This is a genomic window from Saccharothrix isguenensis (genome assembly GCF_052936305.1).
On sequence record NZ_CP193626.1, the window covers coordinates 115,344 to 172,237 of the forward strand.

General features: G+C 71.6%; 55 protein-coding genes and 1 tRNA gene (1 of these 56 only partly in view). 29 read left to right on the forward strand and 27 right to left on the reverse strand.

The window, feature by feature from the left end:
- The 4 genes in view from ACRAKI_RS00560 to ACRAKI_RS00575 are tightly spaced (at most 11 nt apart) and all read left to right on the forward strand, a layout consistent with a single transcriptional unit that may run on beyond the window.
- On the forward strand, window positions 1-593 hold the 3' portion of the coding sequence (locus ACRAKI_RS00560) for a cytochrome ubiquinol oxidase subunit I (protein ID WP_447005085.1). It extends 895 nt beyond the left edge of the window; only the last 593 of its 1,488 coding nucleotides appear in the window; its start codon lies beyond the left edge, outside the window; its stop codon occupies window positions 591-593.
- Window positions 594-604: 11 nt separating this feature from the next.
- Entirely contained in the window at window positions 605-1,606 is a 1,002-nt protein-coding gene (cydB, locus tag ACRAKI_RS00565; RefSeq protein WP_447005086.1) for a cytochrome d ubiquinol oxidase subunit II, read from the forward strand.
- Window positions 1,603-4,692: a thiol reductant ABC exporter subunit CydD gene (gene cydD, locus ACRAKI_RS00570; RefSeq protein ID WP_447005087.1), complete on the forward strand. Its 3,090-nt coding sequence runs from the start codon at window positions 1,603-1,605 to the stop codon at window positions 4,690-4,692. Before cydB ends, cydD begins: the two co-directional genes overlap by 4 nt.
- A complete protein-coding gene (locus ACRAKI_RS00575; RefSeq protein ID WP_447005088.1) occupies window positions 4,689-5,810 on the forward strand; it encodes a GAF domain-containing sensor histidine kinase in 1,122 nt (373 codons plus the stop codon). The genes cydD and ACRAKI_RS00575 overlap by 4 nt, the downstream gene beginning before the upstream one ends.
- Window positions 5,811-5,852: 42 nt before the next feature.
- Here the strand turns inward: ACRAKI_RS00575 and ACRAKI_RS00580 are convergent, their stop codons facing one another.
- The gene (locus tag ACRAKI_RS00580; RefSeq protein ID WP_447005089.1) at window positions 5,853-6,482 is read right to left on the reverse strand and encodes a response regulator; all 630 of its coding nucleotides are present in this window, start codon (window positions 6,480-6,482) and stop codon (window positions 5,853-5,855) included.
- A 60-nt stretch (window positions 6,483-6,542) separates the two neighbouring features.
- Here ACRAKI_RS00580 and ACRAKI_RS00585 point away from each other — a divergent pair, with 60 nt between their 5' ends.
- Window positions 6,543-7,025, forward strand: coding sequence for a GNAT family N-acetyltransferase (locus ACRAKI_RS00585; protein WP_447005090.1), 483 nt, complete (start codon window positions 6,543-6,545; stop codon window positions 7,023-7,025).
- 49 nt (window positions 7,026-7,074) lie between these two features.
- Here ACRAKI_RS00585 and ACRAKI_RS00590 read toward each other — a convergent pair whose 3' ends face one another.
- Entirely contained in the window at window positions 7,075-7,686 is a 612-nt protein-coding gene (locus ACRAKI_RS00590) for a macro domain-containing protein (RefSeq protein WP_447008615.1), read from the reverse strand.
- Between the two features lie 102 nt (window positions 7,687-7,788).
- On the opposite strand from ACRAKI_RS00590, the gene pheA reads away from it, so the two are divergent.
- The gene (gene pheA / locus ACRAKI_RS00595) at window positions 7,789-8,682 is read left to right on the forward strand and encodes a prephenate dehydratase (RefSeq protein WP_447005091.1); all 894 of its coding nucleotides are present in this window, start codon (window positions 7,789-7,791) and stop codon (window positions 8,680-8,682) included.
- Window positions 8,679-9,293, forward strand: a complete 615-nt coding sequence (locus tag ACRAKI_RS00600; RefSeq protein ID WP_447005092.1) for a histidine phosphatase family protein — start codon at window positions 8,679-8,681, stop codon at window positions 9,291-9,293. Before pheA ends, ACRAKI_RS00600 begins: the two co-directional genes overlap by 4 nt.
- On the opposite strand, the gene ACRAKI_RS00605 is transcribed toward ACRAKI_RS00600, so the two are convergent.
- From ACRAKI_RS00605 to ACRAKI_RS00615, 3 genes are read right to left on the reverse strand one after another with little or no spacing between them, the layout of a single operon-like run.
- A complete protein-coding gene (locus ACRAKI_RS00605) occupies window positions 9,290-9,427 on the reverse strand; it encodes a hypothetical protein (RefSeq protein WP_447005093.1) in 138 nt (45 codons plus the stop codon). The genes ACRAKI_RS00600 and ACRAKI_RS00605 overlap by 4 nt on opposite strands.
- Complete coding sequence (locus ACRAKI_RS00610) at window positions 9,418-9,768, reverse strand: metallopeptidase family protein (protein ID WP_447005094.1); 351 nt, start codon at window positions 9,766-9,768, stop codon at window positions 9,418-9,420. The genes ACRAKI_RS00605 and ACRAKI_RS00610 overlap by 10 nt, the downstream gene beginning before the upstream one ends.
- 4 nt (window positions 9,769-9,772) lie before the next feature.
- Window positions 9,773-10,846, reverse strand: a complete 1,074-nt coding sequence (locus ACRAKI_RS00615) for a septum formation family protein (protein WP_447005095.1) — start codon at window positions 10,844-10,846, stop codon at window positions 9,773-9,775.
- Window positions 10,847-10,966: 120 nt separating this feature from the next.
- On the opposite strand from ACRAKI_RS00615, the gene ACRAKI_RS00620 reads away from it, so the two are divergent.
- From ACRAKI_RS00620 to ACRAKI_RS00640, 5 genes are all read left to right on the forward strand, one after another.
- The gene (locus tag ACRAKI_RS00620; protein WP_447005096.1) at window positions 10,967-11,638 is read left to right on the forward strand and encodes a hypothetical protein; all 672 of its coding nucleotides are present in this window, start codon (window positions 10,967-10,969) and stop codon (window positions 11,636-11,638) included.
- Entirely contained in the window at window positions 11,639-12,802 is a 1,164-nt protein-coding gene (locus ACRAKI_RS00625) for a glutathionylspermidine synthase family protein (RefSeq protein WP_447005097.1), read from the forward strand.
- A 91-nt stretch (window positions 12,803-12,893) separates the two neighbouring features.
- Complete coding sequence (locus tag ACRAKI_RS00630) at window positions 12,894-13,346, forward strand: DUF350 domain-containing protein (RefSeq protein ID WP_447005098.1); 453 nt, start codon at window positions 12,894-12,896, stop codon at window positions 13,344-13,346.
- 149 nt (window positions 13,347-13,495) lie between these two features.
- Window positions 13,496-16,162, forward strand: coding sequence for an HAD family hydrolase (locus ACRAKI_RS00635; protein ID WP_447005099.1), 2,667 nt, complete (start codon window positions 13,496-13,498; stop codon window positions 16,160-16,162).
- Window positions 16,159-17,241 carry a class I SAM-dependent methyltransferase gene (locus ACRAKI_RS00640; protein WP_447005100.1) on the forward strand — a complete coding sequence of 361 codons (1,083 nt, stop codon included), beginning with the start codon at window positions 16,159-16,161 and terminating at the stop codon, window positions 17,239-17,241. The genes ACRAKI_RS00635 and ACRAKI_RS00640 overlap by 4 nt, the downstream gene beginning before the upstream one ends.
- A 99-nt stretch (window positions 17,242-17,340) precedes the next feature.
- Here the strand turns inward: ACRAKI_RS00640 and ACRAKI_RS00645 are convergent, their stop codons facing one another.
- Complete coding sequence (locus ACRAKI_RS00645; protein ID WP_447005101.1) at window positions 17,341-18,876, reverse strand: DUF2142 domain-containing protein; 1,536 nt, start codon at window positions 18,874-18,876, stop codon at window positions 17,341-17,343.
- A 139-nt stretch (window positions 18,877-19,015) separates the two neighbouring features.
- Between ACRAKI_RS00645 and ACRAKI_RS00650 the strand changes: the two genes are divergently transcribed.
- The gene (locus tag ACRAKI_RS00650) at window positions 19,016-19,612 is read left to right on the forward strand and encodes a methyltransferase domain-containing protein (protein WP_447005102.1); all 597 of its coding nucleotides are present in this window, start codon (window positions 19,016-19,018) and stop codon (window positions 19,610-19,612) included.
- 119 nt (window positions 19,613-19,731) lie between these two features.
- On the opposite strand, the gene ACRAKI_RS00655 is transcribed toward ACRAKI_RS00650, so the two are convergent.
- Entirely contained in the window at window positions 19,732-20,997 is a 1,266-nt protein-coding gene (locus ACRAKI_RS00655; protein WP_447005103.1) for a lipopolysaccharide biosynthesis protein, read from the reverse strand.
- Window positions 20,998-21,090: 93 nt separating this feature from the next.
- Window positions 21,091-22,242, reverse strand: coding sequence for a glycosyltransferase family 4 protein (locus ACRAKI_RS00660; RefSeq protein WP_447005104.1), 1,152 nt, complete (start codon window positions 22,240-22,242; stop codon window positions 21,091-21,093).
- 375 nt (window positions 22,243-22,617) lie between these two features.
- Between ACRAKI_RS00660 and serS the strand changes: the two genes are divergently transcribed.
- Window positions 22,618-23,868: a serine--tRNA ligase gene (gene serS, locus ACRAKI_RS00665; protein WP_447005105.1), complete on the forward strand. Its 1,251-nt coding sequence runs from the start codon at window positions 22,618-22,620 to the stop codon at window positions 23,866-23,868.
- A gap of 28 nt (window positions 23,869-23,896) precedes the next feature.
- Here the strand turns inward: serS and lhgO are convergent, their stop codons facing one another.
- The 5 genes from lhgO to ACRAKI_RS00690 all read right to left on the reverse strand — a co-directional run bounded on the left by lhgO (window position 23,897) and on the right by ACRAKI_RS00690 (window position 29,249).
- On the reverse strand, window positions 23,897-25,084 hold the full coding sequence (gene lhgO, locus ACRAKI_RS00670; protein WP_447005106.1) for an L-2-hydroxyglutarate oxidase: 1,188 nt from the start codon (window positions 25,082-25,084) through the stop codon (window positions 23,897-23,899).
- 36 nt (window positions 25,085-25,120) lie between these two features.
- The gene (locus ACRAKI_RS00675) at window positions 25,121-26,038 is read right to left on the reverse strand and encodes an NAD-dependent epimerase/dehydratase family protein (protein ID WP_447005107.1); all 918 of its coding nucleotides are present in this window, start codon (window positions 26,036-26,038) and stop codon (window positions 25,121-25,123) included.
- Entirely contained in the window at window positions 26,022-27,056 is a 1,035-nt protein-coding gene (gene gmd, locus ACRAKI_RS00680) for a GDP-mannose 4,6-dehydratase (protein ID WP_447005108.1), read from the reverse strand. Before gmd ends, ACRAKI_RS00675 begins: the two co-directional genes overlap by 17 nt.
- A gap of 132 nt (window positions 27,057-27,188) precedes the next feature.
- On the reverse strand, window positions 27,189-28,286 hold the full coding sequence (locus tag ACRAKI_RS00685) for a glycosyltransferase family 4 protein (RefSeq protein WP_447005109.1): 1,098 nt from the start codon (window positions 28,284-28,286) through the stop codon (window positions 27,189-27,191).
- A gap of 60 nt (window positions 28,287-28,346) precedes the next feature.
- Window positions 28,347-29,249: an LLM class flavin-dependent oxidoreductase gene (locus ACRAKI_RS00690; RefSeq protein ID WP_447005110.1), complete on the reverse strand. Its 903-nt coding sequence runs from the start codon at window positions 29,247-29,249 to the stop codon at window positions 28,347-28,349.
- A 34-nt stretch (window positions 29,250-29,283) separates the two neighbouring features.
- On the opposite strand from ACRAKI_RS00690, the gene ACRAKI_RS00695 reads away from it, so the two are divergent.
- Window positions 29,284-30,108, forward strand: a complete 825-nt coding sequence (locus ACRAKI_RS00695; RefSeq protein WP_447005111.1) for an HAD family hydrolase — start codon at window positions 29,284-29,286, stop codon at window positions 30,106-30,108.
- 42 nt (window positions 30,109-30,150) lie between these two features.
- Entirely contained in the window at window positions 30,151-31,092 is a 942-nt protein-coding gene (locus ACRAKI_RS00700; protein WP_447005112.1) for an NAD-dependent epimerase/dehydratase family protein, read from the forward strand.
- A gap of 243 nt (window positions 31,093-31,335) precedes the next feature.
- On the opposite strand, the gene ACRAKI_RS00705 is transcribed toward ACRAKI_RS00700, so the two are convergent.
- From ACRAKI_RS00705 to ACRAKI_RS00720, 4 genes are read right to left on the reverse strand one after another with little or no spacing between them, the layout of a single operon-like run.
- The gene (locus tag ACRAKI_RS00705) at window positions 31,336-31,809 is read right to left on the reverse strand and encodes a DUF2304 family protein (RefSeq protein WP_447005113.1); all 474 of its coding nucleotides are present in this window, start codon (window positions 31,807-31,809) and stop codon (window positions 31,336-31,338) included.
- 1 nt (window position 31,810) lies between these two features.
- On the reverse strand, window positions 31,811-32,500 hold the full coding sequence (locus ACRAKI_RS00710) for a glycosyltransferase family 2 protein (protein WP_184926894.1): 690 nt from the start codon (window positions 32,498-32,500) through the stop codon (window positions 31,811-31,813).
- A gap of 54 nt (window positions 32,501-32,554) precedes the next feature.
- On the reverse strand, window positions 32,555-33,691 hold the full coding sequence (locus ACRAKI_RS00715; protein WP_447005114.1) for a glycosyltransferase family 4 protein: 1,137 nt from the start codon (window positions 33,689-33,691) through the stop codon (window positions 32,555-32,557).
- Between the two features lie 10 nt (window positions 33,692-33,701).
- Window positions 33,702-34,946, reverse strand: coding sequence for a hypothetical protein (locus ACRAKI_RS00720; protein WP_447005115.1), 1,245 nt, complete (start codon window positions 34,944-34,946; stop codon window positions 33,702-33,704).
- A 79-nt stretch (window positions 34,947-35,025) separates the two neighbouring features.
- Between ACRAKI_RS00720 and ACRAKI_RS00725 the strand changes: the two genes are divergently transcribed.
- The 6 genes from ACRAKI_RS00725 (at window position 35,026) to ACRAKI_RS00750 (ending at window position 43,353) form a co-directional block, all read left to right on the forward strand.
- A complete protein-coding gene (locus tag ACRAKI_RS00725; protein WP_447005116.1) occupies window positions 35,026-35,796 on the forward strand; it encodes a glycosyltransferase family 2 protein in 771 nt (256 codons plus the stop codon).
- Window positions 35,797-35,896: 100 nt separating this feature from the next.
- A complete protein-coding gene (locus ACRAKI_RS00730) occupies window positions 35,897-37,852 on the forward strand; it encodes a DUF6541 family protein (RefSeq protein WP_447005117.1) in 1,956 nt (651 codons plus the stop codon).
- Window positions 37,853-37,933: 81 nt separating this feature from the next.
- Entirely contained in the window at window positions 37,934-39,121 is a 1,188-nt protein-coding gene (gene glf / locus ACRAKI_RS00735) for a UDP-galactopyranose mutase (protein ID WP_447005118.1), read from the forward strand.
- Between the two features lie 6 nt (window positions 39,122-39,127).
- Window positions 39,128-40,999 (forward strand): glycosyltransferase, encoded by a 1,872-nt coding sequence (locus ACRAKI_RS00740; RefSeq protein ID WP_447005119.1) that lies wholly within the window; start codon window positions 39,128-39,130, stop codon window positions 40,997-40,999.
- A 59-nt stretch (window positions 41,000-41,058) separates the two neighbouring features.
- Window positions 41,059-42,927, forward strand: a complete 1,869-nt coding sequence (locus ACRAKI_RS00745) for a glycosyltransferase (protein WP_447005120.1) — start codon at window positions 41,059-41,061, stop codon at window positions 42,925-42,927.
- Window positions 42,928-43,053: 126 nt separating this feature from the next.
- Entirely contained in the window at window positions 43,054-43,353 is a 300-nt protein-coding gene (locus ACRAKI_RS00750) for a hypothetical protein (RefSeq protein WP_447005121.1), read from the forward strand.
- A 7-nt stretch (window positions 43,354-43,360) separates the two neighbouring features.
- Here the strand turns inward: ACRAKI_RS00750 and ACRAKI_RS00755 are convergent, their stop codons facing one another.
- From ACRAKI_RS00755 to ACRAKI_RS00775, 5 genes are all read right to left on the reverse strand, one after another.
- Window positions 43,361-43,573 carry a hypothetical protein gene (locus ACRAKI_RS00755; RefSeq protein WP_447005122.1) on the reverse strand — a complete coding sequence of 71 codons (213 nt, stop codon included), beginning with the start codon at window positions 43,571-43,573 and terminating at the stop codon, window positions 43,361-43,363.
- 104 nt (window positions 43,574-43,677) lie between these two features.
- Window positions 43,678-44,574, reverse strand: a complete 897-nt coding sequence (gene glfT1, locus ACRAKI_RS00760) for a galactofuranosyltransferase GlfT1 (protein WP_447005123.1) — start codon at window positions 44,572-44,574, stop codon at window positions 43,678-43,680.
- 9 nt (window positions 44,575-44,583) lie between these two features.
- Window positions 44,584-45,399: a galactan export ABC transporter ATP-binding subunit Wzt/RfbE gene (wzt, locus tag ACRAKI_RS00765; RefSeq protein ID WP_447005124.1), complete on the reverse strand. Its 816-nt coding sequence runs from the start codon at window positions 45,397-45,399 to the stop codon at window positions 44,584-44,586.
- Between the two features lie 15 nt (window positions 45,400-45,414).
- The gene (gene wzm / locus ACRAKI_RS00770) at window positions 45,415-46,344 is read right to left on the reverse strand and encodes a galactan export ABC transporter permease subunit Wzm/RfbD (protein ID WP_447005125.1); all 930 of its coding nucleotides are present in this window, start codon (window positions 46,342-46,344) and stop codon (window positions 45,415-45,417) included.
- A 199-nt stretch (window positions 46,345-46,543) separates the two neighbouring features.
- Window positions 46,544-47,095 carry a bacterial proteasome activator family protein gene (locus ACRAKI_RS00775; RefSeq protein WP_447005126.1) on the reverse strand — a complete coding sequence of 184 codons (552 nt, stop codon included), beginning with the start codon at window positions 47,093-47,095 and terminating at the stop codon, window positions 46,544-46,546.
- Between the two features lie 113 nt (window positions 47,096-47,208).
- Here ACRAKI_RS00775 and ACRAKI_RS00780 point away from each other — a divergent pair, with 113 nt between their 5' ends.
- Window positions 47,209-48,408 (forward strand): cysteine desulfurase-like protein, encoded by a 1,200-nt coding sequence (locus tag ACRAKI_RS00780; RefSeq protein WP_447005127.1) that lies wholly within the window; start codon window positions 47,209-47,211, stop codon window positions 48,406-48,408.
- Between the two features lie 29 nt (window positions 48,409-48,437).
- Window positions 48,438-49,079 carry a class I SAM-dependent methyltransferase gene (locus tag ACRAKI_RS00785; protein ID WP_447005128.1) on the forward strand — a complete coding sequence of 214 codons (642 nt, stop codon included), beginning with the start codon at window positions 48,438-48,440 and terminating at the stop codon, window positions 49,077-49,079.
- Window positions 49,080-49,093: 14 nt separating this feature from the next.
- Here the strand turns inward: ACRAKI_RS00785 and ACRAKI_RS00790 are convergent, their stop codons facing one another.
- Window positions 49,094-50,065 carry an NAD(P)H-quinone oxidoreductase gene (locus tag ACRAKI_RS00790; protein WP_447005129.1) on the reverse strand — a complete coding sequence of 324 codons (972 nt, stop codon included), beginning with the start codon at window positions 50,063-50,065 and terminating at the stop codon, window positions 49,094-49,096.
- A 55-nt stretch (window positions 50,066-50,120) separates the two neighbouring features.
- Between ACRAKI_RS00790 and ACRAKI_RS00795 the strand changes: the two genes are divergently transcribed.
- Window positions 50,121-50,768, forward strand: coding sequence for a GNAT family N-acetyltransferase (locus ACRAKI_RS00795; RefSeq protein ID WP_447005130.1), 648 nt, complete (start codon window positions 50,121-50,123; stop codon window positions 50,766-50,768).
- 63 nt (window positions 50,769-50,831) lie between these two features.
- Window positions 50,832-52,361 (forward strand): M28 family metallopeptidase, encoded by a 1,530-nt coding sequence (locus ACRAKI_RS00800; RefSeq protein ID WP_447005131.1) that lies wholly within the window; start codon window positions 50,832-50,834, stop codon window positions 52,359-52,361.
- A 66-nt stretch (window positions 52,362-52,427) separates the two neighbouring features.
- On the opposite strand, the gene ACRAKI_RS00805 is transcribed toward ACRAKI_RS00800, so the two are convergent.
- Window positions 52,428-52,970, reverse strand: coding sequence for a DapH/DapD/GlmU-related protein (locus tag ACRAKI_RS00805; RefSeq protein ID WP_447005132.1), 543 nt, complete (start codon window positions 52,968-52,970; stop codon window positions 52,428-52,430).
- 13 nt (window positions 52,971-52,983) lie between these two features.
- Complete coding sequence (locus tag ACRAKI_RS00810; RefSeq protein ID WP_447005133.1) at window positions 52,984-53,130, reverse strand: hypothetical protein; 147 nt, start codon at window positions 53,128-53,130, stop codon at window positions 52,984-52,986.
- A 331-nt stretch (window positions 53,131-53,461) separates the two neighbouring features.
- Between ACRAKI_RS00810 and ACRAKI_RS00815 the strand changes: the two genes are divergently transcribed.
- Entirely contained in the window at window positions 53,462-53,851 is a 390-nt protein-coding gene (locus ACRAKI_RS00815) for a hypothetical protein (RefSeq protein ID WP_447005134.1), read from the forward strand.
- Window positions 53,852-54,067: 216 nt separating this feature from the next.
- Entirely contained in the window at window positions 54,068-54,316 is a 249-nt protein-coding gene (locus ACRAKI_RS00820) for a hypothetical protein (protein WP_447005135.1), read from the forward strand.
- A 78-nt stretch (window positions 54,317-54,394) separates the two neighbouring features.
- On the opposite strand, the gene ACRAKI_RS00825 is transcribed toward ACRAKI_RS00820, so the two are convergent.
- A tRNA-Ser gene (locus ACRAKI_RS00825) sits at window positions 54,395-54,479 on the reverse strand.
- Window positions 54,480-54,496: 17 nt separating this feature from the next.
- On the reverse strand, window positions 54,497-54,928 hold the full coding sequence (locus ACRAKI_RS00830; RefSeq protein ID WP_447008616.1) for a MarR family winged helix-turn-helix transcriptional regulator: 432 nt from the start codon (window positions 54,926-54,928) through the stop codon (window positions 54,497-54,499).
- A 171-nt stretch (window positions 54,929-55,099) separates the two neighbouring features.
- On the opposite strand from ACRAKI_RS00830, the gene ACRAKI_RS00835 reads away from it, so the two are divergent.
- Entirely contained in the window at window positions 55,100-56,830 is a 1,731-nt protein-coding gene (locus tag ACRAKI_RS00835) for a bifunctional metallophosphatase/5'-nucleotidase (protein WP_447005136.1), read from the forward strand.
- Window positions 56,831-56,894 lie beyond the last annotated feature (64 nt).

Genomic DNA, 56,894 nt, shown 5'->3' on the forward strand with positions numbered 1-56,894 from the left:
TCACCACCGAGGTGAAGGGCATCGAGGACCTCGTCCCGCTGTACCAGGAGAAGTACGGCGCGAACTACCCGGTGGACCCTCGGCTGGGTGAGCTGTCGGGGATGCCGATCGACTACGTGCCGAACCTGCCGGTGACGTACTGGGGCTTCCGGCTGATGATCGGGTTCGGCGCGCTCGCGGTCGGGGCGGGACTGCTGGTCCAGTGGCTGGTCCGGGGCGGCCGGACGCCGCGGGCGTGGTGGTTCCGGTGGCTGGCGCTGGGGAGCATCGCCACGCCGTTCCTGGGCAACAGCTTCGGGTGGATCTTCACCGAGATGGGTCGGCAGCCATTCGTGGTGGTGCCGAACCCGAGCGGGGTGGACGGCGTGTGGATGTTCACCGCACGCGCTGTGTCGTCGTCGACACCGGGGGAGGTGTTGACGTCGCTGGTCGCCTTGACGCTGGTCTACGGGGTGCTGGCCGGCGTCGAGGTGTTCCTGGTCCGGCGGTACGTCCGCGCGGGGGTCGCGGGCGTGCTGCCGGGTGACAAGACCGGTGCCGACGAGGACGCCCGGTCCGAGACCGACGACGACGTCCTGTCGTTCGCTTACTGAGAGGGGGAGCCGTGGAGACGTTCTGGTTCTGCGTGATCGCCCTGCTGTGGCTGGGCTACCTGTTCCTGGAGGGCTTCGACTTCGGCGTCGGCATGCTGCTGCCCGTGCTCGGTCGGTCGGACGCCGAACGGCGGGTGCTGATCAACACCATCGGCCCGGTGTGGGACGGCAACGAGGTGTGGCTGCTGGTGGCGGTCGGCGCCACGTTCGCCGCGTTCCCCGCCTGGTACGCCGCGCTGCTCAGCTCCGTGTACCTGCCGCTGGTGCTGTTCCTGCTGGCGCTGATCGGGCGCGGGGTGGCGTTCGAGTACCGGGGGAAGGTGGACTCGGCGCGGTGGCGGCGGGTGTGGGACACCGTGATCGTCGCCGGGTCGTGGACGGCCGCGCTCGGGGTGGGGCTGCTGCTGTCGACGACGGTGTTCGGGATGCCGCTCGACGCCGCCGGCGACCGGGTCGGCTCACCGTTCGCGTCGATCCGGTGGGAGACGCTGCTCGGCGCGGCGGCGGTGGCCGGGTACGCGTTGGTGCACGGCGCGGTGTTCCTGTCGCTGAAGACCGAGGGCGAGGTGCGGGAACGGGCGCGGGCGCTGGCGCTGAGGGTCGCGCCGTTCGCGCTGCTGCCGTTGCTGGTGCTGCTGCTGACCGTGCAGCTGCGGTTCGGGTCGACGTGGACGTGGGGTGCGTCGATCGTGGTGGCGCTGGCCGCTTTCGGGGCGTACGGACGGCTGGTGCTGCGGCGCGAGGGGCAGGCGTTCGCGTTGATGGGCGTGACGGTGGCGGCGGCGGTCGCCGCGTTGTTCGGCGCGCTGTACCCGGACGTGATGCCGTCCACTTTGGACCCGGCGTGGTCCCTGACGGTGGCGGGCGCGGCTTCGAGCCCCTACACGCTGACCGTGATGACGTGGGTGGCGGCGTTCGGCACGCCCGCGGTGCTCGTGTACCAGGGGTGGACGTACTGGGTGTTCCGCAAGCGCGTCGGCACCCGGCACATCCCCCCGGTCCACGTGCCGTGAACTTCCCCGGAGCCCCTTCCGCCAAGAAGCCGGGGAACGGCCCGCTCGGCGCGCTGCCCGCGCTCTCGCGCTCGGCGCGCCGGGCGTTGGCCCTGTGCGCGGTGCTGGCGGCGCTGACGGCGGGCGCGTTGGTGTGGCAGGCCGTGGCGTTGGCGGCGGCGTTGGTGACCGGCGGGTCGTTGTGGGTCCTCGCGGGCGCGGTCGTGGTGCGGGCCGGTTTGGCCTGGGTGACCGAGTCGGTGGCGGCGCGGGCGGCGGCGGGCGCGAAGGAGGAGCTGCGGGCGGCGGTGCTGGACCGGGCGTTGGGCCTGGGGCCGGCGTGGATCGAGTCGCGCGGGCCGGCGTCGCTGGCGGTGCTGGCGACCAGGGGGCTGGACGCGCTGGACGCGTACTTCACCCGCTACCTGCCGGCTCTCGTGACGACGGCCGTGGTGCCGGTGGCGGTGGGCGCGTGGATCTTCGTCACCGATCCGACGTCGGCGGTGCTGATCGCGGTGACGCTGCCGCTGATCCCGGTGTTCGCGATCCTGATCGGCCGGTTCACGTCGGACCGGGTTGCCGCGGCGGCGTCGGCGTCGGAGCGGCTGTCGGGGCGGTTGGCGGAGCTGGTGCGGGCGCTGCCGGTGCTGACGGCGTTCGGCCGGGCGGCGGCCCAGGCGTCGGCGGTGCGGGAGGTCGGCGAGCGGTACCGGCGGACGACGATGGGGACGTTGCGGGTGGCGTTCCTGTCCGCGCTGGTGCTGGAGGTCGTGGCGTCGCTGTCGGTGGCGTTGATCGCGGTGGGGATCGGGCTGCGGCTGGTGTCGGGCGACATGGCGCTGGTCACGGGCTTGGTGGTGTTGATCCTGGCGCCGGAGTGCTACTTGCCGCTGCGGGCGGCGGGAGCGGCCCACCACGCGTCGGAGGACGGTGTGGAGGCGGTGCGGCGGGTCGCGGAGATCCCGACTGCCCCCGCCCCCGCTCCGGGCGAGGCCGCGGTGGGCGTGGAGGTCCGGGACCTCCGGGTGCGGCGGCGGGGGCGGTTCGCGCCGGACGGGGTGAGCTTCCGGGTGCGGCCCGGTGAGGTGCACCGGCTCGACTCGCCGAGCGGCGCGGGCAAGTCGACGCTGTTCGGGGTGCTGCTGGGGTTCGTGCCGGCGGACGGCGGGTCGGTCGCGGTGGACCGGTCGGCGATCGCGTGGGTGCCGCAGCGGCCCGCGTTCGCCGGGCGGACGGTGGCCGACGAGCTGGAGCTGACCACCGGCCGGGTCGATCACGACGTGCTGGCGTCCGTGGCCGCCGACCACCTGGTGGCGCGGCCGATCGCGGAACTCTCGACCGGTGAACGGCAGCGGGTCGCGGTGGCCCGTGCGCTGACGCGGGTGCGGGACGGCGCTTCCGTGCTGCTGCTGGACGAGCCCACGGCGCACCTCGACCCGGCTGCCGCTGCCAAGGTCATGGCCGCGGTCCACCAGGCCGCGGCCGGCGGCGCGGCGGTCGTGCTGGCGACCCACCGGCTGGTCGGCGGGTCGGCCCCGGAAGTGGTGGCGGCCCGTCCGGTCTCGCGGGCCGCCGACCGGCCGACGGCGCCCGGGTCCCCCCGGCCTACCCGGCGGGTGCTGGCGGGGGCGTTGCTCGGCACGGCGGCGTCGTTGAGCGGGGTGGCGCTGACCGCGTTCGCGGCCTACCTGATCGCCAAGGCCGCGACCCAGCCGCCGATCCTGACGCTGTCCGTGCTGGTCGTGGGCGTGCGGACGTTCGCGCTGGCCAAGGGGGTGCTGCGGTACCTGGAGCGGCTGATGTCGCACGACGCCGCGTTCCGGTACGCCGAGTCGCTGCGGGTGCGCCTGTGGCGGAGCCTGCGGCCGGGGCAGGGCGAGCTGACCAGGTTGGTGGACGACGTCGACACCGTCCGCGACCTGGTGCCGCGCGTCCTCCAGCCGCCGTTGGTGGCGTTGGGCGTGTCGGGCGCGGCGGTGCTGTTGTTCACGGTGATCCAGCCGGTGGCCGGGCTGGCGCTGGCGGTGGCGCTGGTCGTCGGCGGGACGGTGGCGCCGGTGGTCGCGGTGCTGACCGAGCGGCGGGCCACGGCGGTGCTCGCCCGGGGGCGGCGGCAGGTGTCGGAGCAGGTGCTGACGCTGCTCACGGCCGCACCGGACCTGATCGCGTTCGGGGCGGACGGCAAGGTGCGGGCCGAGTTGGCCCGGCGAGACGCCGCGCTCGCGCGGTCGGCTCGACGACAGGCGCTCGGCGCCGGTGCCGCGGTGTGCGTCGTGCACCTGACGACCGGGTTGGCGTCGGCGGTGTGCATCGGCCTGGCCGGCGGCGTCGACCCGTTGCTGGTGCCGGTCCTGGGCCTGGTGCCGCTCGCGTTGGCCGAGGTGTTGAGCGCGCTGCCCACGGCCGCCCAGCACCGGGCCGCGTTGCGCGAGTCGTACGGGCGGATCGTCGACCAGCCGCCGGGTGCGGCTTCAGGGGGTCGGGTCGAGCGGGTGGCGGTCGGCGGCGCGGTCGGGCTCGAAGGGGTGACGGTGCGCTGGCCGGGGAGCGCGGAGCCGGTGCTGGAACGGGTCTGCGTCGACCTGCCGGCCGGGGCCCGGGTGGCGGTGGTCGGGCCGTCGGGTGCGGGCAAGTCGAGCCTGTTCGCGCTGCTGCTGGGGTTCCTCGAACCCGAGCGCGGGCTGGTGTGGCGGCCGGAGCGGGTGGCGTGGTGCCCGCAGGAGCCGATGCTGGTGACCACCACCGTGCGGGAGAACCTCCGCCTGGGCGACCCGGGGGCGGATGACGAGCGGTTGCTGTGGGCGTTGGAGGTCGCGGGCCTGCCGATCGGCCTGGACACCGTCATCGGACCCGCGCTGCTGTCCGGCGGGGAGGCCCAGCGGGTCGCGTTGGCGCGGGCGCTGCTGTACGACGCGGACCTCGTGCTGCTGGACGAGCCGACCGCGCACCTGGACGAGCCGTCCGCGCGCGCGTTGCTGACCAGGCTGGACGACGTGCTGCGGGACAAGACCACCATCCACATCACCCACCGGCCGGAGGAGGCCGACCGCGCGGACCTGGTGCTGGACGTCGGCGGGGGGCGGCTGCGGGCCAGGGCCTACCGTTGAGCACCGTGGACCCCGCCCGCGTGCTCGCCGCGTCGACCGAGATCACCTCGGCCGCCCTGGCCGGTGACGACCCGGACGCCGTGCTGCCGCTGGTGGTGCGCAGCGCCGTCGGAATCGCCGGCGCGGACCTCGGCTTGGCCATGGTCACGGCGGACGACGGCACGTTGACCGTCGAGGCGTCGTCGGGTGACGTCGACCCGGTGGGCGTGGTGCTGTCCAGCCGTTCGTCGGCCGCCCGCGCGGCGCGGACCGGTGTGCCGGTGGTCGCCGACGACTTCACCACCGACCCCCGCACGGCGCCGTACGTGCCCAAGGCGCTGCGCGGCTACGGGCCGTTCGCCGTCGCGCCCTTCGGCACGGCGGAACGCCGGATCGGCGCGCTGGCCGTCTACCGGCGCAAGGGCGCGCGGCCGTTCAGCCCGGACACCGTCGACGTGCTCGCCGCGTTCGCCGCGCAGGCCGGGCTGGCGGTGGTGCTGGCCGAGGGGTCCACCGCGCGGCAGCGGGTGGCGGTGTACCAGGAGCGGGAGCGGATCGCCCGCGACCTGCACGACGTGATCATCCAACGGCTGTACGCGACGGGCGTGCAGCTGGACCTGCTCGACCGGCGGCTCAAGCTGGAGGGGCGGGAGGCGAAGCGGCTGGCGGATGCCGTCGACCAGCTCGACCAGACCATGGCGGAGGTCCGCGCGACGGTGCGGGCGCTGCGCAGCGCCGATCCCGGCAAGCCCGGCGACGTCGACCTCGTGGGCTCGGTGCTGGCGGAGGCGCGGACGGCCGGCGAGCTGCTGGGGTTCGAGCCGGAGGTGCGGACCGAGGGCGACGTGGCGGACGTGCCTGCGGACATGGCCGACCACGCCCGTGCGGCGCTGCGGGAGGCATTGTCGAACGTGGTGCGGCACTCGGGGGCGCGGCACGTGGGCATCGCGCTGCGGCGGACACCCGATCGGCTGGACCTGGAAGTGACCGACGACGGCTGCGGCATCCCGCGCGGGGTGGCCAAGCGGGGCCTGCGACACCTGGAGGAGCGGGCGTTGGCGGCGGGCGGCGGCTGCGAGATCACCTCGTCGCCGCGCACCGGCACCACGATCACCTGGCACGTGCCGCTGAGCCCTTGACCGGGTGACACGGCGTGCGGCCCGAGGGGGTGACGGCCGACGTCAGCGGGAGCGGCGGGCGAGCCAGGCGGCGGCTTGGGTGCGGCGTTCCATGCCCAGCTTCGCGAGCACCGCCGTGACGTAGTTCTTCACCGTCTTCTCGGCCAGGAACAGGCGTTCGGCGATCTGGCGGTTGGTCAGGCCGTCCCCGATCAGGTCCAGCACCCGCCGTTCCTGCTCGGTCAGCGCGTCCAGCACGTCCACCTCCGCCGGCCGCCGCATCCGGTCGAGGACCCTGGCCGTGGTCTGCGGGTCCAGCAGCGACCGGCCGGCCGCCACCTCGCGCACCGCGGTCACCAGGTCCTGGCCCCGAACCTGCTTCAGGAGGTACCCCGACGCGCCGGCCATGATCGCGCCGACCAGCGCCTCCTCGTCGTCGAAGGCGGTCAGCACCAGGCACCTCGGGCCGTCCGGCAGGCCACGCAGCCGCCGGCACAGCTCCACCCCGCCGCCGTCCGGCAGCCGCACGTCCACCACGGCCACGTCGGGACGCGTCGCCGCCGCCCGGACCAGGGCCTCGTCCACCCCGCCCGCCTCGGCGACCACCGAGATGTCGTCCTCGTCCTCCAGCAGTTCGCGCAGCCCCCTGCGCACCACCTCATGGTCGTCTACGAGCAACACTCGCACCGGCACGCACCAACCATAGGTCGAATGCCGGTACCCACCGCGCGCGGTCGACAAGACAGTTCAGGAATGCTGATACGCGCGATCGAGGAAGCCGACCGGATCGTCGTCGGCAGGCTCGTGCTCGAACTGTGGGGCGCGCACACCGCGGTCGCCCACGGCGAGGTGTTCTTCCCGGCGAGCCTGCCCGGGTTCCTGGTCGAGCACCAGGACCAGGTCGTCGGGTTGCTGACCTACGCCAAGGCCGCCGGCCACCTGGAGATCGTCACCATCGACGCCCTGCGAAGGGGCAGGGGCGTCGGCAGCTCGCTGGTCGAGGCCACCGTGCACCGGGCCCGGCAGCTCGGCTGCCCACGGGTCCGGCTGACCACCACCAACGACAACCTCGACGCCCTGCGCTTCTACCAACGCCGCGGCTTCCGGCTCGCCGCCCTGCGCCCGGACGCGGTGCGGGAGGCACGCCGCCTCAAGCCCGAGATCCCCAGCGTCGGCGACTACGGCATCCCCATGACCGACGAACTGGACCTGGAGCGTTGGGTCGGACCGCGCTAGTTGTCCACAGGCGCCAGCCAGGCTGTCCACAAGTTGTGCACAACCCCGGCTAGCGGCTGGGCAGCGGGCTGAACACCTCGTCCCACGCCGCCGCGACCTGGCGCGCGCACGTGGCCGGGGCGACCCCGCCGACCCCCGTGCCGAGCCCCGGCATGGCGATCGTGCGGATCACCTCGCGCAGCGGGCGGCCGTCGTCCAGCCGCCCGCCCAGCCACAACCGCAGCACGGCCCGCGCGGCCAGGTACGGGTGCACGGTGTCCTCGGGCAGCAGCTCGCCGGGCAGCCGCATGGTCGGCGCGCTGATCAGCCACTCGGGTTCCGGCTCACCGGTCGGCACGACCAGCGCCTCGCCGACCGGCACCTCACCGCCGTGCAGCCCGAGCACGGCGCTGCGCACGTTCGCCTCGACGTGCGGGAACGCCCGCGCGTAGACCGCGTCGATGCCCCCGCGCATCCAGCCGGAGGAGTTCGCGGGGCTCACCACGGCCTCGGCGACGATGTCGAGCACCGAGCCCCGGTGCACCTCGACTCCGGTCCGACCCTCGGCCACCGCGAGCCAGGCACGGGCGAGCGGTTCGTCGACGGCACACAACACCAGACGGGGAACTGCAACCGGAGCGTTGATCTCACCCTCCGTATCGGCGGACACGGACACCAGCATTCCAGGAGAACCGGTTGCTGCGGAACGGGGGAAGCCACTCGCCAGTCGGGTGATCCTCGCCTCAACGACGATCACCGGACGTGTTCCTCGTATCGTTGCGGCGTGCTCGCCTACTTCGGACCGCAGGGAACCTTCACCGAGCAGGCCGCACGCGGCTTCGCCTCTCCGCAGCAGGAGCTGGTCCCGTTCGACACGGTGCCCGCCGCCCTCGCGGCCACCCGTCGCGGCGAAACCCAGTCGGCGTGCGTGCCGGTGGAGAGCTCGGTCGAGGGCGCGGTGCCCGCGACGATGGACGCGCTGACCGAGGGGGAGCCCCTGGTCGCGGTCGCCGAGGCGGTGCTGCCGGTGCGGTTCAGCGTGCTGGTGCGGCCCGGCGGCGGCCCGGTGCGCACCGTCGCCAGCCACCCGCACGCGCTGGCTCAGGTCCGGCACTGGCTCGCGGCGAACCTGCCGGGCGTCACGGTGGTCGCCACGACGTCCACGTCCGCCGCGGCGCGCGCCGTGCTGAACGGCGAGTTCGACGCGGCGGTGAGCGCCCCGGTGGCCGTGCGGCACTACCCGCTGGAGGTGCTGGCGGCCGACGTGGCCGACGTGCGGGACGCCAAGACCCGGTTCCTGCTGGTCCGCCCGCCCGGCCCGCTGCCCGAGCCGACCGGACACGACCGGACGTCCGTGGTGTGCACGGTGCCGGACCGGGTCGGCGTGCTGTCGGACCTGCTCAGCGAGCTGGCGCTGCGCCGCATCAACCTGACCCGGATCGAGTCGCGGCCCACCAAGGGCAGGCTCGGCGAGTACCGGTTCTACATCGACCTCGACGGGCACGTGGCCGAGCCGCGGGTCGGAGACGCGCTGGCCGCGCTGCACCGGCACTGCCCGCAGACCCGGTTCCTCGGCTCGTACCCGAAGGCCGAACCGGGCGGCCCGGTGGCGGGCAACGAGGAGTTCGTGGTCGCGGCCGAATGGGTGGACAAGGTGCGGAGGGGGCAGGGCGCGTGAGGTTGATCCTGGTCAGGCACGGCGAGACGGCGTCGAACCTGAAGATGGCGCTGGACTCGCTGCCACCGGGTCCGCCGCTGACCGACGCGGGGGTCGCGCAGGCCGCCGCGTTGGCCGAGGAGCTGGCCGCCGAACCCGTGGCGGCCGTCTACGCCAGCACGGCGGTGCGGGCGCAGCAGACGGCGGCGCCGGTGGCGGCGGTGCACGGCCTGGACGTCGAGGTCGTGGAGGGCGTGCAGGAGATCTTCTGCGGTGACCTCGAAGGACGGCACGACCGGGAGGCGTTCGAGATCTTCATCGCCACCGTGAAGCAGTGGGCCGAGGGCGACCTCGACGTGCCGCTGCCCGGCGGCGAGAGCGGGCGCCAGACGCTCGACCGCTACCTGGCGGCGGTGGACAAGATCGCCGCGAAGCACGCGGACGACGGCGCGGTGGTGCTGGTGAGCCACGGCGCGTCACTGCGGATGGCCGCGCTGGCACTGGCCGGCAACGTCCAGCCCGCGCTGGCCGAAGCGGGCCTGCTCCCCAACACCGGGCGCGTCGTGCTCGAACGCGACGGGGACGGCTGGCGCTGCACGTCGTGGACGGGCGTGGACGTGGGCGCGATCTAGACCCGGCCAGTCGGGTCGGCAGGCAGGCCGGGGCCGTCGCACGCCTGCTGGAGCAGCCGGTTCCGGTAGCCGCGGTCGTCCAGCGCCGGGGCGAGCGCCGCCGTCGCACCACGGCCGGACGTCCCTAACCCCACCCCAGCTCGTGCAGCTTGGCGTCGTCGATGCCGAAGTGGTGGGCGATCTCGTGGACCACGGTCACCACGATCTCGTCCACCACTTCGTCCTCGTCGTGGCAGATGTCCAGGATCGCCTCGCGGTAGATGTCGATCCGGTCCGGCAGGACGCCGCCGTAGTCGGTGGTCCGGCTGGTCAGCGCGATGCCGTGGTAGAGCCCGAGCAGGCTCGGCTCCTCCGGGTTCCGGTCCTCGACCAGGACCACCACGTTGTTCATCGCCGCCGCGAACTCCGGCGGGATGAGGTCGAGGGCCTCGCCGACGAGTTCCTCGAACCGCTGTCGGGTCATCTCCACCGGCATGTCGTCACCTCGACGGTGTGGTCGTGGCCGTGGTGGTCGACGGCTCGTCCTCGTCCGACTTCGGGGCCCTCGACTCGGACGACGGCGGCGCGGAGGAGCTGGTGTTGGACTGCGAGTGCAGTGGCACGCCGGTCGCCTCGTCCTGGTTCACGGCGGTCGTCTGCGGCGGGTTCGACGTGGTCAGCGGCGGTGCGTCGGGGTTGCGCACGCTGCCCTCCCACGGGGTCAGGGCGTTGTTCGCCGGTGTCGCGCCGATCTTGCAGTTCGCCAGCCGGGAGCCGGCGGCCCAGCTCTCCGGCGCCCTGGTGTCCCAGCTGACGATGAGGCCGCGCGCCTTGAGGTCCGCGCCGCCGGTGTACTCGGTGGTGATCCGGCCGCATTCCTCGGCCATGAACTTGTCCTGCTGGTCCGGCGGCGGGTAGTCGCCCGGCGCGAGCGTCACCACACCGGTGATCTCGAACGAGTGCGGCTGCGCGCACTCCACCGGATCAGCCACCGACCCCGTCTCGGTGATGCCGAGGCACACACCCGGGTCGTACACGTCCGACTGGTCCTGGGTCCGCGCCGTGCCGTACGCCGGGAGCAGGCCGCCCGTCGGACCGGCCACCTGGAGGCCGCAGCGGAGCGTGCGCTCGCCCTCGCCCCACAGCTGCTCACCCGGGTTCAGCGGGCCGACGGTGTACTTCCCGAACGGGTCGAACCTGCCGCCCAGGTAGTCCAGCGACAGCTGCGCGCACTGCTCCTCGCTGATCTGCTGCCACTGCGCGTCGTCCGGGAACGGCGCGTCCGGGCCGTGGGCGGCCGAGATGTCCGCCACTCCGGTCACCTCGAACAGGTGCTGCTGCTCGCAGTCGACCTTCGCGACGTCCGTCAGGTCCTTCTTGGTCCAGTTCAGGCAGTCACCCGCCTGAGCAGCCAGGACGGGGTTCACCGGCGTCTCGCTCGTGCTCACGGCGACGCTCTCGCCCATCGGCCACGTCGTGAAGGTGCTCACGAGGAGCAGCAGGAACGCGCCAGCCGACGCGCCGAGCATGACCATGTGGTCACCCCGACGAAACCAGCGCGGGCTCGTGGACATCTACACCATGATGCCTGTGTCGGCCGGTGAACCGTTCGTGCGGGTGGCGTGTGTTGCTTTTGGGCCACTCGTCACCCATTCGGCGGCCGATCTCTGTACCGTCCCCGCCGGGAGTGGCTGATGACTGAGAACGACAACACCGGGAACTCCGCGACGCCCGGGCAGAGTGGATCGAGCGGACCGAACGGACCGGGTGGTCCGGGGCAGCAGGGTGGTGGCGCATCGCCACCGCCCTATGCGCCGCCGTCCGGGGGACCGCAAGGGCAGCCGCCGGGACGCGGCCAGATCCGCCGGCAGGAGCCGGGCGCGACCAAGCCCCGGCCGCCGACACTGGCCGAGCAGCGGGCGCGCGCCGCGGCGATCGAGCAGCAGCGCGAGCAGCAGCTCGCCCTCGAAGCCGAGGAAGCGCGCCGGAAGAAGCTGCGCAAACGCCTGCTCATCGGTGGCGGCGTGGGCGTCGGCGTGGTGGGCGTGGTGGCCATCTGGTACGCCGTGTCCAGCCCCGACGAAGTCGAGGCGCAGTGCACCCGTGACGACGTCGTGGTCGAGGACAAGTACTGCGACGAGTCCTACGCGCGCTCGCACGGCGGGACCGTCGGCGGCGGCTTCATCTACATCGGCGGCAGCTCCTACCGCTACCACTACGGCGGTCCGAGCACCCCGGTCGGCCAGAAGGTCAGCGGCGGCAGCTACACCATGCCGAAGGGCGCGAACATCTCCACGAAGTCCGGCACGGTCGTCCAGCGCGGCGGGTTCGGCGTGTCCGGCGGAAGCAAGAGCGGGGGCAGCTGAGTGCGTCGGGAGTCCTCCACCCCCCGTCCGGACTGGCAGCGCACGGTCTCCGAGCAGGGGCTCGTGTTCGGCGCGCCGGCCAAGGCCGTGGACGGCAGCCCCCGTCCCTACTGGGACGAGTCGGCGCACTACGTCTTCGACATGAACGACGTGCTGTCGCTCGAGGCGGACGTCGAGCTGCTGCACAACATGTGCCTCGAGGCCGTCGACAACGTCGTGCTCACCGAGCGCTACCGGGACTTCGGCATCAACGAGTGGCTGTGGCCCGCGATCGCCGAGTCGTGGAAGCGCCGCGACCCGCACGTCTACGGGCGGTTCGACCTGCGCTACGACGGGCGCGGACCGGCCAAGATGCTGGAGTACAACGCCGACACGCCCACGTCGCTGCTGGAGGCGTCCGTCGTCCAGTGGAACTGGAAGACCGACGTGTTCCCCGACGACGACCAGTGGAACTCGATCCACGAGAAGCTGGTCGAGCGCTGGGCCGAGGTCGGCGAGCGGCTGCCGTCCAACGAGCTGCACTTCACCTGGTCCGGCGCCGACCCGTCCGGTGAGGACCACGTCACCGTGGCCTACCTGCAGGAGACGGCGGCCGAGGCGGGCATGGACACCGTCGGCCTGGCCATCGAGGAGATCGGCTGGGACCCGCTGCTGAAGCGGTTCGTCGACCTCGAAGACGCCCCGATGGGCACCGTGGTGAAGCTCTACCCGTGGGAGTGGGTGGTGGACGAGCAGTTCGGCCGCTACGCGGTGGAGACCCTGCCCGGCACCCTGTGGGTCGAGCCGCTGTGGAAGATGCTGCTGTCCAACAAGGCGCTGCTGGCCGTGCTGTGGGAGATGTACCCCGGCCACCCCAACCTGCTGCCCGCGTTCCTGGACGACCCCGGCCTGCTCACCGAGTACGTGCGCAAGCCGCGGCTCGGCCGTGAAGGCGCGAACATCCAGATCGTCGCCCCCGGCTACGAGACCCAGACCGGCGGGGTCTACGGCAAGGAGGGCTTCGTCTACCAGCTGTTCGACCCGCTGCCCGAGTTCGACGGCTACCGGCCGGCGCTCGGCGCGTGGGTCGTGGGCGACGCCGCGGCCGGTCTCGGCATCCGCGAGACCGTCGGCCTGGTCACCGACGACGGCGCGGCGTTCGTGCCGCACAGGATCGTCGAATGAGTCGTCCCGTCCCCGATAACGCACCGCACCCGTCGTCACCGGCTCCTTCACCGGCGGCACAACCGATCACATTGCACACCATGGAGGGTCAGTGATCTCCCAACTCGCGTTGGACCCCGGCTTCGGCGCCGCCATCGGCACTGGCGTCGGCGCGATCGTGCTCTACGCCATCGTCGGCCTGGTGCTGATGGTCTTCGGCTTCTACGCCATCGACTGGACGACCCCCGGCAAGCTGAGCACGCTCGTCCGCGGCGGCGCGCCGAACGCGGTCATCGTGACCTCGGCCGGCCTCGTGAGCATGGCGCTGATCGTCGTCGTCGCGATCTGGAGCGCGGCGGGCAAGCTGGACGAGGGCCTGCTGTCGGCCCTGATCTTCGGCTTCGTCGGCATCATCGTCCAGGTGCTCGCGGTCCGGCTGCTGGAATGGGTGACCAGGCTCGACATCGGCTCGCTCATCGAGTCCGAGCGCTTCGCCCCGGCCAGCGCCGTCGTCGCCGCGGCGCACGTCGCGCTCGGCCTCGTGGTCGCCGTCGCCATCTCCTGACGGTGCCGCCGGCGGGCGGACCGCTCCGTCCCGCCGGCGCCACCGCGGCCACAGGTATGGTTGGCCGCCAGGTCGGCAGGAGCACCCGTGGGGCGTGCGCGACGCGGCGCCGCCCCGATTTTGGTGTGCTCGACGGAACTGGACTACAGATGGGGGTCGCCGCGATGACCGAGGCCGAGGGCAAGCGCATTCACGCGCTGCTGGAGGACGTCCACCGGATAGTGGCGGACCGGTCGTGCGCGGTGTTGTCGTTCGACGTCTTCGACACGATCCTCTGGCGCCGGACACCCCGTCCGGCGGACGTGTTCGGCATCCTCGGGGCCAGGCTCCGCGCGGCCGGGCTGGCCCCGACCTGGATGACCGACGCCACGTTCCGGCGGATGCGGATCGAGGCCGAGGTGAAGGCCCGCAAGGACCGCGGCGACCTGGGCCCCGAGGTGTCGCTGTTCGACATCTGGCGCGCCATGCCGTCCGCCACGTTCGACCGCGGCCTGCTGGACAAGCTGGTCAAGGCCGAGGTCGAGGTGGAACGCGAGTTCACCGTGGTCGACCTCGACATGGCCGAGGTGATCCGCGAGGCGGACCGCAACGACGTGCGGATCGTGCTGGTCTCGGACACGTACTTCACCGAGGAGCAGCTGGCCTACCTGCTCGACCGGCCCGAGCTGGACGGTCTGCGCAAGGCGACCGTGTTCCGCTCGCACCAGCACGGCGTGGACAAGACCAACGGCCTCTTCGAGATCGTCTTCAACGAGCTGGGCCTCAGCCCCGAGCAGATCGTCCACATCGGGGACAACGAGGTGGCCGACATCGAGGTGCCGGCCGAGCTGGGCGTGCGGGTGGTGCACTACCGCCGCGTCGACCAGCCGCTGGCCGTGGTGCTGGAGCGCGAGGGCGAGCCGGTCGACCCGTTCGGCCCGTACGCGCCGCACCTGGACGAGCAGAACGGCGACTTCGGCATCACCAGCCTGCGCGCCAAGGTGCTCCAGGCGCACGGCGCGGACAGCGAGTCCGGCCGGGACACCGCCTGGCGGTTCGGCGCCGCCGTCCTCGGCCCGGTGATGACCGGCTTCGCCGAGTGGGTCGCCTGGCGCGCGCACGAGTCCGGCACCCGCGTGCTGTGGTGCCCGATGCGCGAGGGCGAGCTGCTCTCCACGCTCGTCAACAACGCCGCGCGGGAACGCGGGTGGAACGTCGAGGCCAAGCCGATCTGGCTGTCCCGGCACGTCACCTCGGTCGCCGCGCTGGACCGCTTCGACGCCGACTCGGTGCACGAGTTCATCCGCCGCAGCTACAAGCTGTCCATCCGCGAGCTGCTGTCCGTGCTGCACCTGCGCGCGGGCGAGGTGCCGAGCCTGGCCAACGAGCTGGACTCCGTGGTGGACAACGGCGACATCGCCGAGCGGGTCGGCATCGCGCTCACCGAGTCGCCGCACCTCCAGAACCGGCTCAAGGCCACCGTCACCGCGGCCCGCGAACGGCTGATCCGGCACCTGCGCGACGTGGGCGCCCTGGAGAGCGCCGACCTGACCCTGGTCGACCTCGGCTGGGGTGGCACCATCCAGCGCCAGCTCGCCCAGGTGCTGAAGGTCGCCGACATCGACATCAAGCCGGCCGGCCTGTACCTCGCCACCGACGACCGCGCCTCGCGCGCCTACCTGGCCGGTCTGCGCGCCGAGGGCTACCTGGCCCAAGCGGGCCACCCGGCCGACATCGCCGCCACCATCGTGCGCAGCCCCGAGGTGCTGGAGCAGTGCGTCAACGCCCTGTGCGGGTCGCTCGTCGGGTTCACCGAGGACGGCTCGCCGGTGCTGGGCCGCGTCACCGAGTCGATCACGCAGAACGCCGAGCGGCTGGCCGCGCAGCAAGGCATGCTGGCGTTCCAGGACATGTGGAACAGCTACGTCCGGGCGTCCGGCGGCACGTGGGCCGACCTGACCCGCCCGCAGGCGGCGAAGGACCGGCTGGCGAACATCGTCGTGTCCGCGCTGAAGGCGCCCACCCCCGGTGAGGCCGCCGTGTTCGGCAACTGGGCCCACGAGGACAACTTCGGCTCCACCATGGTCACCAAGGTGGTGCCGGACGACCTGGTGGCGGCCCTGCCGTACCTGTCCCCGCTCGACCTGGACGACCTGGGCATGCGCGACTCGTTCTGGCCCGCGCTGCTCGCCTCCTCCGACACCGGCCTGGCGTCCGCGAGCAAGGCGCTGACCGCCGGTCAGCTCGACCGGAACGTGTTCGAGCCCTCCGGTGAGCCGTTCGAGACGACCCTGCACTACCGCACCGGCGCCGACGAGTGGGAGAGCGGTGGCAGCCGGCGCGTCCGGATCAACCGCAACGGCCTGTCGTTCGCCCGGCTCGACTTCGAGCACCACGACATCATCGACCTGTCCCTGTCGATCCCCGGCCGGCCCGCGATCGTGCGGGTCGACTGGATCGAGGTCAACGGCAACGCCGGTCGTCGTCCGCTGGCCGCGCCGCTGCGCTGGGAGACGCCGGAGGACTTCGCCGGCCTCACCTACTCGGGCTGCCGCTGGCTCGGCGGAAACATGATCGAGTTCGGCGGGCCGGAGTCGGTGATGGTGCTGCGGGTCGCCGGGCGCGCCGGCGCGCCCATGTCGTCCGGGCAGGTCACGGTCGCGTTCGCGCTGCTGCCGCAGTCGCTGTCGAGCCTGTCCGCCCGACCGCCTTCGGCGGCTTCCCGGGTGGCGCGGATCAGCGGCAGACTGCGCGAGGAGTACCGGGCCCGCGGGGCGACGGGTGTGGCCGAGGGCGCCGCACGGGTGGCGATCCGCAAGCTGGGAGGAACTTCGTGAACCAAGGTGTAGACGTCGTCGGCAGCCGGGAAGACCCGCACGCCCAGATCAGGGCGGCCCGCGCGCTTCCGGCGATGTTGCACTCCCTGTCGGCGCTGCGCGAGCAGTTCGCCATCGTCTTCGCCAACCGGACGATCGACACGGTGGTGGAGGTCGGCGTCGAATCCGGCCAGGTCAGCTCCATCTACACCGAGCTTGGCGCGTCGGCCGTGCACTGCGTCGACCCGTTCCCCTCGGACGAGCTGCGCGCCACGCTGGCGAAGAACCCGGCGCTGCACCTGGTCGAGGGCCACTCGCCGGCCGTGCTGGCCGAGCTGCCGATCGCGGACCTGTACGTGCTCGACGGCGACCACAACTACGCGGTCGTGCACGCCGAGGTCACGTGGATCATGGAGAACGCGCCGGACGCCGTCGTCGTGCTCAACGACGTGCTGTGGCCGTGCGCGCGACGGGACCTGTACTACGAGCCCTCGCCGTTGACCGGTGACGACAAGCACGAGTCGTCGGCCGACGGGCCCACCGTGTGGCACGACGAGCTGACCCCGGCCGGCCTGGTCGGGCTCGGGGCGTTCACCTGGGCCGTCAAGGCCGGCGGCGAGCGCAACGGCGTGCTGACGGCGGTCGAGGACGCGGTGGCCGAGCACAGCGACGCGGGCTGGCTGCTCGAACTGGTGCCCGCGGTGTTCGGCATCGGGTTCCTGATGCGCAAGGCGTCGCCGGGCGCGAAGAAGATCATGGACCAGCTGCGGCCGTACACCTCGTCGAAGCTGATCGCGACGCTCGAGGGCAACCGGATCGCGCTGTACACGCGGGTGCTCCAGATGCAGTTCGAGGCGGTCGCGCACGCGGACGACGCGGACCGGCTCGCCGAGCAGATCGCCGCGCAGCGGCACGAGATCGAGCGCCTGCGGGACGAGCTGGCCCACCGGACGACCGAGGTCGCCGAGCTGAGGCGGTCCAACGAGCTGCTCGAACGGCAGCTGCGCGACCCGCTCTCGGTGGCGCCGCCGAACCTCGGTTCCGCGGTCAACCACCTGGGCCGCGCCGCCGCCGCCCACATCCGCAAGTCCCGCCGCTAGACCGCCGGCCGGAGGCCCGGCTCACCACCCGGGCCTCCACCCGCGAGTCCTCCACTCAGAACGCGCGAGTCCCACGTTCAGGACCCGCGAGTTCCACGCTCAGGACCGGCCCACGCCCGCCGTGACAGGCTCCTCCGCCACCTGAGCTCGCGCCTCCGACTCCGCCTCGGACGCGTCCTCCGGCGCCTCGGGCAGCCGGGACGCCGTCCAGTACATGGCCAGCAGCACCACCATGGCCAGCCCGCCCAGCACGAGCGGCAGCACCGAGCCGTACGGCGGCTCCCAGCTGCCCTTCAACGGGTTGAGGATCGCCAGGCCCGACTGCCACCGGGTCATCGTGTACGCCAGGCACAGCAGGTGGATCGGCACCAGCAGGAACGCCAGCAGCCGCGTCATCGACCGGAAGTGCTCGGCGGTCAGCGCGCGGTGCGCCAGGATGTGCGCGGCCAGCAGCGGGATGCCCACGGCGCCGGGCAGGAAGTACCGGCCCTGGTTGAACCAGCTCGTCTGGTTGATCAGCAGGATCTCCATGCTGATGTACGGGACGAACGTGCCGATGAACAAGGCCGTCATCCGCCACCGCTGGGACCGCTTGCCGACCACCAGCGCGCCGAGGACCAGCAGCCCGAGCGCGGAGAACCAGACGACGTAGACCAGGCGCGGCATGAGCGTCTCGGCCCAGCCCATCACGCCGACCATCTGGTTGGCGACGTTCGGCCACACGTCCAGGAACGCCGCCTTGAGCACGTCCTTCATGGCGTACCCGTAGTCGAGCTTCGCCACCTCCGCCGCGTTGGTGTACAGCGTCCACGACACCGAGGCGATCGTGGCCAGCACCACCACCCCGGTCCAGACCCGCACCACCCGCTGCTTGAACAGGTACTTCAGCCGCTGCCACGACACCGGCACCAGCATCACGCCGAGGATCACGAACAGCCACATCACGCCGCTGAACCGGGGTGTCACGAGCACGCTCGCCGACACACCCGCCAACGCCACGGCGGCCCGGTTCACGTCCTCCCGCTTCTCGTGCAGCAGGGCGATCAGCGCGATCGCCAGCGCCACGCCGGAGGTGATCTCGATGCCGTTCGGGTTGATCGCGCCGCCCAGGTGCGCCGTCATCGGCGTCACCGCCGCCACCAGGCCCGCGAGGGCCGCCCGGTGCCTCGTCCACCGCACCGCCGCCACCACCGCGAACGCCAGCATCGCGGCCATCAGCGCGCCGTTGATCAGGCGCGCGAGCATGATGCCCTTCCACTCCGGCCAGAGGCCGATCGGCCAGCCGACCGCCGCGTAGTAGACCGGGTTGTACAGGGCCGCCGTGACGTACCGCTGCATCGTCGAGGAGTCGCCGCCCGGCTCCTCCGCGCAGCTCGCCGGCACCGTGACCTGCATCGGGAAGCAGCTCCGGTTGGCGCCCGCCGCGTCGTTGTTCTTGTCGAGGCTGCGGGGCACGGTGTGGCCCCGGTTCTCCGCGACGACCTCGCCGTACATGAGGCCCGCTGCGCGCAGCGCGTGCTGTTCCTCGTCCGGTGGTCCGTCGAAGGGCGCGGCGAAGGCCCAACCAGCGTGCAACAGGCAAAAGCCGATGAAGGCGACCAGCCAGAGCCGTGCACCCGAACGTCGGTTCGTCACGGCCGCGTATCTTATGCGACTGTGGTGGACCCTCTTGCGCCAGTCCGGTCCCGACCTCGGCGGAGCGCAGGACTGAGCCCCCGTTCCCCAGTGAACGCCCTGTCCCGACCCTACGGCCGAAAGTCGGTTGAACGTTTCGATGGGTTACCACGAGTGGCACGCCAAGCCCGGCACCTACAACGATGTCGTCCGGCACTTCACGCCGGGCTCCCGCATCCTCGACGTCGGCTGCGGCACGGCCTGGGTTTCCGAGTTCTTCCCCGACTACGTCGGGCTGGACAACTTCGAGTCGACCGTGCGCAAGGCCAAGGAGCAGGGCATCGACGTCCGCCTGGCCGACCTGGAGCAGGAGCTCCCGCTCGGTGACGCCGAGTTCGACGGGGTGGTCCTGAAGGACGTGTTGGAGCACCTGCTGGACCCGGTCACCCTGGTGCGGGAGGTGCACCGCGTGCTCAAGCCCGGCGGCCGGGTGTTCGCCTCCTCGCCGGACGCGCAGCGATGGGTGTGGAACGACTACACGCACCGCCGCCCGTGGACCCGCGCGTCGATGCGCCGGCTGTTCGAGGACCAGGGCTTCGACGTCCGGACGGTGTCCTACGAGTCCGTCATGCCCGGCACCGGCATCGTGTCCGGCATGCTGCCCGGCAAGCGCCGCCCCGCGCTGCTCCAGGCCGCCGCGTGGCTGCCCGGCTGGCGCCGCAACGTGTACGCGCTGGCGCTGCGGCCGAGGGACTGACCCGATCGCACACCGGGGCCGACGGCGCGATCCGTCGACAGGTGCCCCCGCCGAACCGGCAGGTGCTCCTGCGGAACTGACAGGTGCCTCCGCCGAACGCCGACGGCGGGGGCAGCGGGTCAGCCGATCGCGGCCTTCCCGGCCTTGGCGGTGCGCAGGAGCATCCGGACGGAACCGGACCTCGACCCGGTCTCCACGACCACCAGCGCCGTGCCGACCGCGAGGCCCGAGGCCAGGATGACCTGCCACGGCGAGCCGTGCAGCAGGGCCAGCAGCACCCAGTGCCCGACGGCGATGCCGACCAGGCCGACGACCATCCGCGTGCTCTTGCGCGCGATGGCGAACGTCAGGTGCACCCACAGCAGCGCCGCGGCCGTCATGACCAGCGCGAGCGCCGGCAGCAACGGCTTGGACGCGGCGTAGGTCGGGCCGAACGTCACGGTCAGCACCCACGTCGGCATGAGCCACAGGACCAGCGCCACGGACAGCCCGGCCGCGCCCGTCAGGGCCAGCGTCTTGAGCACCGCCCGCTCGGCCGACTCACCGCGTTCCAGCGCGGCGGCGGCCCTCGGCAGCAGCACCATGGCCAGCGCGGCGGGCGCGAACAGCGCCACCTTGCCCAGCAGCACCGCGCCCGCGTACACGGCCCGGTCGGCTTCCGCCAGCATCGCCTGCCCGACGAGCAGGTCCACGTTCGTCAGCGACGAGAACGCGAGCAGCCCGATCATCGTGGTCAGGGTGTTCGTCGAGGCGGGTGGCGTCGACGGGGCGGGCTTCGCGGCCCGGACCACCGGCGGGAACATCACCGCGAGACCGATGAGGGTCGCGATGATCATCGCCCACATGCTGCCCGACATGCCGGCGGCGAGCAGGCACAGCGGCAGCAGCAGGGGCCGCAGCGCGCCCAGCGGCCCGGCCAGCGCGAACGCCACGTAGCCGAACCGCTCCATGCCCTGGGTGGCGCCGGTGAGGACGAGCAGCATGCACGTCGTCCCGATCCACAGCGCCGCCAGGAGCACCGGCTGCGGCGAGCCGAGGTGCAGGCGATCGGCCAGCACCGGGCTCAAGCCCGCGATCACCCCCGCGATGACCAGGCACGCGATGCCCATCCGGCGGCCCTGCTGCCGCAGGTAGGCGGACAGTTCGGCGGGGGTGCCGGAGGTGCGCAGGACGGCCACGTTCCGCGTCACGGACATCTGCACGCCGTTCACCGGCATCCAGGTGATCGTGCCGAACGCGATGAGCGCCGAGATCGCGGCGAACTCCGCGGGCGTCACCATGCGGGCGGCGACCACGTAGAACAGGTAGTTGCCGCCGTGCCCGGCGAAGCTCGCGATCAGCACCAGCAGCCCGGCGCGCTTGCCGCTGTCACTCATGGTGGGCACGCGAGCGCACGTCCGGGCCGGCGGCCGACGACGGCCGGGCTCGTCTGCGCGTCAAGTACAGCGGGTCGACAGCGATGCGGGTGGGCACGGCGCTCATCGTAGGGCGGCGGTCTGGACCAGCCTTTCCAGGATCTGCCTGGCCGAGGCTCGCACCGTGTTGGTCTTGCTCACCCGGACGTACCAGTCGTGCGTGGACTTGCGCAGCGGCTCGCCCCGCGAGATCACGTCCACGATCGCCGCGCCGATGCCCGCGGTCGACTTGGCCACCTGCCCGTTGACCCCCGGCTCGACCAGTTCGACGGCCGCGTTGTCGTCGCCCTCCACCAGGACGACCGGCGTGCCCACCGCGCACGACTCGACCACGACCAGGCCGTAGCCCTCCCGCTGGGACGGGTTGACCAGCACGGCGGCCGTGCGGATGCCCTCGTCCAACTCCTCCTGGCTGACGAAACCGGGGGTGCGGACGACGTCGCGCAGGCCGAGGCGGTCGATCTCGGCGAGCACGGCGGCCCGGCTGGTGCCCTCGCCGAAGATCGTCGCTTCGAGGTCGGGGATGGACTTGCGGGCTTCCGCGATGGCCGCCGGCAGCGTCTCGACCCGCTTGTCCGCGATGTGCCGGCCGACGTAGACGACGCGCGGCGGCGACGTGACGGTCGGGTTCGGCTCCACGTCCTCCCGGGGGTCGATCAGGCCGTGGCTGACGATCGCCTTGCCGCGCAGGCCACCGGCCTCCAGCCGGCGGGCGTGCAACTGCGAGTGGCACGAGGCGATCGGGCTCAGCTTCGCGGCGACCCACTGGAGCAGGCCGGCCACCCGGCCGATGACGGGGCCCGAGTAGGCGCGCCACTGGTCCGGGCGCCACACCTCCAGCCAGTCGACGTCGATGGCCACCTTCGAGCCGATCAGCGCACCGCGGACGGCCAGCACGTTCGTGCTCGGCACGGCGGAGACCAGCACGGCGTCGTAGTTGCGGCGGTTCGCGCGGAGGTGCTTCGCCAAGCCGTAGGCGTACCTCAGGGCGGGGCCGATGGTGCGCACGCCGTTCGCGTCGTACAGGTTGCGGTCCTGGCTCACCGCGACGATCTCGATGCCCTCGATCACCGGCTCCTCGTCCCACTGCAGGCGGGTCAGGTACGTGACCTCGTGCCCGGCGGCGACGAATTCCTCGGCGAACTGTCGGTACAGGCGCTCACCACCGCCTTTGGTCCACGGGAACAGGCAGTCGAAGGCAATGGCGATGCGCACTAGCGCTCCTCTGTCTGACACTCGGAGTGGTGGTAATCGTATCGGCCGGCCGTTCGACGGTCAGGCCGGGGAATCACCCGGTTGCGGCACCCTACACAGCCGCTGTAACGCCTGTGAGGGCCTGTTACGCGGCTGGGTCGGGCAGTTATCCACAGGTGGATCCCGGCTGCCAGAGACTGTCGGTCGCAGCCGGCAGAATCAAATCAAGGGATCCCTTCGCGGGGACCTGTGCGTGAGCGTGGGCTTCCCGAGGGCATCGGCCCCGGGGGTTCGGCGGACGGTGCCGAGGACGGTGCGGCGGGCGTTGCGCCGGGCGGTCGGTTCGGGCGCGCACCACCACGAAAAGGCCTGGGTGGCGGGTACTACCCTGACCTCGTGATTGACCTCAAGGCACTGCGCGAAAACCCGGAAGCCGTCCGTGCGTCGCAACGCGCCCGCGGTGAGGACGAGTCCGTGGTCGACGCGCTGCTGTCCGCCGACGAGCGCCGCCGGGCCGCCATCGCCCGCGCCGACACGCTGCGCGGCGAGCAGAAGACGTTCGGCAAGCAGGTCGGCCGGGCCAAGGGCGAGGAGCGCGACGCGCTGCTGGCCAAGGGCAAGGAGCTGGCCACCGAGGTCAAGGCCGCCGAGGCCGAGCAGTCCGCCGCCGAGGCCGAGCTGACCGAGCTGCACCGCGCCGTCCCGAACGTCGTCCACCCCGACGCCCCCGCCGGCGGCGAGGACGACTACGTGGTGCTCAAGCACGTGGGCGAGAAGCGCGAGTTCGACTTCGACCCGGTCGACCACCTCGACCTGGGCACGAAGCTCGGCGCGATCGACATGGAGCGCGGCGCGAAGGTGTCCGGCTCGCGCTTCTACTTCCTCACCGGCGTGGGCGCCCAGCTGGAACTGGCCCTGCTGAACATGGCCGTCGCCCAGGCCACCGCCGCCGGGTTCAAGCTGATGATCACGCCGACCCTGGTCCGGCCGGAGATCATGGCGGGCACCGGCTTCCTCGGCGCGCACGCGAGCGAGATCTACCGCCTCGAAGCCGACGACCTGTACCTGGTCGGCACGTCGGAGGTGCCCCTCGCGGGCTACCACGCGGACGAGATCCTGGACGGGCCGAAGCGCTACGCGGGCTGGTCGTCGTGCTACCGCCGCGAAGCGGGCTCGTACGGCAAGGACACCCGCGGCATCATCCGGGTGCACCAGTTCAACAAGGTCGAGATGTTCTCCTACGTGCAGCCGGAGGACGCCGAGGCCGAGCACGCCAGGATGCTGGCCTGGGAAGAGGAGATGCTGGCCAAGGTCGAGGTCCCGTACCGGGTCATCGACACGGCCGCGGGCGACCTCGGCTCGTCCGCCGCCCGCAAGTTCGACTGCGAGGCGTGGATCCCGTCCCAGCAGGCGTACCGGGAGCTGACGTCCACCTCGAACTGCACCACGTTCCAGGCCCGCCGGCTGAACGTGCGCTACCGCGACGAGAACGGCAAGCCGCAGATCGCCGCCACGCTCAACGGCACCCTGGCCACCACCCGCTGGATCGTGGCCATCCTGGAGAACCACCAGCAGGCCGACGGCTCGGTCGTCGTCCCGCAGGCGCTGCGCCCGTTCCTCGGCCTGGACGTGCTCACGCCCAGCTGATCACGGCCTACTGATCACGCCCGACTGATCAACCCCAGCTGAGTTCCACCTCGCCGGCCACGTGCCGGCCGATCTCCAACGCCGACGTCGCGGCGGGTGAAGGCGCGTTGAGCACGTGCACCTGCCGCGGCGCGGTGTCGATCAGGAAGTCGTCCACCAGCGACCCGTCCGCCCGCATCGCCTGCGCCCGCACGCCCGCCGACGCCCGCACCAGGTCGTCCTCCCGCACCGCCGGCACCAGCCGGGCCAGGCTCGCCGCGAACCGCCGACGGGACAACGACCGCAGCACCTCCTCGGCCCCGGTCCGCGCGAACCGCCGGGCCAGCCGCCACGTGCCGGGGAACCGCGCCACGTCGACCACGTCCGCCGCCGAGAAGTCACGCCACCGGTAGCCCTCGCGGCGCAGCGCGAGCACCGCGTTCGGCCCCGCGTGCACGCTCCCGTCCAGCATCCGGGTCAGGTGCACGCCCAGGAACGGCAGCTCCGGGTCCGGCACCGGGTAGATCAGCCCCCGCACCAGGTGCCGCCGCTCGCGCCGCAGCTCGAAGTACTCGCCCCGGAACGGCAGGATCGTCGCCGACGGCGTCACGCCCGCGAGCCGGGCGATCCGGTCGCTGTGCAGGCCCGCGCAGTTCACCAGCGCGTCCGCCCGCACCACGCCGCTCGGCGTGGCCACCTCCACGCCACCGCCACTGAGCGCCCGCCGGATCGCCAACGCGGGCGTGTGCAACCGCAGGTCGTGGCCGTTCAGCTCGCGCACCATGGCCGCGCACACGGCCGGGAAGTCGATGATCCCGGTGCTCTCCACCCGCAACGCGGCCACCGCCGCCACCTCGGGCTCGTACTCGCGCGCCTCGTCCACGCCGATCCGCCGCGCCGCCACCCCGTTCGCCGCCGCCCGCCCCGCCAACGCGTCCAGCCTGGGCAGCTCGTCCGGCGAGGTGGCGACGACGAGCTTGCCGCACACCTCCACCGGCACGCCGTGCTCGCGCGCGTACGCGACGATCGACGCGTTGCCCGCCACCGACATCCGGGCCTTCAACGACCCCGGCTTGTAGTACAGGCCCGCGTGCACCACGTTGCTGTTGTGCCCGGTCTGGTGCGCCGCCCACTGCGGCTCCTTCTCCAGCACCACCACGTCGTGCCCGCGCCGCGCCAACTCCCGCGCCGTCGCCAGGCCGACGATCCCGCCACCGATCACCACGACTCGTCGCACAGGCGCAGACAGTAGTGCGGCGGTGCTAGTGCGGTGTCACGCGCGGTACATCCACTCCAAGGTGTCGGCGAACGGGATCACCGGCTCGTCGCCCACGGTGTCCACGAGCCGCTGCCGGCTGCCGACCAGCCGGACGACCTCGTTCGCCCGGACGAACGCCGGGTTCACCTCGACCTCGATCTCGTACCCGGCGATGGCGGCCATCATCTCCAGCACCTCGGTCAGCGAGTGCGCGACGCCCGAGCACAGGTTGAGCGTGCTGCCCGCCGGGGCGACCTCGACGAGCCTGCGGTAGTAGCGGGCCACGTTCCGGACGTCGCCGAAGTCGCGCCAGACCTCCGTGTTGCCCAGCTCGATCTTCCGCTCGCCGCGCCGGAAGTGGTCGACGATCTTCGGGATCAGGAACTTAGGGTGCTGGCCCGCGCCCGTGTAGTTGAACGGCCGGGTGATCGCGATCGGCAGCCGGTCCGCCCACAGCTTCGCCATGTGCTCCATGGCCAGCTTGCTCACCGCGTAGTCGTTCACCGGCGCGGGCGGGACGTCCTCGTGGATGGGCTCGACGGTGGCGTTGCCGTAGATGTTCGCGCTGCTCGCCAGCACCACGATCCGCGGCTGCCGGTCCGCCTCGCTCACCGCTTCGAGCAGGTTGCGGGTGCCGACCACGTTCGACCGGTACAGCTCGTCCGCGTCGCCGTGCGCGACGAACGCGACGGCCGCCAGGTGCACCACGGCGTCCGGCCGGACCTCGGCGACCACGGACCGCATTCCGTCCCGGTCGAGCAGGTCGGCCCGGTGGACGACGACGCCGGGCACCGCCGGGGCGCCCGAGCCGGCGACGTGCGCCAGGCCGACGACCTCGTGGCCGGCGCCGACCAGCTCCGCCGCGACGTGCCGCCCGGTGAAGCCGGAGACGCCGGTGACCAGGACCCGCGTCGGCTCAGAAGGAGAACCCACGCTCGTTCCTCTCGATGTCGGCCTCGACCATCATCCTGGACAGTTCCTCGATGGGGGTCTTCGCTTCCCAGCCGAGCACGTCCTTGGCCTTCGACGCGTCCCCGATCAGCAGGTCGACCTCGGCCGGGCGGTAGAACCTGGGGTTCACGCGGACCAGCTCGCGGCCGGTCTCCGCGTGCAGGCCGCGCTCGGACTCGCCGGAGCCCTCCCAGCGCAGCTCGATGCCGGCGGCGGCGAACGACAGCGACACGAAGTCGCGGACGGTCACCGTGCGGTTGGTGGACAGCACGAACGTGTCCGGCTCGTCGGCCTGGAGCATCCGCCACATGCCGTCCACGTACTCCTTGGCGTAACCCCAGTCGCGTTTCGCGTCGAGGTTGCCGAGCTCCAGCACGTCCAGCTTGCCGAGCTTGATCTTCGCCACCGAGTCGGTGACCTTGCGGGTCACGAACTCCTGACCCCGCAACGGCGACTCGTGGTTGAAGAGGATGCCGCTGGAGCCGAAGATGTTGTACGACTCGCGGTAGTTCACCGTCGTCCAGTGCGCGAACAGCTTCGCCACGCCGTACGGGCTGCGCGGGTAGAAGGACGTCGACTCGGTCTGCGGCACCGCCTGCACCTTGCCGAACATCTCGGACGTCGACGCCTGGTAGAACCGCGCGTCCGGGCGGACCGTGCGCATCGCCTCCAGCAGGTTCAGCGCGCCGAGGCCGGTGATCTGCGCGGTCGTCGTCGGCTGGTCGAAGGAGACGCTGACGAAGCTCTGCGCGGCCAGGTTGTAGATCTCGTCGGCGCCGGTGGTGTCCAGGAGCCGGATGCTGTTGCCCAGGTCGGTGAGGTCGTACTCGACCAGGTGCAGGTTCGGGTGCTGCTCGATGCCGAGCTCGGCGATCCGCCAGAAGTTGATGGAGCTCGTGCGCCGGTACGCGCCGTAGACCTGGTAGTCCTTCTCCAGCAGCAGCTGGGCGAGATAGGCGCCGTCCTGCCCGGAGATGCCGGTGACGAGTGCGGTCCGCATGACGGTGGTTGGCTCCTTGTTCTCGAATGCATCAAGCGACGCACAAATGTTGTCCGAACATCGCGTTCGCGGGAGTCTAGTGCGGGCCTGCCACGGCCTGCGGTCAGGCGTCTGCCCCAGCCCGACCGGGCGTCATCTCGCGCGAGCCACGGCTCGGTAGACGGCGGCGGTCGCGTCCGCGGTGCGCTGCCAGGTGAAGGTCTCGGCGCGCTTGCGCCCGGCGGCGGCCATCGCGGCCTGCGCGTCGGGGTCACCCACGACCGTGCGGACCGCGGTGGCGATCGCGGCCGGGTCGCGCGGGTCGAAGTAGGCCATGTCGTCGCCGCCGACCTCGTGCAGCACCGGGATGTCCGAGCCGATCACCGGGCAGCCGCGGGCCATCGCTTCGAGCACCGGCAGCCCGAAACCCTCGAACAGGGTCGGGAACGCGTACGCGCTCGCACCGTCGTAGAGGGCGGCCAGCTCGTCGGCGCTCACCCACTCGCGCAGCTCGACGTCGCCGCCCAGCCCGAGGCGTTCCACCACCGGCCGCAGCGGGTCGTCGCCGTGGCTGCCCGTGATGACCAGCTTCGGGCGCTCGGCGGCCGGGATGAGCGCCCACGCCTCGAGCAGCCCGTCGAAGTTCTTGTGCGTCATCCGGTTGCCGCCCGCCAGCACGTACGGCCGCCCGGCCGGTCTGCCCGACCGCTCCAGGACGTCGACCGGCTTGACCCCGAGGTGGATGACGTCGATGTCGGCCATCGGCCGGCCGAGCAGCTCGTGCACGTCGGTGGCGGACGCCCGGCTGTCGGTGATGATCCGGTCGGCCGCCCGCACGGTCGCCTTCGTCAACGCCTGCACGCCGCGCGACAACCGGCCCTGCACCCACTCGGGGTGCCGGGTGCCCAGGATGTCGTGCACCGTGACCACGGTCGGCAGCAGCCGGACGGCCGGCCCGAAGTTCGACGGGCAGTGCAGCAGGTCCGCACCGAGGGCGCGGGCCCGAGGCCCGACCGCGAGCGCCACCGCCGCCGCCCACGCGGCGCGGTTCTCCCCGGACACCGGGAGCGACACGATCTCGCCGGGGAACCAGTCCGGCGGCTGCTCGGCCAGCTCGCGGTTGCCGATGCCGACGAACCTGAAGTCGTCGTGCGCGGCGGCGAGGGCCGGGAACAGCCCGCGTGCGTAGCTCTCGGTGCCACCCTTGCGCCCCGTGTAAAAGACCAGGTCGACCGCGATGCGAAGAGGCACGGCGCTCATCGTAGGCCGGCGGCCGGGTGCCGCCCGACGGACTCCCCGGCCCGCGCGGCGCTACGGGGTGTCGCTGCCGACCAGCTCCGGCAGCACGTCGGTCACCACCTGCTCCAGCACCGCCTCACTGCCCGCGTACACGCCGTCCGCGCGCGGCCAGTGCGCGATCAGGTCCGTGAAGCCGAGCGCCCGCGCCTTGCCGGCCACGTCCCGGAAGTGCTCCACGCTGGTCAGCGAGTACACCGGGCACGAGTCGGCGTTCAGGTGGAAGTCGATCGACTCCTTCGCCCGACCGATCCCGGCCAGCACCTCCCGGAACGTCTCCGCCATCCGGGCCACGCCCCGCCACCACTCGGCCTCGTCGTCGGTCTGCGGCCCGGTGGTGACCCAGCCCGTGCCGTACCGCGCGGCGACCGCCATCGCCTTCGGCCCGTTCGCCGCCACCACGAACGGCAGCCGTGGCCGCTGCACGCAGCCCGGCGCGCTGCGGGCGTCCCGGATCTCGTAGTACTCGCCGCTGAACGTGGTGCGCTCCTGGGCCAGCAGCATGTCGAGCGAGGCGACGAACTCCTCGAACCGCCGCTGCCGGCTGCGCTCGCCCTGCTTGTTGTCCAGCGCCGTGGCGCCCATCACCTCCGTGTCGTAGCCCACACCTCCGGCCCCCACGCCGAGCGTGAACCGGCCGTCGGTGAGGTCGTCCAGGGCCAGCAGTTCCCGTGCGAACGGCACCGGGTGGCGGAAGTTCGGGGACGCGACGAGGGTGCCGAGCCGGATCTTCCCGGTCACCGACGCCGCTGCTGCCAGCGTCGGAACGGCGCCGAACCACGGTCCGTCGACCAGCGAACGCCACCCCATGTGGTCGTAGGTCCACGCGTGGTGGAAGCCGTACTCCTCGGCTGCCTTCCACTTGTGTTCGGCCATCCACCAGCGGTGTTCGGGCAGGATCACAATGCCAGTGCGCACGCGGCGACGTTATCCGACGGGGCACGATGGGGGAGTGCAGAGACCTTCCCTTGTGGCATCCGACGTCGACGGCACCCTGCTGACCACCCTGGGGCGCGTCAGCCCACGCACGGCGGAGACGGTCCGCCGGGTGCTGGCCGCCGACGTGCCGTTCGTGCTGGCCACCGGCCGTCCGCCCCGCTGGGTGCCGGAGGTGGCCGACGCCGCCGGCCTCACCGGGTACGCCGTGTGCTCCAACGGTGCGGTGGTCTACGACATCGGCGCCGACCGCGTGCTGTCGGCCGAGCTGCTGACCCCGGTGCAGCTCAGCAACCTCGCCTCGGTGCTGGACGAGGTGCTGCCGGGCTGCTCGATGGCCTCCGAACGCGTGGCGGAGACGGCCCGTGACGGCGGCCCGATGAACTCGGACTTCGTCGCCGACGAGTTCTACAACCACCCCTGGGACGGGGACGGCCAGCCGCTGCTCGGCCACCAGCGGGCCCACGTGCTCGGCCGACCGGCGGTGAAACTGCTGGTCAGGCACGCGCAGATGACGTCGGCCGACATGGCGGCGGCGGTCGGGCCGCTGATCGAGGGCCAGGTGGCGATGACGTACTCGACCAACGCGGGCCTGCTGGAGTTCGCCGCGCCCGGGGTGACCAAGGCGACCGGCCTGGCCGCCGTCGCCGAACGCCTCGGCGTGCCGGCGAGCGGCGTGCTGGCGTTCGGGGACATGCCGAACGACGTGCCGATGCTGCGGTGGGCCGGTCACGGCGTGGCCATGGGCAACGCGCACGCGGACGCGCTGGAAGCGGCCGACGAGGTCACCGCGGCCAACTCGGAGGACGGGGTGGCGCTGGTGCTCGAGCGCTGGTTCTAGGCTGCTCGTGACCCGCTTGCCTTGTTTGAGAGGAACGCTCTCGTGCGCGCACTAGTGACCGGCGGCGCCGGTTTCATCGGCTCCACCCTGGTCGACCGGCTGCTGAGGGACGGGCACGAGGTGCACGTCGTGGACGACCTGAGCCGCGGCAAGCGGACCGCGCCGGTCGACCCGGCCACCGCGGACCGGTACTCGCTCTCGCAGGTGGACATCACCTCGCCGGAACTGGCCGACGTGGTCACCGGGTTCGGGCCGGAGGTCGTGGTCCACCTGGCCGCGCAGATCGACGTGCGGGTGTCGGTGGCCGAGCCGCTGCTCGACGCCAACAAGAACGTGCTGGGCACGGTGAACCTGGCCGAGGCCGCCCGTCGGGCCGGGGTGCGGAAGGTCGTGTTCGCGTCGTCCGGCGGGTCCATCTACGGCACGCCGGACGTCCTGCCGGTGTCGGAGACGGTGCCGATCAACCCGAAGTCGCCGTACGCGGCGTCCAAGGTGTCCGGCGAGGTGTACCTGAACACCTACCGGCAGCTGTACGGGCTGGAGTGCACGCACCTGGCGCTGGCGAACGTGTACGGGCCGCGGCAGGACCCGCACGGCGAGGCGGGCGTGGTGGCCATCTTCGCGTCGGCGCTGCTGGCGGGGCGTCCGACCAAGGTGTTCGGCGACGGCGGCAACACGCGCGACTACGTGTTCGTGGAGGACGTCGTGGCCGCGTTCGTGGCCGCGTCCGGTGAGGCAGGCGGTGGCCGCCGGTACAACATCGGCACCGCGCAGCAGGTCTCGGACCGCGAGCTGCACACCCTCGTCGCCCAGGCCGCCGGTGTGCCCGACGAGCCGGAGTTCGCCCCGGCCCGGCTGGGTGACCTGCGCGCGTCGGCGATCGACTCGTCGCTGGCGCGGGCCGAGCTGGGCTGGAAGCCCGAGGTGGACATCGCCACCGGCGTCCGCCTGACCGTCGACTACTTCCGGTCGCTCCAGGCCTGACCCGCTACCGGGCCTCGGCCCCCGGCCCGGCTACGACGCCGCTGCGACCGTCCACAACGCGCCGGGCCGTGTGGCGCACCTCGAATCAGGGGTCCCCGCCCAGGGGACCCCTGATTTTCAGGCTTCCAGAAGGGACCGACAGGCGCGCTCGCCGAAGGGCTGCCTGTGGACAACCGCGCCGCCTGTGGACAACCGGGCGGCCGGTCCACCGGGGCCGGTCCACCGGAGCCGGACCGCGGGAACTCAAGCGCTGTGCGCCTGGTCCTTCGCGTCGGCGTCCACGGCGTCCACCACGGCGGGGTTCGCAGGGGGGTTCACGGCGGGGTTCAAGGCGGCGGCATCCACAGCGGCGGCATCCACAGCGGCGGCGGCATCGGAGCCCTCGTGCTGGGGCGGCTCGGCGTTGCGCAACGCGATCGCCCGCGCCAGCCGCGCGTACCGCAGCTCCAACTCCTTGAACCGCAGGTACGTGTTGATCGTGGCGAACCCGAACGCCACCACGAGCCCGTACAGCACCAGGTCGGTGCCACGCCCGACGCCCACGAACTCGGCCAGCATCGACACGTCCGCCGGCCGCAGCACGGCCACCGCCGCCAGCACCATGAAGAGGGCGAAACCGATCTTCACGCCCGCAGCGGTCTTCGTGGTGCCGTGGTGGCGCAGGAAGAACACCAGCAGGACGATGACCGTGCCGATGAGCAGGAACTGGATCAGCATGTCAGCGCTTGGACCCCGTCTTGAGAGCCGTGTCGAACAGGATGTTCACGCCGTTGATGAGCGACTGGCCCTTGGCCATCGAGTACTCCGTGTACAGGATCTCGACCTGTTCCTCGGTGACCCGCCAACCGCGGTGCGAGATCATGTCGACGATCTGCGACGCGTGGCCCATGCCGTTCAGCGTGATGTGCAGCTCCTCGGCCACCTTCTTGTTGAACACCCGGAGCCCGTTGTGCGCGTCGGACAGCTTCAGCTTCCGCAGCCGCGGGCTGATCGCCACCACCGTCTTCAGCACCACGCGCTTGATCAGCGGGATGTGCGAGTCGTCGCCCTTGAACCGGGTGCCGACGATGATGTCGACCGGCTCGGCGCGCAGCCGCTCCAGCATCCGCAGCACGTCGGCGACCTGGTGCTGGCCGTCGGCGTCGAACGTGACGAAGTACTCGGCGCCGGGCTGCGACCGGGCGTACTCGACGCCGGTTTGGATGGCCGCGCCCTGGCCCAGGTTGACCGGGTGCTGCACGAGGTGGGCCCCGGAGCCGCGGATCGCGTCGGCCGAGCCGTCCCGGCTACCGTCGTCGACGCACACGATGTTCGGGAACGTCTCCAGCGCGTTGCGCACGACGTCGGCGATCACCTGTGCCTCGTTGTAGACGGGCACGACCAGCCACACGTCAGACTGGTCCGCCACAGCGGCCTCCTCGCCGATCTTGCCGAAGAAAATGGGGGTGTCTGCCCGACAAGGCTAGCGTGCCCGCCGGTCAGGCTCGTGGCCGACCAGCATCGCGGTGAACGCGGCGATGCTGCGGTCCCACGAGAAGCGCTCCCGCGTCACCTCGCCGAGCTTGTCCGCCCGCGCCTCCCGCTCGGGGTCGGTGACGGCGGCTTCGAGGGCGGCGGCGAGCGCGCGCGGGTCGCGGGCCGGCACGAGGCTGCCGGTCACGCCGTCGTCGATGATCTCCGCGGTGCCGCCGACGTCGGTGGCCACGATCGCCCGGCCGATGGCCGCGGCCTCCAGCACCGTCGTGGGCAGGCCTTCCGTCCAACTGGGATTCACGAACACCGTGCACGCGGCCATCTCGCGCAACGCCGTGGCGTGGTCCACCGCGCCCAGGAACTCGACGTGGTCGGCCAGCCCGAGCCGCGTCGCCTGCGCCCGCAGGTCGGCCGCCGCCGGTCCGTCGCCGCACAGCCGCAGCCGCAGCAGCACGCCGCGCCGGCGCAGGTCCGCCGTCGCGGTGAGCAGGTCGCCGACACCCTTGCCGTTGATCAGCCGGCCGACGTAGCAGGCCACCGGCTCGCCCTCGGGCACCGACGCCGCCACGCCGTCGGGCAGTTCGATGCCCCGGTACAGGACCTGCGCGTCGCGCCCGGCCAGGTCGCGGACGAACCGCGCCGCCGACCGGGACACCGCCACCACGTGGTCCGCCCAGCGCAGCACCGGCTGGCTGGTGATGCGGTCCACGACGTCCGCCACGAACCGGATGAACCGGTTGCCGCTCTGCACCGGGCTCGACCCGTGCTCCACGTGCACCCGCCGCAGCCGCGCCCGCTTGGCGAACAGCGCCGCCCACAGGTGCGGCCAGTAGAACCGGGTGTGCGTCATCAGCACCGTGTCGGGGCCGCACAGCGCGCGCAGCTTCCGGGTGAAACCGGGGTACGGCACGGGGTAGTGCGAGACCACCTCACGTCCCGGCCACCGCACCACCGTCCACCGCTCGGCGAGTCGCTGGACACCCGCCGGCGCGCCTACCGCCGACGTGAAAACGGTGATCCGCAGGTTCGGATCGGCTTCCAGCAAGCGCCGGTGCAGTTCGTGCGCGTACGCCTCGACACCGCCCTTGTGCGGCGGGTAGTAGACGGGCATGTCGACCAGGTGCACGGCGACGAATCTAGGCCCTTGCCCGCTGTCCCAGCAGGCCACCCCAAGCGAGCACGGCGGCCGTGAGCCAGGCCACGGCCATCCCCAGGGCTACCCCGATCACCCCGAGCCAAACGCCCAGCAGTGCCACCAGGCCGACTTCGGTGACGAATTGCACGGTGCGCACCCGCGGTCCGAGCCACGCCCGACCGCTCGCCTTCCCGGCGACCAGCGCGGTCTGGGCGGTGGCGAGGAGGAACGCGTAAGCCAGCAGCACCAGCACGATCGGCCGCAGGCCTTCCCACGGCGTGCCCAGCGCGGTCGTGAGCAGGTCGGCCGGCGCGATCAGGGTCAGGCCCGCGAACGCCAGGCTCACCACCGCCGCGAGTCCGGAGACGAGCATCGGCGCCCGCACCACCTCGCGGGCCGACCGGCCGGCCAGGTGCGCGAGCAGCGCGTTGCTGATGCCGATGAACAGCACGGTCAGCGCGGTCACCGGGACCAGCGCCTTGCGCAGCAGGCCGAGCCCGTCCAGGCCGACGACCCACGCCGTCACGCCGAACGTGGCCCACGTGCCCGCGGTCAGGTAGACGGCGTCGATGAGGAACCCGGGCAGCAGCGAACGCCGGTCGCGCAGCCAGCCGCGCACCGCGCCGAACCCGAACGGCCCGCCGGTCAGCCACGCGCAGGCCGCCGCCACCGGCACCGCGCTCAACGCCCACAACAGGTAGGTGGACGACGCGTCCAGCTCACCCACGAGCACGGTCACGCCGACCGCGCCCAGGAACAGCACCAGCCAGGCCCCGTCCAGCACCAGCGCCCGGAACGGCCGCTGCCGCGCGTACGACACGTACCGGCCGTGGTCCAGCACCGCGGTGAACGGCGAGGCCATCGCCTGGATCAGCAGCAGCGTCCGGGCCGGCCCGTCGAGCATCAGCCCGACCACCAGGCACACCAGACCGATCGCCACGCCCAGCAGCAACGACGTCGCCGCCGCGCCGCGCACCCCGCGCGCGTCGCCGTTCGCGACCGCCTTCGACACCAGCAGCGGCTCCGCCGCGATCGCCCGGCCGAGGTACCACTGGCCGATCTGCACGATCGCGACCAGCGAGAACACCCCGAACTCGGCGTCCGTCGACACCGGCGCCGCGACCAGCTGCACGGCGAACGTGATGGCGCTGAAGACCAGCTGGTCGATGGTGACCGCGGACTGCCGCACGGCCGTGCCGGCCAACGCGCGCAGACCGTCGAGCCGTGATCCGTTCGCCGCCGACACGGGTGTCCTCTTCCAAGGGGAGCTTGAGCGGGCCTTACTGTACGGCGTCGGCCGATCCCTCCCGCAGCAGGAGAACCCCATGCCATCGCCGGTGTCCGTGGTGATCCCGTGCGCGCCGAAGGCGGATTTCCTCGCCGAGACGCTGCGCTCGGTCGCCGAGCAGACCCACCAGGACTGGGAAGTCGTGCTGGTCCTCGACGGCGAGTGCGAGCAGAACCGGGCCGCCGCCGCGACCCTGCCCGACGACCGCGTGCAGGTGCGGCTGACGCCCGCGCCGCGCAGCGGGCCCGCCGTGGGCCGCAACATCGGGCTGGAGGCGGCCGAGCACGACCTGGTCGCGTTCCTCGACGCGGACGACCTCTGCATGCCGAACCGGCTGGCGCACCAGGTCGCCGTGCTGGAGCAGCGGCCCGGTCTGGGCCTGGTCGGCTCGTGGGCGAACAAGATCGACCCGTCGGGTCAGGTCGTCGGCGAGATGCACTCGGCGATCGGTCCCGAGGTCGCGCGCACGATGCTGCTGTTCAACTGCCTGATCACGTCGACCGTGGTGGTGCGCAAGGAGCTGGCGGCCGAGGCGGGCGGGTTCGACCCGCGCTGCGTGCGGCTGGAGGACTACGACCTGTGGCTGCGGATCATGGCCCGCGCCGACGGCGACGTGGTGCCGGAAGACCTGGTCGGCTACCGCGTGCACCCCGACCAGTACAGCCGCGGCGCGCTGATGGGGCCGCAGACGAAGTTGCTGCGCCGCAGCAAGCAGGCGTTGGCCAAGCGCATCGGCGTCAGCGGGCTGGGCGTGGCGGCCCGGCACGCGGCGTGGCTCGGCGTGCAGGTGGTGAACCGGCGCTGGTGACGCCCCCAGGGGTCGGACGTCGGGCGGTCGGGCACGGGTAGTCTCGCCGTCGCGGCGGCCGGGGAACCGCTGTCGGACCAAATGACGGGTTGCTATCGCGATGAGTGCTGCACTGCTGGTGCTGTTGCTGCTCTGGGTGCCGGGCCTGCTCGCCGGTGCGGCGATCCGACTGCGCGGCTGGGTCCTCGCCGCCGCCGCGCCCGCGATCACCTACGGCCTGGTCTCGATCGGCGGGCTGCTGCTCGGCAAGCTGGGCTTCTCGTGGACGCTCGTCACGTTCGGCGTCTGGACGCTGCTCGCCTCGGTCCTGTTGCTGCTGGTCACGACGCTCGTCCAGCGCCGGTGGCCCCCGGACGCCGAGCGGGGCCACGTCCAGGACGACCACGAGGTCTCCCGCAACGGCCACCTGGTCGTCGGGGCGGGCCTGGCCATCGGCCTCGCGGTCGGCGCCGTCACCTTCCTGCGCGGCATCGGCACGATGAGCCGGCTGGCCCAGGACTGGGACGCGCCGCACCACGGCAACCTGGTCCGCTGGTTCGCCGAGCACCAGGCGTCCCTCGTGTCGTCCGCGGGCGCCATCGCCAACCAGCCCGAGAACACCGCCTACTTCTACCCCGGCACGTACCACCAGCTGCTCGCGCTGCTGCTGGACGAGGCGGGCATCACGCTGCCGGAACTCCTCAACGCCGGCGCGCTGAGCACCGTGCTGATCTGGCCGGTCGGCATCGCCGCGATGGGCCTGGCGTGGAAACTCCCGGCCCGCGTGGTGGCGTTCGCCGCCGCCGTGTCCACCTGGTTCTCGCCGTTCCCGTACGACTCGCTGTGGCGCGGCCCGCTGTGGCCGTACGTGGCCGGCGTCGCCCTGCTGCCGGCCATCCTGGCGCTGGCCACCTACCTGGTCCGGCCGCGCGGCGTCACCGGCCCGCTGGCGTTCGCGCTGGTCGTCGCGGCGGTCGTCGGGTTGCAGCCGAGCCTCGCGTTCATCGTCGCCGGGTTGCTCGCCATCCTGTTCTTCGCCTGCGTGTTCGGCCTGGTCCCGATCGACTGGAAGCGCGCGTGGCCCACGCTGGCCGGGACGGTCGTGCTGGCCGGGCTGGCCGCCGTGCCGCTCATGCTGCCGTCGATGGGCGCGGCGACCGGTGTGGCCGCGATGGTGTGGCCGTCGGAGGCCACGCCGGCGGGCGCGTTCGGGCAGATGCTGACGTTCTCCGGGGTGGCCGCCTTTCCCCAGTGGTGGATCGGCCTGCCCGCGCTGTTCGGCATGGTCGTCATGGCCAGGCGTCGGCTGATGACGTGGATGGTCGGCGTCTGGCTGGTGTTCGGCGGCCTGTACGCGGCGACGGTGTCGCTGGAGGGCCGGCTCATCCAGAACCTGACCGGCGTCTTCTACAACGACCACTGGCGGCTGGCCGTGATGCTGCCGCTGCCCGGCGCGATCGGGTTCGGCGTGGCCGCCGTCGCGGTCGGCACCTGGCTGGTCGACCGGTACCGCGACCGGGTGCCCGCCCTGGCCGGCAGGCCGTGGGCGCCGGTGGCCGTGAGCCTGGCGTTCTTCCTGCTGGTCACGCTGCTCAGCGGGGCGTACGTCGGTCGCAACAGCGCCCGGCTCGGGCAGGCCTACAACGACGGGCCGGTGGTCAGCGAGGCCGAGCTGGCCGCGTACCGGTGGCTCGGCGAGCGCGTGCGGCCCGGCGAGCGGGTGCTGAACGACGTGTTCGACGGCAGCGCCTGGCTGTACGCGGTGGCCGAGGTCGAGCCGGTCGAGTGGACGTTCTACGGCACGCCCGAGGGCTCGCCGAACAACTACCTCGTGCGCAACCTCAACAAGATCAACACCGATCCCGGGGTGCGCGAGGCCCTGGACGAGCTGAAGGTCCGCTACGTGCTCATCGGCAAGGGGTACGTGCGGGTGGACAAGAAGCTCACGCCCGGCCTGGCGAACCTCGACGCGATCCGCGGCTTCCGCCAGGTGTTCAAGAACGAGGGGGCCACGGTCTACGAGATCGAGGGTCAGGAACACGTCGCGGACAGTGCCGGGGCACCCGCGGACCGGTGAGCGTATCCACCCGATCAGGGCCGGCGCGCACCCACAGGGTGTGGACGGTCACAGGTCGTCACTACCGTACCCTCAAGTGCTGTGAGCTTCGCTGGATTTGACCTGATCGTCGTCGGTTCCGGGTTCTTCGGTCTGACGGTCGCCGAACGCACCGCCTCCCAGCTCGGCAAGCGCGTGCTGGTCCTGGAACGGCGCGAGCACATCGGCGGCAACGCCTACTCCGAACCGGAACCCGAGACCGGCATCGAGGTCCACCGCTACGGCGCGCACCTGTTCCACACCTCCAACAAGCGGGTGTGGGACTACGTCAACCAGTTCACCGACTTCACCGGCTACCAGCACCGGGTCTACGCGATGCACGCCGGCCAGGCCTACCAGTTCCCGATGGGCCTGGGCCTGATCTCGCAGTTCGTCGGCCGGTACCTCAGCCCCGGGGAAGCTCGGGCGTGGGTCGCCGAGCAGGCCGCCGAGATCGACTCCAAGGACGCGCAGAACCTGGAGGAGAAGGCGATCTCGCTGATCGGCCGCCCGCTGTACGAGGCGTTCGTCCGCGACTACACCGCCAAGCAGTGGCAGACCGACCCGAAGGAGCTGCCCGCGGCGGTCATCAGCCGCCTGCCGGTGCGCTACACCTTCGACAACCGGTACTTCAACGACACCTACGAGGGCCTGCCCGTCGACGGGTACACCGCGTGGCTGGAGAAGATGGCCGACCACCCGAACATCGAGGTGCGGCTCGGCACGGACTTCTTCGACGTCCGCGACGAGATCCCGGCCGGCACCCCGATCGTCTACACGGGACCGGTGGACCGCTACTTCGACTACAGCGAGGGCTGGCTCGGCTGGCGCACGCTGGACTTCGAGCAGGAAGTCCTGCCCGTGGGCGACTTCCAGGGCACCCCGGTGATGAACTACAACGACGCGGACGTGCCCTACACCCGCATCCACGAGTTCCGGCACTTCCACCCGGAGCGCGAGTACCCGTCGGACAAGACGGTCATCGTGCGCGAGTTCTCCCGCGCGGCCGAGAAGGACGACGAGCCGTACTACCCGATCAACACGGCCGAGGACAGGGCCAAGCTGGAGCGGTACCGGGAGCTGGCGCGGCGCGAGGCCGCCGAGCACAACGTCCTCTTCGGCGGTCGCCTCGGCACGTACAAGTACCTGGACATGCACATGGCGATCGGTTCCGCGCTGAGCGTGTTCGACAACAAGATCGCCCCGCACCTGGCCACCGGTCAGGCGCTGGACGGTTCGCTGGAGGACTGAGTCGGAATGTCGGGCAACTCCCAGCTCGTCGAGCACGAGGCGCCGCAGGAACTGCTGGCCCAGCGGGGCCTGTTCGCCGGGCCGTCGCCGATCGTCTCGGCCGACCTGTACGCCGAGGTCTCGCGCGGCATCGCGGACCGCGAACGCGACCGCATGGTCGTGCACCCGCACACGACCATCACGATGAACACCTACTTCGGGCGCTTCCCCGCCACCTACTGGCAGCGGTGGTGCGTGAGCCCGGAGGTGGAGCTGAGCCTGGAGCTGACCGGCTCCGGCCAGGTGTCGATCGTCGCGTCGGACGCCGACGGCGAGACCCGCATGATCGCGGCGGAGTCCGTCAGCGGCGCGAAGTCGCAGGTCGTGCGCCTCTCCGCGAAGATCGACAAGTTCACCGACGGCGGTGGCCTCTGGTTCGACGTGGTCACCGGCGACCAGCGGCTCGTGGTCGAACGCGTCCGCTGGACCGTGGCGCCGCCGAAGCGCGTCCGGCCCACCGCCGTGGTCATCTGCACGTTCAACCGGGTCGAGGACTGCCTCAACACGCTGGCCTCGCTCGCCTCCGACGCGGAGCCGCTGGACCTGGTCGACGCCATCTACGTGGTGGACCAGGGCAGCGACCCGGTCGAGTCGCGGCCCCGGTTCGCCGAGATCGCGGCACATCTCGGCGAGAAGCTGCGCTACATCCGCCAGCCCAACCTCGGCGGCGCGGGCGGCTTCACCCGCGGCCTGTACGAGGTGACCGAGCTCGGCGCGGCCGAGCACGCCAACGTCCTGTTCATGGACGACGACGTGCTGTGCGAGCCGGAGATCGTGGTCCGGATGACCGCGTTCGCGAACCGCACCGCGCAGCCGGTCATCGTCGGCGGCCAGATGCTGTACCTGCTGCACCCCAACCACCTGCACGTGGGCGCGGAGTACGCGAACCTCGACACGCTGGCGCCCGGCCAGGTCGTCCGCGGCGCCCTGCACGACGTCGACCTCACCGCGTACGACGAGGAGACCGGCAAGAAGAACATGCAGGAACGCCGGGTCGACGCGGGCTACAACGGCTGGTGGTCCTGCCTCATCCCGTCGGAGATCGTGAAGGCCGTCGGCTACCCGCTGCCGATGTTCTTCCAGTGGGACGACATCGAGTACGGCTACCGCGCGCGGGCCAACGGCTTCGCCACGGTGACCCTGCCCGGTGCCGGCGTCTGGCACGCCGACTTCCACTGGAAGGACTGGGACGACTGGCACCGGTACTTCAACCTGCGCAACGCCCTCATCACGTCGGCGCTGCACAGCCGGTTCGACCCCAAGCGCATCTGCCGGACCATGGCCGCGCAGCTCGCCACCTACCTGGTCGGCATGCAGTACGGCCTGGCGGCGACCCAGCTGAAGGCCATCGAGGACTTCCTCAAGGGCCCGTCGGTGCTGCGCGACGGCGGCGTCGAGGCGGCGTCCGAGATCCGCAAGCTGCGCGCCGAGTTCCCGGAGACGATCAAGCACCCGGCGTCCGAGGTGCCCGGCATCTCGTCCGGCGACCTGCCGATGATCCCGTCGCCGGGCGCGCCCCGGAAGCACATCGCGGTGCTGGCCAAGCGACTCGTCGGCCAGTTCCTCGGCAAGTCCGCGCACGACGTGGGCGCGATCCCCGCGGGTGACGCGGCCTGGTGGCACGTGTCGACGTTCAACACCGCCGTGGTGACCGACGCGTCCCAGGAGGGCGTGCGGGTGCGCCGCCGCGACCGGGAACTGGCCATACGGCTCGGCAAGCAGGGCACCCGGCTGCTCAAGGAGCTGTACCAGCGCGCTCCCGAGATGCAGCGCGCCTACCGCGAGGCGATGGACGACCTGACCAGCCGGGAGAACTGGCAGCGGTTGTACGACCTGTGATCCCGCAGCGGGGCGCGACCGCACCCGGTCCGCCCCGCTTCTCACCGGAGGGACCCCTCGTGGACGCAGTGCACCGGATCATCCTGCCGAGAGACGACGACCCGCTCGACGTCCGGCCGATGTACCTGGACGAGCCGGAGAACGTGCACTGCCAGGTCGGTTCCCGCCGGTGGCTGACCGTGCCCGAGCACGCCAAGGTGTCGTTCGCGACGTACTTCAACGCGTTCCCGGCCAGCTACTGGAAGCGCTGGACGGTCGTCGACGAGGTCGTGCTCCGGCTGAAGGTGCGCGGTTCCGGCCGGATCGACGTGTACCGCTCCAAGCCGAGCGGCGACGTCGTGCACCTGGAGGGCTCGTTCGTCCGGGACGCGGCGGACTGGACGTCGCTGGAGTTCCCGGTCTCGCTGAAGCCGTTCGAGGACGGCGGGCTGATCTGGTTCGACGCCTTCACGCACGAGTCCGTGCTGGAGATCGACGACGCCGAGTGGGCGGTGCGCGAGCCGCTGCCGCCGAAGACCGTCGCGGTCAGCATGGCCAGCATGAGGCCGGACGACGCGGTCGAGGCGTTGCGCGCGCTGGGCAGCGACCCGGCCGTGCTGGACGTGCTGGGCAAGGTGTTCATCGCCGACCAGAGCACGGCGAAGATCCGTTCGGTGCCGGGCTTCGCCGAGGCGGCGGCCGGTCTCGGCGACCGGCTGGAGGTCATCGAGCAGGACAACCTGGGCGGCTCCGGCGGGTTCACCCGGGGCATGTTCGAGGCGGTCGAGCACACCGACGCCGACCAGATCATGCTGATGGACGACGACATCCGGCTGGAGCCGGAAGCGGTGCTGCGGTCCAACGCGTTCGCGCGGGCGGCGGCGTCACCGGTCATCGTCGGCAGCCACATGCTGAACCTGCAGGCCAGGACCAGGCTGCACAGCTCGGCGGAGATCGTGGACCTGGGCACGTGCTTCTGGCGGGCCGCGCCGGGTGCGGTCAACGACCACGACTTCGGCGTGTCCCCGCTGCGGGAGACGCCCGCCCTGCACCCGCGCGTCGACGCGACGTACAACGGCTGGTGGATGTGCCTGGTCCCGCGCGAGGTCGTGCAGCGGATCGGCTACCCGCTGCCGCTGTTCATCAAGTGGGACGACGCCGAGTACTCGTTGCGGGCGCTGGAGCACGGCTACCCGACGGTGTCGCTGCCGGGTTCCGCCGTGTGGCACATGCCGTGGACGGACAAGAACGACTCGACCGACTGGCAGGCGTACTTCCACACCCGCAACCGGCTGGTCCTGGCCGCGCTGCACAGCCCGTACGACGTGCGGTCGGGGATCGTGAAGCACGGGTTGAAGCTGTCGCTGCGGCACCTGCTGTCGATGGAGTACTCGACGGTGGCCTTGCAGCAGAAGGCCCTGGAGGACTTCCTCGACGGACCGGCCGGGCTGTTCGACTCGCTGCGCACGGCGTTGCCGATGGTGCGCGCCCTGCGCTCCGAGTACAGCGACGCCCAGCGCCTCGAATCGGCCCGCGAGTTCCCGCCGCCCACGTTCGACATGGTGCGGGCGGAGGCGCTGCTCCAGCCGTCGAAGGGCAAGGCGACCATCGCGGTGCGGGCGGCGAAGTCCGTGCTGCACAACCTCCGCCCCCCGCAGCCGTCCGCGGGCGACCGGCCCCAGCTCAACGTGCCGGCGCTGAACGCCCGGTGGTTCCTGCTGGGCAACCTGGACAGCGCCACCGTCTCCACCGCCGACGGCACCGGCGTCGCGTTCTACAAGCGCGACCCGGAGCAGTTCCGCACGCTGATGGCCCGCGCGGTCCGCAACTACCGCAGGCTCGGCCGGGAGTGGCCCCGGCTGCGCCGGCTCTACCGGGAAGCCCTGCCCGACCTCACGTCGGCCGAGCAGTGGCGCAAGGTCTTCGAGAACCAGGGCCGGGAGCGCTGACCGGGTGACGGGGTGGCGTGTTCCGCGCCACCCCTTTGCGGCGTGAACGCCAGGGGGTCATACTCCAGTCGGACCACCACGCGCTCGTGGTGTCGCGAGCGCGCCACTGCTCCGGAAGGAGCCGGCATGCGATTCTCGCGGTTCCCGATGCTGGCCTGGGTCGCCCTCGCGGTCAACGTGCTGTTCCTGACCTGGGTCGTCGCCGGAGGCGGGCCGATGGGCGTCTTCCTCTGGATCGCCGCGGACGTCGTGCTCGCCGTGGTCTGGCTCGTCGCCAGGCACCGGAGCCACGACTGCCCGTCGTGCGGCCGTGCGCTCAAGCGCGACGTGGCGGTGTGCGCGAACTGCGGGTACAACGTCGCGCTGGCCTCCGCGCACGACACGCGCGCGCACCACTACCCGACGAATCCCGGGATCAAGCCGTGATCCCGGCTCACTCGAAGTGCGCGGCCACCACGTGGCCGAAGTTCACCACGAACTCCTTGCCGTCGGCGGTCTCGATGGCCTGGGTGTGGCCGTTGCGCACCACTTGGATCAACCGCGGTCCGAGGTCGGCGACGGTCTCCGCCGACACCTTGATCGAAATCGGGTTGGGGTTCGCGGCCAGGTGCAGCACCAGTGCCGTCTTACGCGCTTCGGAAGTCATGCCGTCCAGCCCACCAGCACGGGCGTGACCAGGCAAGGGAGGTTCGCCGTCAGCGATTCCGCGTCCAGCTGAACCCCCACCGCGTCAAGCCGGACCCGACCGCCTCACTTGCGGAAGAACCGCTCCTGCCGGCCGAGCCGGACCAGCTTCAGCCACTCCATGAACGCCTTCGGGTCGCGCCGAACGCCGATGAAGTACAGCCCGAACCGGAATGCCTCCAGCAGTCCCAGCTTCCGCATTCCCGGCTGGGAGAGCAGGTAGCCCCGGTTGCGGTACGTGTAGTACCGCTTGATGGCGTTCTCCGGGTCCTGCGCGTGGAACCGCCCGCCGAGCATCGGCTTGAACTCGTCCGACCCGTCCGGGTGCAGGTAGGTGACCTTCAGCGACGTCCCGAAGGGCAGCCCGGTGCGCACCAGCCGGCGGTGGATCTCCACCTCGTCACCGCGGAAGAACAGCCGGTAATCCGGCACGCCGATGACGTCGACCGTGGACGCCTTGAACAGCGCGCCGTTGAACAGCGACGCGATGCCCGGCAGGAAGTCCGTGCCCAGCTCGGCCGCGTTCCGCTTCCACGTCAGCCCGCGCCGCAGCGGGAACGCCAGCTTCTCCGGCCGGTCGATGTTCGCCACCACCGGCGAGATGGCGGCCAGCCCGCGCCGGTTCGCCTCCTCCAGCAGCACGGCCAGCACCGTCTCGTCCGCCGGGCGCCCGTCGTCGTCGGCCAGCCACAGCCAGTCCGCGCCCAACGACAGGGCGTGCAGCATCCCCAGCGCGAACCCGCCCGCGCCACCGAGGTTGCGGTGCGAGGCCAGGTAGGTGGTCGGGATGGGGCACTGGGCGACCAGGTCGTCCACCGGCTGGTCCGGCCCGTTGTCCACGACCACCAGGTGGTCGAGCGCTCTGGTCTGCGACGCCAGGACCTTCAACGAGTCGGCCAACAGCTCCCGGCGGTGCCGGGTCACCACCACCCCGACGACGGAGCCCTTCGGCAGTGCGCTCACCACGCTCACCTACTCGCCACCGTTTCCGCTCAGCACCCGCGGTTGACCGATCCGCTCCAACGTCGCCTCGCTCAGGTGCTCGTACGGGTCACGCCCCTTGTAGGAGGTGACCACGTCGCGCAGCGACCCGTGCATCTTGACCTGGCCCTCGTCCATCCAGATGGCGGTGTTGCACAGCTCCACCAGGAAGTCGTCCGAGTGCGAGGCGAACACCAGGATGCCGGATCGCTTCACCAGGTCGTTCAGCCGGTCGCGGGCCTTCTCCAGGAACGCCGCGTCGACCGCGCCGATGCCCTCGTCCAGGAGCAGGATCTCCGGGTTGATCGACGTGACCACGCCCAGCGCCAGCCGCACCCGCATACCCGTGGAGTAGGTGCGCAGCGGCATCGAGAGGTAGTCGCCGAGCTCGGTGAACTCGGCGATGTCGTCGACCCGCTTCTCCATCTCCTTGCGGCTCATGCCGAGGAAGAGGCCGCGGATCATGATGTTCTCGAACCCGGAGATCTCCGGGTCCATGCCGACGCCCAGGTCGAACACCGGCGCGACCTTGCCGACGATGCGCGAACTGCCCCGCGTGGGCTCGTAGATGCCCGCGAGCAGCCGCAGCAGCGTGGACTTGCCCGCGCCGTTGTGCCCGACGAGGCCGACCCGGTCACCGTGCCGCAACGCGATGTTGATGTCGTGCAGCGCTTCGATTATCGGGACCCGGCCCTCGGAGCCGATCTTGCCGCCTACCTTGCCCAGCGCGAGCTTCTTCAGCGACCTCGACTTGGCGTCGAAGATCGGGAAGTCGACCGAGGCGTTCCAAACATCGATGCTGACCATGTGTTGCGGCCTCACTCAGACCCAGTAGGAGACGCGGGCACGGTAGTTGCGCATGGCGATCATCGCCAGTGCCCAGCCCACGATGGTGAACCCGCCGACGACGACCCAGTGGTGCCATTCCTGCGTGTGCCCGAGCAAGGGCGCGCGGACGATCTCCACGAAGTGGTACAGCGGGTTCAGCTCGGCGATCAGCACTTTCCAGTTGCCCTCGCCGTTGCCGCCCTCGGCGCCGGTGACCTTGTTGAGCACGCCGACGTGCCAGACGATCGGCGTCATGAAGAAGATCAGGTTGATGAAGCTGTGGATCACCGGGGGGATGTCCCGGAACCGGGTGCTGATGATGCCGAACAGCAGCGCCACCCACACCGCGTTGACCACGATCAGCGCGAACGCCGGGATGGCCAGGAGCACCGCCCACGAGATGCCGGGGTGCCTGTTGAGCTCGTCACCGGCCATCGAGTACGGCTGCGTGAGCGCCGGGTAGAAGACGGCGAGCACGATGAAGTAGACGACGAGGTTGTGCGCGAAGAACAGCACCTGCCGCCACACCATGCGCAGCACGTGCACCGTCACCGGGGCGGGAAGGTGCTTGATCAGCCCTTCGTTCGCGATGAACACGTCGGTGCCCTCGGAGACCACGCCGAGGATGAAGTTCCAGATGATGAAGCCGGCCGTCACGTACGGCAGGAACGTGTCCAGCTCCTGGCCGAAGAGCTGCGAGTACAGCAGACCGAGCGCGAGCGCCGTGGTGCCCATCGAGATGGTGATCCAGAGCGGGCCGATCACCGAGCGGCGGTAGCGCTGCTTGATGTCCTGCCAGCCCAGGTGGGCCCAGAGCTCGCGATGGTGCCAGGCGTCGCGCACGTCGGCGAACGCACGCGCGAACGTGCGCGAGTCTGGTGCGAGGGGAGCCTCTGGTCGGTCGACCGTACTCGTGGGTTGCACGAGGATTGAGACTACCGGCGACAGGGGGGTGCGGCTGTCGCCGGGCTGTCACGGTGAGGTCACCACCCGACCACCGGTCTCCGGTCCGGTCGTCCGCGCGATCACCTGACGGTGACACCGGGCGCACTCTCCGTAGTCATGGCTGGTCGACCGGGCCTCGGATGTGACCGAACCGGGACGAGTCCGGTCGCCGACGGTCTCAGAGGTACTGGCCGGTGCCCCGCACGTGCGGCGTCTCCGAGTGATCCGCGCCGCCGGTGCCGGCCGGCAGCGCGCGCCCGCGCATCTGCTCCAGCTGCACCCGTGCCGCCATCTGCTGCGCGAACAGCGCGGTCTGGATGCCGTGGAACAGGCCCTCCAGCCAACCGACCAGCTGGGCCTGCGCGATCCGCAGCTCCGCGTCCGAGGGGGTGCTCTCCTCGGTGAACGGCAGCGACAGCCGCTCCAGCTCGTCCCGCAGCTCCGGCGCCAGCCCGTCCTCCAGCTCGTCGATCGACCGCTTGTGGATCTCCTTGAGCCGGTTCCGGCTGGCCTCGTCCAGGGGTGCCGCGCGCACCTCCTCCAGCAACTGCTTGATCATCGTGCCGATGCGCATGACCTTCGCCGGCTGCTCGACCAGGTCCGTCACGTCCTGGCCGCTCGCGTCGCCACCCGACGGCACCCGCGCGGCGCCCACCGGCGTCCCGTCCGGGCCTACCACCACCACGTGCCGCTCGTTCTCCACCTGATCACCTCGGGCTGCCTCACTCATGCCTCCCATCCTGGCCCGATCGGGTGGCGCACGCCGAACCGGGTCGCGGATCGGGCGGCAAACCCCCGGCCCCTGCTGTCGCTCGTGCCGGACTCCTCCGTACGGTGTGCGGCATGGCGTTCGACGTCGCCCGGGTCCGTGGGCTCTTCCCCGCGCTCGGCGACGGCTGGGTTCATCTGGACGCTCCTGCGGGGATGCAAGTACCCGAACAGGTGGCCACGGCCGTCTCCACCGCGCTGCGCGCACCCGTCTCCGGGCCGGGTGGCATATTCCCCGCCTCGCAACGTGCCGAGGCGATCGTCGACGCGGCCCGCCGGGCCGTGGCGGACCTGGTCGGCGCGGATCCGGCCGGTGTCGTGCTCGGTCCGAGCTCGGCCGTGCTGCTCCAGCGACTGGCCGACGCGCTGTCCGAGGGCTGGTTCCTCGGTGACGAGGTCGTGGTGTCCCGGCTCGACCACCCGGCGAACATCGCGCCGTGGCAGCGGGCGGCGCAGCGCACCGGCAGCGTGGTCCGGTGGGCCGAGGTGGACATCGAGACCTGCGAGCTGCCCGCCTGGCAGTACGACGACCTGGTCACGCCCAGGTGCAAGCTCGTCGCCGTGACGGCCGCGTCCGGCTCCGTGGGCACCCGCCCCGACCTGCGCAAGATCGCCGACGCCGCCCGCCGCGCGGACGCGCTGGTCGTGGTCGACGCCTCCTCCGCCGCGCCGTTCGTGCCGCTCGACATCACGTCCATGGGCGCCGACGTGGTGGCCGTGTCGGCGAACAACTGGGGCGGCCCGCCGGTCGGCGCGCTGGTGTTCCGCGACCCGTCGGTGCTGGACATGCTGCCGTCGGTGGCGGTCGAGCCCGGCGCGCGCGGGCCGGAGCGGCTGGAACTCGGCCCGCACGCCTACCCGCTGCTGGCCGGTCTGGTCGCCTCGGTCGAGTACCTGGCCGGGATGGACGACGCCGCGGTGGGCCCGCGCCGCGAGCGGGTGCTCACGTCGCTGGGGTCGGTGAAGGCCTATCAGGCCGGACTTCTGGCTAATCTCATCAACGAACTGCGATCGCTCCGTCACGTCATGGTGATCGGCGACGCCATGCGCCGGGTCCCGGCGCTGGCGTTCACGGTGGCCGGCGTGAAGGCGACCGACGGCGTCGAGCACCTGTCCGAACGGGGCGTGTGCGCGTTCGCCGACTCGGGTCAGCACGGCGTCTTCTCGGTGCTGGGAGTGGGCGAGGTCGGCGGCGCCATCCGCGTCGGCCTGGCGCACTACACGAACGCGGTTGAAGTGGACGAGCTCGTGCGGGCGGTCGCCGAGCTGGGCTGAGGCCGGGTGGCGCTGAGACTGGGGGTTGGGTGGACGACCTGTTGTCCCGGGAGCTCGCCGACCTCGCCGCCCTGCACCGGCTGGCGCCCCTGATGGCGGAGTACCTGCCCAACACGGCGCACGAGCTGCGGCCCGCCGCGCTGGCGGCCGTGGCGGACGAGGTGCTGCTCGGGTCGCGGACCGTGCTGGTGGAGTGCGGGTGCGGCGCGTCGTCGGTCGTGCTGGCGCGGCTGCTGGCGCGGCGCGGGTTCGGCCACCTGCTGTCCGTCGAGCACGACGAGCGCACCGCGGCGTTCGTGGCCAGCCAGCTGCGCCGGGAGGGCCTGGGCCACGTGGCGCGCGTCGTCCACGCGCCGCTGACCCCGCACCCGGCCGCCCTCGGCAACGCCCACTGGTACCACCCGCAGCTCGTGCACGACGAGGTGTCGGCGTTCGTCGAGCGGTACGGGCTGGTCGACCTGCTGCTGGTGGACGGCCCCCTGCTGGGCGACGCCCGCTACCCGGCGCTGCCCGTCCTGCGGGGCGTGCTCGCGCCGGGCGCGGCGGTGCTGGTGGACGACGCCGAACGCCCGGACGAGCACAGCGTGCTGGTGCGGTGGGCCGAGGAGTTCTCGCTGCGCTTCCGCACCACCCCGCGGACCTTCCTCGCCACCGCGAACGCGCTGGACTAGGAGACCGCGCCGGATCAGGAGACGGCGAGCACGAGCTTGCCGACCACTCCGCCGCCCTCCAGCGCGCGGTGGGCGTCGGCCGCCCGTTCGACCGGCACCACCTCGTGCACGACGGGCTTGACCTGGCCGGACTCGATCATCGGCCACACGTGCTCGCGCACCTCGGCCACCACGCGCCCCTTGCCGCTGGGCCCGTCGACGGGCCGGAACCGCAGGCCGGTCGCGCTCACGCTCGCGCGCTTCGCCAGCAGCTTGCCGATGTTCAGCTCACCCTTCACGCCACCCTGCATGCCGATGACCACCAGCCGGCCGTCCGGCGCGAGGACGTCCACGTTGCGGCCCAGGTAGGCGGCGCCCATGTTGTCCAGCACCACGTCCGCCCGGCCCACCTCGGTCACGAAGTCCTGCTCGCGGTAGTTCACCAGGACGTCCGCGCCCAGCTCGGCGCACCGCGCCAGCCGCTCCGCCGAACCCGCCGTGACGGCGACCCGCGCGCCCAGCGCCTTGGCCACCTGGATGGCGTGCGTGCCGATCCCGCCCGCGCCGCCGTGCACGAGGAACGTCTCGCCGCTCCTCAACCCCGCCAGCATCACCACGTTCGACCAGACCGTGCAGGCGACCTCGGGCAGCGACGCGGCCGTCACCAGGTCCACGCCCTCCGGGAGCGGCAGGAGCTGGGCGGCCGGGACGACGACCCGTTCCGCGTACCCGCCGCCGGCGAGCAGCGCGCACACCTCGTCCCCGACCTGCCAGTCCTCGACGCCGTCGCCGAGCGCCGCGACCGTGCCCGAGCACTCCAGGCCCAGCACGTCCGACGTGCCCTTCGGCGGCGGGTAGTGGCCCTGGCGTTGCAGCAGGTCGGCCCGGTTCACCGAGGTCGCGGCCACGTCGAGCAACACCTCCCCGGGGCCTGGTTCGGGATCCCGAACCTCCGTCCACGCCAGCACGTCGGGCCCGCCGGGTTCACGAATGGTGATCGCGCGCATGGGTCGACGGTAATCCGGTCGCCCCGGGAACGCGTGCCCGCCACCATCGACGGGCATGGACCCCTGGCCGTTCCGACACCTGGTGCTCCGCACGCCGCGCCTCGAACTGCGCCCCGATGACGACGAGGGCCTGGCCGAACTGGTGGACGTGTCGCTCGACGGCGTCCACCCGCCCGACCGGATGCCGTTCGCCGTGGCCTGGACCGACGCGCCGCGCGACCGGCTCGGCACCAACACGCTCCAGCACTACTGGGGCGTGCGGGCGTCCCTGTCGCCAGAGCGGTGGGAGCTGAACTTCCTGGTCCGACTGGACGGTCGGGTGGTCGGGACGCAAGGGCTGGGCGGGGAGCACTTCGCGATCCGCCGCGAGGTGACCAGCGGGTCGTGGCTCGGGCTGCGGCACCAGGGGCGGGGGATCGGCACGGAGATGCGGGCGGCGGTGCTGATGTTCGCGTTCGACCACCTCGGCGCGGTGTCCGCGCGGTCCAGCGCGTTCGACGACAACCTCGCGTCGCACGCGGTGAGCCGCAAGCTCGGCTACCGGCCGGACGGCACGGTCACGCAGGTCCGACGGGGTGAACCGGCGGCGGAGACGCGGCTGCTGCTGACGCCGGGGACGTTCGCCAGGCCCGACTGGGTGCTGGAGGTGAGCGGTATCACACCCCGCCTGCGGGTGCTGATCGGTGAAAGACCCTCCGTCTGACGGATTGCGTTCACCTCCGCGACTTGTGAGGGTTCGGCATCCGAGTGAAGGGGAAACTCGATCATGTCAGGTAGAACCGGGATTCGACGCGCGACGATCCTCGCGGCGTCCGCATCCCTCGCACTGGTAGCCGTTCCGGCCGTCAACGTCGCCTCCGCGGCGCCGCTCGACGGGCCCAAGCTGGCCAAGCAGCTCACCAAGAACGTCACGCTGGAAGGGGTCAACCGCCACCTGATCGCGTTCCAGCGCATCGCCGACCGCAACGACGGCAACCGCGCCGCGGGCACGACCGGGTACGACGCCAGCGTCGAGTACGTGGCCGGCAAGCTGCGCGGCGCCGGGTTCGACGTGTCCACGCCGGAGTTCCTGTACCCGGTGCAGATCACCGACGCCGCGACCGCGGCGGTCGGCGGCGTGACGCACGAGAGCATTCCGCTGGAGTTCTCGCCGCAGACGCCGGTCGGCGGCGTCACCGGCCCGCTGCGCGTCGTCCCCCAGGACGCGACTCCGGGCTGCGAGGCCGAGGACTTCGCGGGGCAGGACTTCACCGGCTCGATCGCCCTGATCCGCCGCGGCGCCTGCACGTTCGACAGCAAGCACCGCAACGCGGCTGCCGCCGGCGCCATCGCGGTGCTCATCGCGAACAACGCCGAGGGCCCGCTGTCCGGCGTCACGCTGGGTGCGCCCGGCGTCGTGCCGACGGGTGGCGTCAGCCGGGCCGCCGGCGACGCGCTGGCCCAGCTCGGCGGCCAGTCGGCGACCGTGGACATGCGGTACCACACGGAAGAGCGGCCGTCGCGCAACGTGATCGCGCAGACCAGGACCGGCCGCACGGACAACGTCGTGATGGCGGGCGCCCACCTCGACAGCGTCGACGACGGCGCCGGCATCAACGACAACGGCACCGGCTCGGCGGGTCTGCTGGAGACCGCGCTGAAGCTCGGCGGGTCGCCGAAGGTGAACAACGCGGTGCGGTTCGCCTGGTGGGGCGCCGAGGAGCTGGGTCTCGTCGGTTCCGAGAAGTACGTGCAGGGGTTGACGTTCGAGCAGCAGCTCGACATCGCGCTGTACCTGAACTTCGACATGATCGGCTCGCCGAACGCGGCGTACTTCGTCTACGACGGTGACGACTCCGACGCGGTCGGCGCGGGCGCGGGCCCGTACGGCTCGGCGCAGATCGAGAAGGCGTTCGTCGACTACCTGACCGAGGTGAAGGGCGTGCAGACCGAGGGCACGGACTTCAGCGGGCGTTCGGACTACGGCGAGTTCATCCTCAACGGCATCCCGGCCGGCGGTCTGTTCACCGGCGCCGAGGGCATCAAGACCGAGGCCCAGGCCGCGAAGTGGGGCGGCACCGCCGGTACCGCGTACGACCCCAACTACCACGGTCCGGGTGACAACCTCGGCAACGTCGACCGGACCGCGCTCGACCGGAACTCCGACGCGCTCGCGTGGGTTACCGCGTCCTACGCGATCAGCACCGAGAGCGTGAACGGCGTGCCGTCGCGTGCCAAGCGCGCCGAGGCCCGTGCGGCTTCGATGCGGTCCCTCCACATCGAGAAGCACGACCACTCGCACGCCGACGTGGCGTAAGCACCAGCTCGTCCCGACCGGGGCCGGCCTCCTGCGCGGGGAGGTCGGCCCCGGCCTGTCGGTCCGTCACCACTGTCGGCGGACAGCGGCCTTGGCGCCGGTCACCAGGCTCGCCGGCGGAACGTCGTCGGCCACGATCGCACCCGCGGCGATCACGGCATCGCGCCCGATCGTGACGCCGGGCAGGATCGTGGCGCCCGCGCCGATCCACACGTTCTCCGCCACGTCGATGGGGCCGCCGCTCAGCCACCCCCGCCGTTCCTCGGGGTCGACCGGGTGGCCGAGGGTGATGAAAGTGGCCTTGGGCCCCACCATCACGCGCTCGCCGAGCCGAATGCCGGCGTAGTCCAGGAACGTGCAGTTCTGGTTGATGAACACACGTTCCGCGAGGTCCAGGTTGAGGCCGTGGTCGGTGTAGAACGGCGGGTAGATCGTGACCTCGTCCGGCAGCGGCCGGCCGAGTATCCGTTCGAACAGGTCCGCCTTGCCCGCTTCGTCGTCGAACGGCAGCACGTTGAGGCGGGAGGTCAGCTCGGTGGCCCGCAGGACCCGTTCGGACATGGCCTTGAACTCGGCGCTGTGGATGCGCATGAGGCGGTCGTCGGACATGATCCGGACCTTCTCACGAAGGCTCCGCCGGCTCTGCTGCTCGCCGCTGCTCGGCGGCCAAGGCGTGCTCCACCCAGTCGAGGAACGCGGGAAGCCTGCTGTCAACGTCGAAGCAGTCCCGCTCGGTTCCCACGATCTCGTGCTGAAGATGAGCGAACACCGACGGACAGTGCCGAACAAGACGGGATTGAGACGACAACTGAGACGGCAGAGGCACGGCGTGACCTATGCCCCGCGGGCAGTGACGCAATGCCTGCGGGCACTGGTGACGATTGCGCCCCGGTCGCTTCCGTCACCGCTAGTGCGGTGTCCATGAACGTTCACCGGGTCGGGACACGTCGAGCAGGCAGCCGCCGCACCCCTCGCAAGGGAGCATTCGACCGAACCGCCCCCGTCCGGTGGACGCCTAGCATGCGGCTGTGCCCCGACGCCGAAGCCTGCGCCCCAAGCCACGGGTAATGTCCTTCCCGACACGCCTCCTCCTGGCTGCCGTGCCGTTTCTGCTCGGGTGCCTCTTCCTCTGGCGGCTGCTCAACCCGGTGGGAAGCGACGCGCGGGGGTTCAACCCGTTCTTCGGGTGGGTTCTGCTGTCGCTCGTGGTGGCCGCCGTGGTCTACGTGCTGACGAAGGGCTTCGGCGGCTGGGCACACCGGGTGAACCGGGCCGCGAAGTACCTGATCGAAGGCGCGGTCGCGCTGATCATGGCCGCGCTGGTGCTGGGGGCGCTGGTGTTGCCGCACGTCCTCGATTCCTCACTCGGCGCACGGGACATCGGCGGGCCGGGCAGTGCCAGGCTGCTCGGACTGCTCGGACTGGTAGGAGCCCTGGTGGGCGGCTTCTTCTGGCTGCGGGCACGGCGGCGCAGGCGATCCGGGGATTGAGCGCGGTCACACCTGTCGGTACGGGGCCGATGCCTCGTTCGCCCCGTCCTCACTCGGTGGACGTTCGTGGTCACCGCACTAGACCAATCCTCTGCAAAAGTGCCCTAGGTCGCCTTATAACCCGCTGGATCGCCTCCTGGGGGAGGGGGACGCTTCACCCCCTCGAACTTGTAGGGTCCGACGCCGCCGGTTGATGCTCGACCAGACCAATCCCTGTTGACGCTCCACTCGCGTCGACGTACCGAACCGTGCGGCCACAAGTTCGGCGGGCATTGTCCGCAACGCCTGGCGGCCCGCAAGGAGACAGCAGGGACGAAGTCGAAGGCCGGTAAGCGCGGCATGGGGTTGCCGGACGAACTGATCGGCCTGCTACGTCAGCACTCCAACGAGCAGCAACAGGAACGGGTCAAGGCGGCGCAGTTGTGGAAGGAGACCGGAGCAGCGGGCGTGCCGATACCGGCCTGAACGGCACAACTGAGACGACGATTGAGACGACACAGGAGAGCCCCGGTCACCGCGCAAGGTGACCGGGGCTCTGACCTGCGGAAGCGGAGGGATTTGAACCCCCGGACGGTTGCCCGTCTCCCGCTTTCAAGGCGGGTGCATTCGGCCGCTCTGCCACGCTTCCCGGTGTGCCGGAGCAGGTTACCGGTCCGGTTGGCGCAGGTGCGCGATGACCCGGGTGAACACCGTGGCCAGCACCTCCTGCTCCTCCCGCGACAACAAGTCGATCAGGTGCTCGCGCACGCCCTCGACGTGGGTCGGCGCCGACGACTCCAGCAGCGCCATTCCCTTGTCCGTCAGCTCCGCGAACACCCCGCGCCCGTCCTCCGGGCACTCCAGCCGCCGCAGCAGCCCTTCCCGCTCCATCCGCGCCACCTGGTGCGACACCCGGCTCTTGGAGGACGCCACCTCGTCCGCCAGCTGCGACATCCGCATCCGCCGCCCCCGCTGCTCGGACAGCCGCACCAGCACCTCGTAATCGGGCAACGACACCCCGTGCCCGTCCTGTAGTTCCCGGTGTAACCGGTCGGCGAGCATCGACGCCCCGACCACGTAGTTGCGCCAGGCGCGCATCTCCTCATCGTCCAGCCACCGCGGCTCCTGCTCAGTCACCCCCCAAGGCTATGCCGCACATCTCCGTTAACTGACGATCCACGAGCATGTCTGGTGCCGGTCAGCTCCGGAAGGCAAACTCCTGCGCCGTACAGCGCCCTCCTACCGGGCGCCGCAGGGAGGAACCACCCCATGACCTCGTTCAGACGCACCGCGAAGCGCTCCGTCGCGCTCGCGGTCACCGCGGCGGCGGCGCTGGCGGTCACGCTCGTGCAGGGCCCCGCACAGGCCGACAACGACAAGCCGGGCCGCACGGTCGCCGTCCGGCTGATCGGCATCAACGACCTGCACGGCAACATCGAGCCCCCGAGTGGCTCGTCGGGCCGCGTCACGCTGTCCGACGGCACCCAGGTCGAAGCCGGTGGCGCGGTGTTCAACGCCACCCACATCAAGAACCTCCAGTCCGAGGTCCGCAACTCCGTGATCGTCGGCCAGGGCGACCTCATCGGCGCCTCGCCGATCGTCTCCGCCCTGTTCCACGACGAGCCGACGATCGAGGTCCTGAACCGGGTCGGCATGGACACCACGGCGGCCGGCAACCACGAGTTCGACGAGGGCTACCAGGAACTGCTGCGCATGCAGCGCGGCGGCTGCCACCCGGTCGACGGCTGCCAGTTCCGCGACAAGTACAAGGGCGCGGACTTCCCGATCCTCGGCGCCAACGTGACCCTCGCCGCGAACGACCGCCCCGCGCTGCCGCCGTTCTGGGTGGAGTTCCGCGACGGCGTCCCGATCGGCTTCATCGGCATGCCGCTGAAGGACGTGCCGATCCTGGTCGACCCGAACGGCATCAAGGAGCTGCGGTTCGGCGACGAGATCGCCGCCGCCGACCGGTACGCCGACCTGCTGAACCGGCTCGGCGTGAAGTCGATCGTGCTGCTGATCCACCAGGGCGACAGCACGTCCGGCGGCGGCCCGAACGACTGCCGCACGACACCGAACGGCCCCGGCCGGAGCATCGCCGAGCGGGTCAGCCCGAAGATCGACGCCATCTTCTCCGGCCACAGCCACCAGCACTACAACTGCACGGTCACCGACCCGGCGGGCAACCCGCGCCCGTTCATCGAGGGCCTGGCGTTCGGCCGTGAGCTGTCCGTCGTCGACCTCAAGATCGACAAGCGCACCCGCGAGGTCATCCGGTCCGCGACGGTCGCCCGCAACCACGTGGTGACCCGGGACGTCGCCCCGGACCCCGAGATCCAGGCGATCATCGACCTGGCCAAGTCGAAGTCCGGCCCGATCGCGAACCGCCCGATCGGCACCATCTCGCAGGACATCCTGCGGGCGCAGAACGCGGCCGGCGAGTCCGCGCTCGGCGACCTGATCGCCGACTCGCAGCTCGCCGCCACCACGGGCAACGGCGCGGTCCTCGCGCTGATGAACCCCGGCGGCGTGCGCGCCGACCTCGCCTACGCCTCCTCGCCCGCCGGTGAGGGCGACGGCGTGGTGACGTACGGCGAGGCGTTCACCGTGCAGCCGTTCGGCAACATCCTCCAGACGGTGACGTTGACCGGCGCGCAGATCGAGGAGGCGCTGGAGCAGCAGTGGCAGATCGTCAACGGCGCGCTGAAGCAGACGATCCTGCAGCCGTCGAAGGGCCTGACCTACACGTGGTCGGCGTCCGCGCCGATCGGCTCGAAGGTGTCGGCGATCATGCTGAACGGGGCGCCGCTGGACCCGGCCGCGAACTACCGGGTCACGATCAACAGCTTCCTCCAGGGCGGCGGTGACGGCTTCAGCGCGTTCACCGGCGGCACCGGGATCACCGGTGGCGGCATCGACCTGGACGGGTTCGGCGCCTACCTGACCGCCAACCCGAACACCGCTCCGCCGGCGCTCGACCGCATCACCACCACGCCGTGAGGAACGCGCGGTGGGCGGGCGTCCCGGCGTCCGCCCACCGCACGCGGTGACCCGCCGAATCGGT

What these genes read in the sequence shown, in the direction of transcription:
- ACRAKI_RS00585 (WP_447005090.1), top strand. Translation starts at nt 6,543, where the DNA reads ATGCTGATACGCGCGATCGAGGAAGCCGACCGGATCGTCGTCGGCAGG.
- ACRAKI_RS00590 (WP_447008615.1), bottom strand. Translation starts at nt 7,686, where the DNA reads ATGCTGGTGTCCGTGTCCGCCGATACGGAGGGTGAGATCAACGCTCCG.
- ACRAKI_RS00610 (WP_447005094.1), bottom strand. Translation starts at nt 9,768, where the DNA reads ATGCCGGTGGAGATGACCCGACAGCGGTTCGAGGAACTCGTCGGCGAG.
- ACRAKI_RS00615 (WP_447005095.1), bottom strand. Translation starts at nt 10,846, where the DNA reads ATGTCCACGAGCCCGCGCTGGTTTCGTCGGGGTGACCACATGGTCATG.
- ACRAKI_RS00620 (WP_447005096.1), top strand. Translation starts at nt 10,967, where the DNA reads ATGACTGAGAACGACAACACCGGGAACTCCGCGACGCCCGGGCAGAGT.
- ACRAKI_RS00635 (WP_447005099.1), top strand. Translation starts at nt 13,496, where the DNA reads ATGGGGGTCGCCGCGATGACCGAGGCCGAGGGCAAGCGCATTCACGCG.
- ACRAKI_RS00650 (WP_447005102.1), top strand. Translation starts at nt 19,016, where the DNA reads ATGGGTTACCACGAGTGGCACGCCAAGCCCGGCACCTACAACGATGTC.
- gmd (WP_447005108.1), bottom strand. Translation starts at nt 27,056, where the DNA reads ATGCGGACCGCACTCGTCACCGGCATCTCCGGGCAGGACGGCGCCTAT.
- ACRAKI_RS00705 (WP_447005113.1), bottom strand. Translation starts at nt 31,809, where the DNA reads ATGCTGATCCAGTTCCTGCTCATCGGCACGGTCATCGTCCTGCTGGTG.
- ACRAKI_RS00725 (WP_447005116.1), top strand. Translation starts at nt 35,026, where the DNA reads ATGCCATCGCCGGTGTCCGTGGTGATCCCGTGCGCGCCGAAGGCGGAT.
- ACRAKI_RS00730 (WP_447005117.1), top strand. Translation starts at nt 35,897, where the DNA reads ATGAGTGCTGCACTGCTGGTGCTGTTGCTGCTCTGGGTGCCGGGCCTG.
- ACRAKI_RS00740 (WP_447005119.1), top strand. Translation starts at nt 39,128, where the DNA reads ATGTCGGGCAACTCCCAGCTCGTCGAGCACGAGGCGCCGCAGGAACTG.
- ACRAKI_RS00750 (WP_447005121.1), top strand. Translation starts at nt 43,054, where the DNA reads ATGCGATTCTCGCGGTTCCCGATGCTGGCCTGGGTCGCCCTCGCGGTC.
- ACRAKI_RS00755 (WP_447005122.1), bottom strand. Translation starts at nt 43,573, where the DNA reads ATGACTTCCGAAGCGCGTAAGACGGCACTGGTGCTGCACCTGGCCGCG.
- wzt (WP_447005124.1), bottom strand. Translation starts at nt 45,399, where the DNA reads ATGGTCAGCATCGATGTTTGGAACGCCTCGGTCGACTTCCCGATCTTC.
- ACRAKI_RS00775 (WP_447005126.1), bottom strand. Translation starts at nt 47,095, where the DNA reads ATGAGTGAGGCAGCCCGAGGTGATCAGGTGGAGAACGAGCGGCACGTG.
- ACRAKI_RS00780 (WP_447005127.1), top strand. Translation starts at nt 47,209, where the DNA reads ATGGCGTTCGACGTCGCCCGGGTCCGTGGGCTCTTCCCCGCGCTCGGC.
- ACRAKI_RS00790 (WP_447005129.1), bottom strand. Translation starts at nt 50,065, where the DNA reads ATGCGCGCGATCACCATTCGTGAACCCGGCGGGCCCGACGTGCTGGCG.
- ACRAKI_RS00795 (WP_447005130.1), top strand. Translation starts at nt 50,121, where the DNA reads ATGGACCCCTGGCCGTTCCGACACCTGGTGCTCCGCACGCCGCGCCTC.
- ACRAKI_RS00800 (WP_447005131.1), top strand. Translation starts at nt 50,832, where the DNA reads ATGTCAGGTAGAACCGGGATTCGACGCGCGACGATCCTCGCGGCGTCC.
- ACRAKI_RS00805 (WP_447005132.1), bottom strand. Translation starts at nt 52,970, where the DNA reads ATGTCCGACGACCGCCTCATGCGCATCCACAGCGCCGAGTTCAAGGCC.
- ACRAKI_RS00830 (WP_447008616.1), bottom strand. Translation starts at nt 54,928, where the DNA reads ATGCGCGCCTGGCGCAACTACGTGGTCGGGGCGTCGATGCTCGCCGAC.
- ACRAKI_RS00835 (WP_447005136.1), top strand. Translation starts at nt 55,100, where the DNA reads ATGACCTCGTTCAGACGCACCGCGAAGCGCTCCGTCGCGCTCGCGGTC.